This is a genomic window from Paraburkholderia sp. MM5477-R1, assembly GCF_050436385.1.
Taxonomy (GTDB): domain Bacteria; phylum Pseudomonadota; class Gammaproteobacteria; order Burkholderiales; family Burkholderiaceae; genus Paraburkholderia; species Paraburkholderia tuberum.
This window is the reverse complement of the sequence record NZ_JBNDMC010000006.1, coordinates 1,151,854-1,208,349: the sequence shown is the minus strand read 5'-3', so window position 1 is coordinate 1,208,349 and position 56,496 is coordinate 1,151,854. Positions and strand designations below refer to the sequence as shown.

Below are 56,496 nucleotides of genomic sequence, written 5' to 3'. Positions count from 1 at the left end.
GCAGGCGTTCGCCGGTCAAACGCACGGTCGGTTCGAATCAGGTCGGCATGCGGCAATTCAACGAGCGCATCGTGCTGCAAACGATCCGCTTGCATGGACCACTGCCGAAGGCCGAGGTCGGCCGTCTCACGCGTCTTTCGATGCAGACGGTGTCGATGATCGTCGACCGGTTGATCGCCGACGGCCTGCTCGAAAAGCACGCGCGCGTGCGCGGCAAGATCGGCCAGCCGTCGGTGCCGATCGCGTTGTGCGCGGACGGCGCGTACACGATCGGTATCAAGGTCGGACGCCGCAGTCTCGACGTGCTCGCGATGGACTTCGCCGGGCGCATCGTATGCCGCGACGTATTCGAGTATGCGTATCCCGATCCGCGCGCGCTGTTCCCTGCGCTCGAAAACAAACTCGCGCGCGTGAACCAGACGCTCGGCGCGAAGGCGGGCAAGGTGGTCGGCGTCGGTGTCGCGGCGCCGTTGTGGCTCGGCGGCTGGCGCGACTTTCTCGGCGCGCCGCCCGACGCGCTCGACGCCTGGAACGACATCGATCTGCGCGCGCGCATCGCGACGATAACCGGCCTGCCCGTCGAGTTCGCCAAAGACACCACGGCCGCCTGCGCGGCCGAACTCGTGATGGGCCAGGGCCGCGGCATCCACAACTTCCTGTATCTGTTCGTCGGCACGTTCATCGGCGGGGGTCTCGTAATCGACGGACGTCTGCATGGCGGTCCACACGACAACGCGGGCGCGGTCGGTTCGATCCCGCTGCGCGAAGGCGGCGCACGCAAACCTGCGCGGCAGTTGCTGCACGCGGCATCGGGCTTCGTGCTCGAACGACTGTTCAGCGATGCGGGCGCGCCGGCGGCCGCGGCGCATGATCATCGCGCGTTGTCGCCCGAGTTGTGGCGGCATACCGAGCGATGGCTCGACAGCGCGTGCCCGGCGATCGCGAATGCGCTAACCAATGCGGCCGCGTTGCTCGATCTCGAAGCCGTCGTGATCGACGGCGAGTTCGACCGGCTACTGCTGCGCGAGATCATTCGGCGCACCGAGCGCGTGCTCGATCGTTTCGAATGGGAAGGGATGGTGCGGCCGCAATTGCTCGAAGGCGCGATCGGCGCCGATGCCCGCGCGATGGGCGGTGCGATTCTGCCGCTATATGCGCATTTCGCGCCGGTGCATGAGCTGTTCCTGAAGCCGGCGGCGTCGGAGGCAGGTTATGACGAGCGGTGAGCGATTCACTGCGCGGCAACTTTCGTCGCCGCGGGCGTCGATCCCGCCGGCGCCGCCGTCACGGTTTTCTGAACCGGCTTGTCGAGCAACGGCTGCAACGCCGGCGCCATCGACTTGAGCAACTGCACCGCCAGCGCACTCGTGAAGTCGTAACGCGCGGCATACGGCTCGTGCACCCACGCGGTCAAGGTGCCGTAGAAGCGGTCGCCGAGCGCGAACACGAAGGTCGCGCTGCGATTCACCTTGCGCGACTCGATCAACCGCGCGCCCTTCGCGTACACGTTCAAGCGCTGATCGCCGGTGCCGGTCTTGCCATAGACTTCGAGCGTTTCGCCGTTCGGGAACGTCATGCCTTGCGCGAGACGCCTCGCGGTGCCACCCGTCACGACGTCGCGCAACAGCATCCGCACCTCCCCGGCAATCTCCGGCGACACCTGCTGCTGCGGCGCGACCACCGCGCGCCTGAAATGCGTTTCGTACGGCGTATCTTTCGCGAAGTCGATTTGCGTCAGCGTTTCGGTCGGCACCTTGTTGCCGCCGTTCGTGATCACGCCGATCAGTTGCGCGAGCGCCGCCGGACGATCGCCCGACGCGCCGATCGCCGCCGCATACGACGGCGTCAGCGACGCGAACGGATAGCCGAGCGCCTGCCAAGATTTGCCGATCGCGTCGTAGGCGCGCAACTCGACCATGCGCTTGATGCGGTGATCCTGGGTCACGTGATAGCGCGTCTTGAAGAGCCACGAGTAAGTCGACAGGCGGACGTCCTGGCTCGCGGCTTCGATCTGCGCAAGCGTCGCATCCGGATGCGAGCGCAGGTAGTTCAGCGTCCATAGTTCGAGCGGATGCACACTCGAAATATAGCCGCGGTCGTTCAGGTTGAAGCGGTTGATGCCGTACTTGTCGTACAGATTCGCGAGATCTTCGTCGTCGAGCATCGAAGCCGCCGGCGTGTTCTTCAACGCCGCGTACATCAACTTGTTGAACCACGCGTTCGATTGATCCGGCGCGACGCTGCGCAACGCGGTCGCCACTTTCGGGGGCGACTTGCGCACCCCGAGCAGCAATAGCGTGATCTGCTGATCAGGCGTCTTGCCGTGGTACTTCGTGTAGAAACGCTTCATGTACACGCGGCTTTCCTGATCGGCGAAACGCGTCAGGTACATCTTGCGGGTCGCCGGATCGCCGAGCCATTGCGACGACGGCCCGGTGGTCTGCACCATTTCATAGTGCACGATATCGCGCATCAGCCGCACGAACACGAGGTTCACCGAATGCTGGAACGCGCGATGCACGGTCAGGATGCGGCTGTTGTCGTCGGACTCGAAGTTCGTGAAGGTCTGCGCGCCGCCGCCCGTAAAGAACGTTTCGCCCGGGCTCGCCGAGTATTTACGCTCGACGGCGGCGTCGAGCATAGGCTGCAGCGAATGGTCGCGCGCGTGCAGCAGATAGTCGATCGCCCAGCGCGTCAGCCGATCGTTCGGATCGGGCGTGATCGCCTTCAGTTGGGCATTGCTCAGCGATGCGTACCGTGTGTGCAAATCGGTGACGATCTGCAGATACGTGATGACGGTGCGCAGTTTCGCGGTCGAGCCGAGGTTCAGGCGCGCGCCGGAATTGATGTCGAACGGCTGGTTCACGCTATCGGTCTGCACGCGCACGAGGTTCGCGTCGCCGTGCCGCTCGAACAGCGTGAAGCTGTAGGCGATATGCGACGGATCGTCGGTCCCGCGCAACATTTCGTAGCCGACGAGACCCGCGGCCTTCGCGCCGTCTTTCGTCGCGGCGGCGGCGAGGCGCTCGGCAACGGCCTGTTGCACGTCATTGTTCAGCGTGCCTGTCGCCTGCACGTCGAGGCGGTCCAGTTCATAGAAACTACGCACGCCGAGCGCGGCGAGCAGATGCGAGCGCATCGACGTGACGGCCTTGCGCGACACGAACGAACCGAGATCCGGTGTGCTGCGCGGCGCGCGATGCAGTTCGACGTGCGCCGCCAGCGCCGCGTCGCGCAACTGCTCGGTGATCACGCCGCCACTCGCGAGCAGCCGCATGTAGCTGTCGGTCAGCCGTTCGAGCTCGGGATAGCCGCGCTGCAGAAAAAACGACGGCGCGCGCTGCGCGATCATCAGCGACAGCACTTCGCGAAACGCCAGACCCTGGTCGGGCAGATTTGCTTCGGTCGACGGCGCCTTCAGCAGCCGGTTGGTCTCGCGGAAATCGCGCCCATACCAGGCGGCGAGCCCATCGCCGATACCGTTGATTTCGCCGACGCCGGGCTGCGCGGCAAGCGGCACCGAGTTCAGATAATGGACCACGATCTGTTCGCGCGCGGGCAGCGTTTGCGGTCCGTTCAGATAAGCGCGCACCGACGCCGACGCGATTTGCCGCAGCTTTTCCGGGGGCGTCGCGGTGCGGCCGCCCGCCGAGTGACGGAATTTCTCGATCTGCGTCGCGAGCGTGCTGCCGCCGGGCGCCTGCTGATGACGATTGAACACGCGCGCGCCCTGGTCGACGAGCGCGCGGCTGAAGCGCCCCCAGTCGATCGCCGGATTGCGGTTCGGCTGATCCGGATCGAGCAGATAGCGGTCTTCGATGAACAGCAACGAGTTCACCACGAGCGGCGGAATCGCGCCGAAGCTGTCGTACACGCGACCGGGAAACTGAGCGCTGTATAGCGGCACGCCGGTGCCGTCGAACAATTGCAGGCCGGCCGTGTCTTTTTCGTCGTAAGGCAGGAACAGGCCGTCATCGGCTAGCGAAAGCATGCGTTCTGAATCGCGCGCCTGCGAGCTGATTTCGAAGCCATGTTGCAACAGACGCTGCTGGATAGCCGGCAACAGCGCGTAGCCGAGGCGCGCGTCGTACGGGCCCTTGTCGGCTTGCGGAAAGCGGATGGAATGACTAGGACCGTCGTTGACCGAAAAAGCGACGTCGCGGGTCAGCTCGGAAAGGTACCGCGCCTGCAGTCGCGAGGTCTCGATTTCGATCTGCACGAGCCGCGCAATCAGCGCCACCGCGAGCAGCAAAAACGCGGCAAGCCCCCATTTGAGCCCACGCCAGCTCCGCACGGGCACGGTGCTGGTCACGCGAAGCGGAAACCGAAGCGGTGGCCGATTCATGGCTGCTCTCCCCGAGCGATGGCCAGGGGGTCGAGCCTGGCTCAGTTCATTCAAAGCAGTGTAGCTCGGAACGAGAAACCCTCATCGGTTCGGATTGATGCGACAGTGTCGCGGCTACAACACCTGCTGGCGTCGGATGACAGAACGCGAACCGGCATGAGATATTGAAGCTCTTTTCACACGAATAACAAACCGCCTTTTCGGGCGGTTTTGCCGTTTCTGGCGGGCCTTGCCGAAAGAAAGTCGCTTTTTGGCTGGCATTCTTACCGGCAACCGGGCGGACAGCGGAGCAACCTGTTTGCGCAGCGCCTAAATTCGCGCTTTCGTCTGTGCACGCAACAGCGCGATAAACCGTTCCGCCGGCGGCGACAGCACGCCGCCCTTGCGCGTGACGATGCCGAACGTCTGCGATGGCGATTTGAGCCTGACCGGCACGACGCGCAGCATCTTGTGCCGCACGAACGGCCCAGCAATTGCGCTCGGCAGCAGCGAAACGAGTTCGGCGCTGCTTTGCAGCAGTGCAACTGTCACGAATGTGGAAGCCGTCGAAATCGGATTGTCGGGCATGTCGAGGCCGGCGAGATCCATCTCGCGTTCGAGCAGCGCATGCAGCGGCATGTGTGACGGATACATGACCCAGCGATGCCCGGCGAGATCGCGCAACATCATCTCGCGGCGCGGCAACGGCACATGCTGATAACCGACCACCACCGCCAACGGCTCGTCGCCGAGCGGCCGATACTGATACTTCGACGGATCGGCCGCGACCGCCGCTCGGCCGACCACCAGATCGAGCCGCCCGTCGTCGAGCTGTGCGAGCATTCGTGCGCTGGTGTCCTCGACCACTTCGATCGACAGAGCCGGTTGCGCCGCATGCAATTGATTCAGCGCGGGCACCACGCAGTCGGGAATCGCGCCCATGATCGCGCCGAGCGCGAGCCGCCCGCCGCGCCCCGAACGAATTTCGGCGACGTCCTGGCAGAGCGCGGTGAGGTCCGACGTCACGACGCGCGCATATCGGATCACGCAATGACCGAGCTGGTTCGGGATCATGCCGCTTTTCGAGCGCTCGAAAAGCGGCGCGTCGAGCATCGATTCGAGCTCCTGCAGCGCCTTGCTCGCCGCCGATTGCGTCATCGACATCACGCCGGCCGCTTTGTGCAGCGATTTGTGATCGTCGAGCGCGATCAGCAGATGCAGCTGCTTCATGCGCAGCTTCGACAGCAGGACGTTGAGCGTGTCTTTCATCGGCGGGGTGAGTCGCAAAAGCGATCACGATATGGAAACAATTCAATATACCCGCGAGGCCCAGCGCCGTATAGTCGCCGAAGGAGACATTCATCCAGTTGCGCCGCCCGTTCGCGGGCTCGAGCGCAATCCTTCCATCCCCGTACGGACCACATCGCCATGAGCCAAGCGTCACACTCTCCCGCCCTGCGCGGCGTCTTCCCCGTCGTGCCGACGATCTTCGACGACGCCGGGCGTCTCGACCTCGAAGGCCAGAAGCGCTGCCTCGATTTCATGATCGACGCCGGCTCGAACGGCCTGTGCATTCTCGCGAACTTCTCCGAGCAGTTCGCGCTGTCCGACGACGAGCGCAACACACTGATGCATCTCGCGCTCGAACACGTCGCGGGCCGCGTGCCGGTGATCGTCACGACCACGCACTTCAGCTCGTACCAGTGCGCGGAGCGCAGCCGCGCAGCGCAGGCCGCGGGCGCCGCGATGGTGATGGTCATGCCGCCGTATCACGGCGCGACGATCCGCATCGGCGAGCGCGGCATCTACGAGTTCTATCGTACGGTGTCCGATGCCATCCAGATTCCGATCATGATCCAGGACGCGGCGGTCAGCGGCACGCCGTTGTCCGCGCCGTTCCTCGCTCGCATGGCGCGCGAGATCGACAACGTGTCGTACTTCAAGATCGAAACGCCGCAGGCCGCGAACAAGCTGCGCGAGCTGATCGAACTGGGCGGCGACGCGATCGTCGGTCCGTGGGACGGCGAGGAAGCGATCACGCTGATGGCCGACCTCGATGCGGGCGCGACCGGCTCGATGACGGGCGGCGGTTATGCCGATGGCATCCGCCTGATCGTCGATGCCTATGCGGCCGGTGATACCGAGGCCGCCGCCGCGCACTATCAGCAGTGGCTGCCGCTGATCAACTACGAGAATCGCCAGGGCGGCCTCGCATCGTGCAAGGCGCTGATGAAAGAAGGCGGCGTGATCGGTTCGGACGCGGTGCGTCACCCGCTGCCGCAGATGCATCCGGCGACGCGCGAAGGGCTGTTGAAGATCGCACGCCGGCTCGATCCGCTGGTGTTGCGCTGGGGTCGATAACGCAGAGCGAAGCGCGGCGGGGCGCCCGTCGACGTGCGGGCTCACGCGGGCTGGACGGGCACACGCGATTGCCGCTAACCTATGGCCCCATGCAAAGTTTCTACGAAGCCACCGTCACCCGCTCCTCCGCCTGCGCGCCGCTCAACGGCCGACGCAGCGCGCACGTCTGCATCGTCGGCGGCGGACTTGCGGGACTCTCCACCGCGCTAGGACTCGCCGAACGCGGCGTCGAAGACGTCGTCGTGCTCGAGGCGCAGCAGGTCGGCTTCGGCGCATCGGGACGCAACGGCGGCTTCGTGTTCGGCGGCTACAGCCTCGATTGCGCCGACCTGCTGAAGACGCTCGGGCCGACTCGCGCGCGCGAACTCTATGCGCTGACCACCGACGCGGTCGAGCTGATGCGCAAGCGAATTGCGCGCTATCGGATCGATTGCGACGCGACCGATGCCGGCGTGATCCTCGCGAACTGGTTCGACGAACCTGCGCGTCTCGAAGCCCAACGGCGTCTGATGCGCGATTCGTTCGGCGTCGACTGGGAACCGATCGCTGCCAACCAACTCGCCGCGCAACTGAAAACGAGCCGCTATCACGGCGGCCTGTTCGAGCGCAACGCGTTCCATTTTCATCCGCTCAAGTACGTTGTCGGCGTCGCCGCGGCGGCCGCGCAAGCGGGCGTGACGATACACGAGCGCTCGCCGGTCGTCAGCTTGCGGCGCGACGGCGCGGGCTTCGTCGTCGAGACGCCGCGAGGTGCGCTCGACGCGCGTCACGTCGTGATGGCAGGCGGCGGCTATGCACGCAACGTGTACGCGCGCGTCGAGCGCGCGGTGCTGCCTATCGCCACCTACGTGATGGCAACGGAGCCGCTCGGCGAACGCTTGCACGACGCAATCGCCACACGCGCCGCGATCTATGACACCCGCTTCGCGTTCGACTACTACCGCCCGTTGCCCGACACGCGCATCCTGTGGGGCGGCCGCATCTCCGTGCGCGACCGCGAGCCCGAGGCGATCGCGCGTCTGTTGCGACAGGACCTGCTGAAGGTCTATCCGCAGCTGTGCGACGTGCGCATCGAGCACGCATGGGGCGGCCTGATGAGCTACGCGCGACACAAGATGCCGCAGATCGGCCAAAGCACGGACGGCGTCTGGTACGCGGTCGGTTTCGGCGGACACGGCATGGCGCCGACCACGGTGTCGGGCGAACTGCTGGCCGCGGCTATCTCCGGTGAACGGCCGGTGCCCGACGCGTTCGCGACCTTCGGCCTCACGCGCACGTACGGCGCGCTCGGCCTCGCGGCCGCGCAGCTCACGTACACCGCGATGCAAACACGCGACGCACTCGCCGCGCGCCGCCGGCCCACGCGCCCGGTCGCGTAAGCGCCACGCAAGCTCCTTCGAGATGCCTTCGTCGATGCCCGGGACCCACGCCAGAGGCCCATTTCGCCATGCTAGAATGCGCCGTCACTGCCGCTCGAAACCACAATGAAAAAGGGAAGCAAGGCCGCCGAGCCTGATACCAACGGCATCGTGTCTGGCACGCCGCACGCCGACGCGCGACGTACCGGCGCTAGGCGTACCGACGCCCCGCGTGTGGACGCCCCACGCAAATACGATCCCGAGCAGACTAAGCGCAACATCCTCGACGTCGCGACCCAGGAGTTCTCCGCGATGGGGCTGACGGGTGCCCGCGTCGACGCGATCGCGGAACGCACGAACACCACCAAGCGCATGCTGTACTACTACTTCGGCAGCAAGGAAGGGTTGTACCAGGCGGTGCTGGAAAAGGTGTATGGAGACATTCGCGCGCTCGAACAGGACCTGCACATCAGCGAACTCGATCCGGTCGAAGGCATGCGCGCGCTGGTCGAATTCACGTTCGACTACCACGACCGCCAGCGCGATTTCGTGCGCCTCGTGACGATCGAAAACATTCACGGCGCGAAGTACGTCGAGCAGGTCAAGACGTTCAAAGGACGCAACGTCACCGTGATTCACACGATCGAGGATCTGCTCGCGCGCGGCATCGCGGCGGGCCAGTTCCGCAGCGACATCGATCCGATCGATCTGCATCTGATGATCAGCTCGCTGTGTTTCCATCGCGTGGGCAACCGGCATACGTTCGGCACCGCGTTTGGGCGCGATCCGTCGCATCCGCGGCTGCGGGCGCGGCATCGGGCGATGATCGTCGATGCGATCTTGCGGTTCGTGAAGAAGGACGATTGACGCCGGTTGCGCGGCGACCGGCTGAAATGGAAACGGGATGTGGTGAAAGCCACATCCCGTTTTTTATCGCTTCGAGAAACGCAGCGCGTTCAGCGGCTTGCTGCCCCGGCAAACCGGTGACGGCAGTCGACGTGGTTGCCGCCGCACCGCGACGACAACCGGGGATTCGAAGGGAACTACGACCGTCACATGAAGCGACGGCTCAGCGGGAAGACTCAATCCACCAGCACGATCCGCTTGATATCGCCGACGACGAAGATATACGACAGCGCGCCGATCAACGCGATGACACCGATAAACACCAGCGCGCCCACGAACGAACCGGTCGCCGCGACGATCAGGCCCACCACGAGCGGCGTCACGATACCCGCCAGGTTCGCGGCGAAGTTGAAGATGCCGCCGGTCACGCCGAGCAAGCCCTCGGGCGCGATATCCGACACCAGCGTCCAGCCGAGCGCGGCCATGCCCTGCGCGAAGAACGCCACCGACAGAATCGCGATCACCACGACGTTGCTCTGGACATAGTTGGCGAGAATGATCGTCGACGCGAGCAGCAGACCCGCGATGATCGGCAGCTTGCGCGCGACGTTCGGCGATTTGCCACGGCGCAGCAGCCAGTCGGAGAACACGCCGCCGAACATCACGCCGATCGAAGCCGCGATGAACGGCATGATCGCGAAGAAGCCGATCTTCAGCCACGCCATATGACGTTCGGTGGCGAGATACGTCGGGAACCACGTGAGGAAGAACACCAGCGTCGAATTGCCCGCGAACTGGCCGAGGCAGATGCCGGTCAACTGGCGATGCTTGAGCAGTTGGCCAATCGTGCCCCATTGGAAGCCGCTCTTCTTCGATGCCGCAGCATCGGCTGCACCCGCGACATCCTTGTTGCGTTGCGTGAGACCGCCGCCCGCCTCGATATAGTCGAGCTCTTCCTGATTCGCCGACGGATGATCGCTCGGCTCGCGATACAGCAGCCACCACACCACGCCGAACGCGATACCGACGCCGCCGACCACGAGGAACAGCGAGCGCCAGCCGAATGCGCCCATCAGCATGAACAGGAACGGGCTGAAAAACGCGAGGCCGATATATTCGCCGACCGTGTAGGTGCCGGTCGCCATCGCGCGCTCGCTTTGCGGAAACCACGTGGCGACCACGCGGCTATTGGTCGGAAAGCATGGCGCCTCCGAAACGCCGAGGCCGAGACGGAAGGCGAACAGCCCGCCGATGCTCCCCACGAGCCCTTGCGCGAGCGTGCAGAGCGACCAGAACGTCATCGACAGGAAGTATGTGAGCTTGCTGCCGAAGCGGTCGAGAAACAGGCCGCCCGGAATCTGCGAGGCCACGTAGCTCCACGAAAACACCGAGAACAGCAGGCCCATCAGCGCGGCGTTGATGCCGAGCTCCTTCGTCAGCTGCGGTGCCGCGATGCCGAGCACGGTGCGGTCGAGATAGTTGATCATCGTGCCGACCGCGAGCAGCGCGAGGATCTTGTAACGGGCTTTCGAACGGCGCGCGGGGCTCGCCGCGTTGTTCTGCGCGGGCGAGCCCGCGGAGCTGGATTGGAACGATTGCGTCATGGCGTGCTTGTCTCCTCGATCAGCTTGGGTGCCGGTCTCTACGCGGCCGGTTAGCGTTGCAACAACGATTGAAAGTGGGTGTAGACGCGCTCGGCGTCCGGCTCGAGGCCCGTGAAAATACGCATGGCGTCGACCGCCTGGTAGACCGCCATGCCGCCGCCACTCAGCGTGCGGCAGCCAAGCGCCTCGGCCGCCTGCAGCAGCGCGGTGCGAATCGGAAAATAGACGATGTCGGCGACCCACAGGTCGCGGTGCAGCAATTCGGCCGGCAGCGGCAGGCCCGGCATTTTAGCCATACCGGTCGGCGTAGCGTGAATCAGGCCTTGCGCGGCGCCGAGCGATTCTTCGAGCGACGTGCCCGCGCTGACCTTGGCTTTCGGGAAACGCGCCTGTAACTCGTCGGCGAGCGACTGCGCGCGGGCGGCATCGACGTCGAACAGCGTCAGCGACTGCGCGCCCATGTTCAGCGCCGCGTGCGCGACCGCCGCGCCGGCGCCGCCGGCGCCAAGCTGCACGACGCGTTCCAGCGACACGTCCGGCAGGCCGCGCTGGAACGCACGCGCGAAGCCGGACCAGTCAGTGTTGTGACCGATGCGCTTGCCGTCCTTGAACAGCACGGTGTTGACCGCGCCGAGCGCGCGGGCGTCGTCGGACAGTTCGTCGAGCAGCGGAATCACCGCCTGCTTGCACGGATACGTGATGTTCAGGCCGTTGTAACCCATCCGTTCGGCCGCCGTCAGCAGCTCCGGCAGCGCGGCGGTGTCGAGCTTCTGCGCATCGAGATCGATGCGTCGATAGACATAGTGCAGTCCGAGCTTGCTGCCCTCTTCCTCGTGCATCGCGGGCGTGAGCGAACCGCTGATGCCCGAGCCGATCAGGCCGACCAGAAAGGAGTGGGGAGTGGCCCGCAAGCTCGCCTGCGCATTGGCCAACGCGGCGATCTGCGCGTCGGTCCGGGAATTTCCCCGAGTGTTCGCTTGAGTGTTCGCTTGAGTGTTCATTTCGCCGCCCTATTCTTAAGAATCGTCGCCATCCGTTCCAGCGCGAGCACATAGCCCTGCGTGCCACAGCCGACGATGATCGCGTCCGCCACCGCCGACACGTACGAGTGATGCCGGAACGCTTCGCGCCGATGCACGTTCGAGATATGCACCTCGATGACGGGCTTTTCGATCGCGCTCAATGCGTCGGCGATCGCGACCGACGTATGGGTGTAAGCGGCCGGATTGATCACGACGCCGTCGACCTTGGTGCGCGCCGCGTGCAGCCAGTCGATCAGCTGATGCTCGGCGTTCGACTGGCAGAAGTCGATCGCGAGGTCGAGGCGCTCGCCCGCGTCGCGGCACAGCGTCGCGACGTCGTCGAGCGTTTGCGCGCCATAGATGGCCGGCTCGCGCGTGCCGAGCAGATTGAGGTTCGGTCCGTTCAGGACCAGTACGGAGGCAAAGCTCATGACAACGACTCCCGCAAAATAAGGCGCGACTCGAACCGCGGCACCCGCGGCGGTTCTTCGACGAATGGCGAAGTGTGCGCGCATCGGCCGTCGTCGTCATTCGGGGTTTCTACGAATTTGTACCATCTAGTTAGTTTGTATAGACTGTCGAAACTCCCGGGTAGTGTGGGGTATTCTGGCCTGCGTCTTGCTTCAGTGCGTAACGAACTAGCTCGTTTTTGCGCATTGCAGCAAGCCCGGCAGGCCGCGCCTCCAGGCGCGCCGCCGCGGTTTTTCTCTGAGTTTCCCCCTCGTTTGTCCGTTTTTGCAGGAGCCGTTCATGCAACGTTCGATTGCCACCGTGTCGATTAGCGGCACTCTCGTCGAGAAGCTGAGCGCGATCCGCGCGGCGGGTTTCGAAGGTGTCGAAATCTTCGAGAACGACCTGCTGTATTTCGACGGCTCGCCCGCCGACGTGCGCCGCATCGCCGACGACCTCGGCCTGAAGATCATGCTGTTCCAGCCGTTTCGCGATTTCGACGGTGTCAGTCCCGAACGGCTCGAGCGTAATCTCGACCGCGCGAAGCGCAAGTTCGACGTAATGCACGAGCTAGGCACGGACCGCATCCTCGTGTGCAGCAACGTGTCGCCGGACACGATCTGCGACGACTCGCTGATGATCGACCAGTTGGGCGCGCTCGCCCGCGCGGCAGAAGCGGCTGGCGTGCTCGCCGGTTACGAAGCGCTCGCCTGGGGCAGGCACGTAAAGACCTATCGCCACGCGTGGAAGCTTGTCGACGCCGTGAATCATCCGAATCTCGGGCTCGTGCTCGACAGCTTTCATACGCTGTCGCTGAACGACACGCCCGACGCGATCGCCGACATTCCTGGCGAGCGCATCGCGTTCGTGCAGATCGCGGACGCGCCGAAGCTTGCGATGGACGTGCTCGAATGGAGCCGCCACTACCGCTGCTTCCCCGGCCAGGGCGACTTCGATCTCGCGAACTTCACCGCGCAGGTCGTCAAAGCCGGCTACAAGGGCCCGCTTTCGCTGGAAATCTTCAACGACGGCTTTCGCGCCGCCCCCACCACGATCACGGCCGCCGATGGCCATCGCTCGTTGTTGTTCCTCGAAGAGCAAACTCGCGCGCTGCTCGAAGAGCAACAGCAGCCGCGCAAAACGACAGGCGGCCTGTACCGCTCGCCCGCCGCGCCCGCGCACGTCGGCTATCAGTTCCTCGAATTCGCGGTCGATCACACCACGCGCACGCAGCTAGCCGACTGGCTCGGCAAGCTGCGCTTTCGCCAGGCCGGCCAGCATCGCTCGAAGGACGTAACGCTGTATCAGCACGGCGCGGCCTCGATCGTGCTGAACGCCGAGCCTGATTCGTTCGCGAACGCGTTTTTTCAGCAGCATGGGTTGTCGCTGTGCGCATCGGCGTTTCGTGTCGATGACGCGAGCCACGCATTCGAGCGCGCGGCCGGCTTTGGCTACGCGCCGTTCTCCGGCCAGATCGGGCCGAACGAGCGCGTGCTGCCGGCCGTGCAGGCGCCGGATGGCAGTCTCAACTATTTCGTTGACGAAACGCCCGATCAGCCCACGCTGTTCGAGGCCGATTTCGTGCTGACCGACGTCAACGGCCCGACCGAGGTGGGACCGCTCGAGCGCATCGATCACGTGTGTCTGTCGGTGCCGGCGAGCGCGCTCGATACGTGGGTGCTGTTTCTGCGCACCGCGTTCGGCTTCCTGGCCGAGCCGGGGGTGCTCGTTCCCGATCCGTACGGCCTCGTGCGCAGCCGCGCGCTGCGCAGCCCCGATGGCTCGGTGCGGATCGCGCTGAATGCATCGGTGGATCGCCATACGGCGGTGGCCGAGGCGCTGCACACGTATCACGGCTCCGGACTGAACCACGTCGCGTTCAGTACCGGCGACATCTTCAGCGCTCTCCCCGAGTTCGTCGCCGACGGCGTGCCGATCCTGCGCATTCCGCGCAATTACTACGACGACCTCGCGGCCCGCTACGCGCTGTCCGACACGCTGCTCGAAGCGATGCGCGCGAACAATATCCTGTACGACCGCGACGAACGCGGCGGTGAGTTTTTCCACGCTTATACGGAGCAACTGGACCAGCGCTTCTTCCTCGAGATCGTCGAGCGGCGCGGCGGCTATGACGGCTACGGCGCGGCCAATGCGGCGGTGCGGCTCGCGGCGCAGGCGCAGCGGCGCAAGTAACGGGCGGACACCGGAGGCACGACGGCGGCTTCGTCATTGGAAGTCGCCGCGTCGATACGGATTTCGTCTTTTCAGGCACGCGACCTGCGTCCCCGATCGGGACAGGCTCGCCGTCTCGATATAATGGCGCCTGCTCAGCCGAATCGCCGAATCAACGCCAGGAGAGATATGAAGAAGTTCGCTGCAGTCCTGTCCCTTTCGCTACTGCTCAGCGCTTGTGCGTATTTCCAGAAAGACCCGGATTCCGGCGAACCCGTCACGGACACGACGACACAGCGTTCCGTCGACGACGTGGTCGCCTGTCTGACGCAGATGGCCAATCATCACAACGCCGCGTTCAAGTCGACCGGGATCCCGCAGGGTCAGATGCTCGACTTCGGCGACTCGAACGTCGTCAAGGTACGCAGCGACAACGGCGCGACAACTTACCGTTTCTACGCGGGCAAGCGTCATGTAAGCAACCTGTGGATCGAATCGGCAAGCAAAACCTGCGCGCCATAAGGCTTTGTGGCGCATAAAGGCGAAGTTGCAGGCGCCGGAATCTGATCCATTGCAACGTTCATGTCACGGTGTTACAGGACAATGGAGTCTTAAGAATCGTTTAAGACTTCGTCCGCAAGATCCCCGGACATGTCCCCGCACGAGGTGCGCTCCATGAATCAGCCCGAAATCAACACCAACGAAACACCGGCGAAACGGCCTACTATCCTGCGCCGTCTGTTGAGCCATCACGAACTCGCGACGCTGCTGCTGCTGCTGCACGCGCCGATCGATGCATCCGCAAAACCCGAAATTCCGCAGCTTTACGAAGCAGGTCTCGTCGAGACCGTTTCGAACGATGCGGGCACGCCGCATATCCGTCTGACGTCCGAGGGTAATGCGGTGTTGCGAGGGCTTGGGGTGAAGTAAGCAGATCGGCTCGCGACCCGGTCATCCGAGGCCGCGTCAGCGCTTTGCGTTGACGCGGCTTTTTTCTATTCAGGCACAGCCATTGAGCGTGGCCTACGTTTTTGGCGATAGATCAGACCGCCGCGCTTCTGCATCAGTTTCGTAGACATGCGAGGCATCTTTAAGAACGCTCCGATTGTCTGGCACCGACGTACACGCAATAGTCATTGCTCCGCCACCTCAGGGAATTCTGGAGCAAAAACCAATGACTGTAAGCTGTACCTTCGAGCTCAATCGGAAAGAAACTTCACGATTCGTCTGTTCAGGCTTTGGCGCGGTCGAGGCCTATTCAGGTCAGAGAGCCGGCAGGGACAATCCCGACAATGTCGCGGATGTGGATGTCGGCCCGATACCTCCCGGCACGTACTACCTGATTGACCGCCAATCCGGCGGACGCATCGGGGGACTAAGGGACTTTATCGGTGAACACTTCGGAAGTAGTGATCGGCACAAATGGTTCACGCTGTGGAATCCTCACGGCGGCGACGTGACGATGATTCAAGGCATCCGGCGGGGTCAATTCCGCCTTCATCCCGAAGGGTCGAGGCATCTAAGCCAAGGTTGCATTACCGTAAAAGATCTGGCTGGCTTTGAGCGGCTGCAGCGCTATATCCGTCGGACTTCGCCAACGCTGCCAATACCAGGAACTAACATGCGAGCTTACGGGCGAGTAGAAGTGCGATGAGAGACGCCCGATTGCTTCGATGGTGCATCAGTGCACTTGGGATATGGGTCGCATTAGGCACTGCACTCGCATGGGGCACGCAACAACTATCGTTCCAGATACCGTTATGGTTCGCTGGTTCCGTTCGATGGCTACTGCGTTGCCTATATCCCAATTGGGAGCCCGACGCCTACGATGTCGAAGCTTGGGGCAACTTTGTGCTGATCGTTTCGGGATATATCGTCGCCATCGCATTGGTAGTGCCGGCAAGCGTCATCGCATGGCGGCGAGCACATTGAGCACGCTCGTCAAAATGGAATTCGGCCGCGTCAAGCCTTTCAAGCCTGCCATACCCCATACCCCGCCTCGCGCAGCCCGATCGCCAATTCCACTTCCATATCCTGCGCGCCGCGATAAGGCATCGGGTTGAACACGTCGTACAGTTCGGGCATCAGACGCAGGCCGTAATCGCGCACATAGCGATTCGCCTGAATGCCCGCCTTGTGCCGATCGAAGCGCAAGTCCGGGTCGAGCCCCGTCATGCCGACGTACACGCACGGCTTGTCGAAACGGTAACCAGGATTCGCGCGACGAAAGCGCGCCTCGTTCCACACCTTGTCGTCGAGCGCGACGACGTACACGTAGTAGTGATGCGCGCGACCCGCCATGACACGCCCGACGCCGTTCAGCCGCGCAGCGTACCGTGCAGCAACATCCGGTATTCGGTCGGTGTGACGCCGACGGTCGCCTTGAATTGCCGTGTGAACGCGCTGTGATCGGTGTAGCCGCAACGCGCGGCGACGTCGGTGACCTTGTCGTGCGACACCAGCAGCGCGGTCGCCGCGTCGAGTCGCGTTTTCAGGAGCACCTGGCGCGGCGTCAGATGAAACACCTTGTGAAAGTAGCGCTCCAGCTGCGCGACCGACATGTCCGCCATCGCCGCAAGCTGCTTCAGGTTCAGCGGCTGCACGTAATTCTGCTGGATCGACTGCACGACGGCGGCAAGCCGGCTGTAGGCCGGATGGCTGCTTTCGTCGGCTTTCAGATCGCGGGAGATGCCGGCGAGGCCGACCACCTTGCCCGTCGCATCGCGCAACGGCTGTTTGCAGGTCAGGCACCAGCCCGGTTGACGGCCCGGATACAGATGCAGTTCGAGCTGATCGAGCATCTGGTTGCCGACGCCGATGATCGCCTTGTCCTGCGCGGTATAGATGCGCCCGAAGCGGCGCGGAAACACGTCTTCCGCGGTCTTGCCGAGCAGCGCGGCCTTTTCCTTGAAGCCGCAACGCGAAGCGAGCGTGCGGTTGACGAGCGCATACCGCGCGTCGGCGTCCTTGACGAAGAACACGACGTCCGGCATTGCATCGAATACCGGCTCGAGCAACCTGAAATGCGACAGCATGCCGGACAGCGTCGTATCGTCAGTTTCGAGCGGATGCGCCAGCGTGTTCATCGTGCGGTTCCGTGGGTGCGTGCCTGGTTGATTGCGTTAGGTTGCGTTCGCGGATCGCTGCGCCGGTGCGGCCGGGCAGCCTGCTCGTGCGGTTGATTGCGGTCGATTATAGAGCCGCGCGTCGCCCGCCAATATCTACCGAGGGTAAGCGCGGAGCCGTCATGGCGCCGCAGTCGGCGGTTCGGCGGCGCTCATCAGCGTGCCGATTTGCGCCGGACTGAACGGCGGACGCGCCGCGGCGGCCGGCCAGCCGAAGTACAGGCTCGCAGCCGCCCCGCAGATGCGCCCCTGGCAAGGGCCCATACCGCAGCGCGTCTGCAGTTTCGCGTCACGCCAGTCGGCGCAGCGGCGCACCTCGCCGACGCTCACGTCCTCGCAACGGCACAACAGCGTCGCGTCGGCGGGCGGCGTGCGCGCGGCCTCGCCCAATGCGAACGACGCCGCGATGCGCGCGCCAAAGCCCCGCCAGCGAGCGCGTTGCGCGACGAGCGCCGCCAGCGCGGCGCGTTGCGTGCTCGCCGCGCCGCTCGCCACGAGACCGGCGATCTCGCCTTCCGCGCCAGCGAGCTCAGCGCCGCCGACGCCCGTGCACTCGCCCGCTGCATAAACGCGTTCGAGCGAGGTGCGCTGTCCGTCGTCGATGACGATTTCGCCCGCGTCGTTGATCGCGCAGCCGAGCGCCTGGGCAAGCGTGACGTTCGGCAGCAGTCCGAAGCCGCACGCGACGCGGTCGCAATCGAGCGTCACCTCGCGTTCACCGCGCCGGATCGTCACCTGTTGCACGCGCTGCGCGCCACGGGCTTCGCTCACGATGCTGCCGGTCCAGTAGCGCAGTCCCGCGAAGCCGCGCGTGAGGCTGATCGCCTGACGCAGCTTCGCGGGCTCGCGCAGCAGCGACACGCCGAAACGCGCGACCTCGGCCGCCGATGCCTGCTCGACCACCGCGATCACGCGCGCGCCGGCCTCTCGCGCGGTGGCGAGCGCGGCCATCAGCAGCGGGCCGCTGCCGGCGATCACGATCCGTTCGTCGCGCACCGGCATGCCGCCTTTGATCAACGCCTGCAATGCGCCCGCGCCGGTCACGCCGGGCAAGGTCCAGCCGGGAAACGGCAGTAGACGCTCGCGCGCGCCGGTCGCAAGAATCAGTCTGTCATAGGTGATCGACACGCCGCCGTGTTCGGCGGATTCGAGCAGCAAGCCTTGCACGCCGAGCGGCGCGATCACGCGCGTCGATGGCCAGTAAGTGAAGTTTTGCTGCGATTGCAACGCCGCGAGCAACGCATGCAACGCTGCTTGAGGCGGATAGGCGGGCCCCTGGCGCCAGACCTGGCCGCCGGCGCGCGGATTGTCATCGATCTGCGCGACAGTCGCGCCCGACTGCGCCGCCGCCCGCGCGGCATTGAGCCCGGCCGGACCACCGCCGATCACCACGATGTCGAAGTGCTGCGTCATGCGTGTACTGTCCCGTTTCGTGTCTGCACGCGCTGGCCGTCGCGGCATAGCGTCTGGCACGCGAGCGCGTGCGCGTGACCGTCGATCGTGACGCGGCACTCCTGGCACACGCCCATCCCGCACAAGGCTTCGCGCGGCTCGCCCTTGACCGACAGCCGCGAGCCGCGCACACCCGCGATCGCGAGCGCCGCGGCTATGGTCGTGCCGGGCATCACTTCGATGCTGCGGCCGTCGACGCTCAAACGGATACGGGCCGCGTCAGTGTCGGTCATTGGCCACCTGCTCTGCAAAACGCACCGGTAGGTAAGGTTCGCACGGAATCGGCGCGGCATGGCCCGCGATCTGCGCCGCGAGTAGTTTCGCGGTCGCGAGCGAGGTCGTCACGCCAAGCCCTTCGTGGCCGACCGCGAGCCATAGGCGAGATGCGGAGCCAGAGCCGACATCGGGCGCGAACTCGCCGGCCGGTCCGATCAGCGGCAGGCCGTCCGGCGACGCCGCGCGAAACCCCGTCCACGCGCGGATGCCGCTGAGCGCCGGCAACCCCGGCAGATACTGCGCGGCGCGTTGCAGCATCCGGGCGAGCACCGGCATCTCGACGGCGGGATCGGTTGTTTCGAACTGGCGCGACGAGCCGATCAGCAGTTGCCCAGTCGGACGCGGCTGTGCGTTGAACGCGACCGACGGGCCGCTCGCGTGATGCGCGCTCTTGATATAGCCAAGTTCGAGCAGTTGGTGACGGATCAGCCCCGGGTAGCGGTCGGTGATCAGCAGATGGCCTTTCTTCGGCTGCAACGGCAGCCACGGCAACAATTGCGCCGCCCCGAGGCCGTTCGCGACGACCACGTGCGCCGCGCTGGTGCGCTCGCCGCACGCCAGGGTCACGCCGCCCGCACCGACCGACGCGACCGGCGCTCCAGGTCGCACGCTGATATTCGCCGCATGCGGCGACTGCGTGAGCAGCCATTCGGCGGCGGTCGGCGCATACACGATGCTGTCGTGCTCGATGCGCAAGCCGCCCGCCATCGACGGTGCGAGCGCCGGTTCGCAGGCGCGCAGTTCGGCCGAGTCCAGCAATTGCGCGGCGACGCCTTGGCTCTCGAACGCCGCCTGCATTGCGCGGGCGGCTTGCCGTTCTTCGTCGTCGGCTGCGACCCACAGCGTGCCGCAGCGCGCGAACGCGTCGCGCGCGCGCAGCTGCGGCGCGAGCTCGAGCCATAGCTCGCGCGAATAGCGGCTCAGCGCGAATTCGGCGGGCGAGTCGTTCATCACGACGATATGGCCCATGCCGGCCGCCGTCGCGCCGCCGCCGATGCGCTGCGCATCGAGCACGTCGACGCGCATGCCGAGCGCGGCCAGTTCCGCCGCGCACGCGGCACCGACGATACCCGCTCCGATGATCAGCGCGTCCGGGCTCATGCGGTACGGATACCCCACGCGAACGGATCGCGCTCGTCGAAACACAGACGCCCTTCGGCCATGATGTGCGCGTGACCGGTGATGGTCGGAATCACGTGGACGCCGTCGCCCGCCGTGCGATAGCTCGCCTCGAACACGCTGCCGATGATGCTCTCCTGGCGCCACACCGCGCCTTCGGCAAGCTTGCCGTCGGCCGCGAGACACGCGAGCTTCGCGCTCGTGCCGGTGCCACACGGCGAGCGGTCGTACGCATTGCCGGGACACAGCACGAAGCTGCGGCTGTCGAGGCCCTCGCGCGAGCCCGGTCCGAACAGCTCGATATGGTCGATCAGCGCGCCGTTCGCGCCGGTGATGTTCCGTGCGATCAGCGCGTCGCGAATCGCCGAGCTGAAAGCCGTCAGGCTCGCGATGTTCGCGGCTTCGAGCTCGTGCCCATGCTCGGCGACGAGGAAAAACCAGTTGCCGCCCCAGCCGATGTCGCCGGTCAGTGCGCCATAGCCTGGCACGTCGACCTGCACCGCCTTGCGGTGGCGATACGCGGGCACGTTGCGCACCGCGACGCCGCCGTCTTCGTTCAGCGTCGCCTCCACCATGCCGACCGGCGTTTCGATGCGGTGTCGTCCCGGCCCGATCCGCCCCATGTGCGCGAGCGACACGACGAGCCCGATGGTGCCGTGCCCGCACATGCCGAGATAGCCGACGTTGTTGAAGAAGATCACGCCGGCCGCGCAAGTCGGATCGTCGGGCTCGCAGAGCAACGCGCCGACCACCACGTCCGAGCCCCGCGGTTCGGTGACGATGCCGGCGCGCCAGTCGTCGAAGCGAGTGCGGAACACCTCGAGCCGTTGCGCGAGCGTGCCGCCGCCCAGATCCGGGCCACCCGACACCACGAGGCGGGTGGGCTCACCGCCGGTGTGCGAGTCGATGATGTTGAGAGTTTTCATGTCGCCCATGGTAGGAATCGCGGGCCGGTGGGTCTTGGTGCGCGTACGCGCGGATTGAGACGATTTCGGCATAGCGGCGCGATGCGTGAGCCGCCGCGCGCGCGGCGCGCGAAACGTCCCGCTATTCGGTATCGGCGTCGACGACCATCGGCGCAAACGCGGCAACCCGGCTAACCGATACGGACAGGTAAGGAGAATGAACACCGCTGGCGAGCGCGACGGGCTGCAACGCGGATTTCAGCATATACCTGGCCGTGGCGACCTCATGCCGTGCGCGCCGACTGCCAATCTTCACTCCCTGAGCACATGGTCGTGAAGCCGCAGCAACCGGTAGCCGCTTCTGTATACCGGCTGCAGCCGGAAACCATTGTGCGGCTCGATCGCGAGCAGCAGACGCAGCCGCGAAACGTGACTGTCGATGGTCCGCGTGAACTCGCGCAGTTCGCGGCCCCACACCGTCGCGAAGATATGGTCGCGCGACATCACGCGATCGACGTTGGAAAAGAACAGCGCCGCGATCCGGTACTGGGTGGGCGACAGCGACACCGGCTCGCCGCGCAGCGTGACCGCCCGGCGGATCGTGTCGAAGCAATAGGGGCCGATCTCGAAACAGGTCGCGGCGCTGAAACGCTCCGGATACGCGCGCCGCAGAAGCGCCGCGACTCGCGCGCGAAACTCGGCGTCCCGCAGCGGCAACGCGAGGTAATCGTCGGCACCGCCGGCGAGCGCGCGCACCATGCTTTCCTCCGAGCCGTCGTCCGACACGAACATGATCGGCACGTGCTCGCCTGCCACGCGGCGCACCGAGCGCAACAGGTCCGCGCGGGCGGGCCGCATATCCTGCCAGTCGAGCACCAGCAGATCCATCGTGGAGCGCACGAGCGACCTCGACAACGCAACGCCGTCGTCATAGGCCGCGCAGAAATGGCCGGCTCTCACCAGACTTGATTCAATGGACTGACGCATGACCGGGTCACGCTGAAGAACTGCAACGCGCATGGGATAGACTCTCGACAAGGACATGCAGGCCATTCTCCGAGCCGCACCCCGGTCCCTCCCTTCGGAGCATTCCTATTTTCCGCCGCTTTCTTCGCCCAACTGGGCGCTCCCGCAGGACTTCCGCTTCCATCCTGTAAAATCCGCGCCGGCCTCCGTCGCCAGCGCGCCCGCCCTATCCGGACGGCGCGCCCGTGTCCCGTGCTCTACCCAGCGCCTGCCGCACTTCTCGCCCGACGACCGCCGTATGTCCACGCGTCTCCCGCGTGGCTCACAATTCATCAGAAGACATGGCAATGCAAGCGACAAATCTGGGTGGAGCGCAGGCTGTCACCCCCCGCCCGCTTGGGCACAGCGATTACAAGACACTCGGTCTCGCCGCGCTCGGCGGAGCGCTCGAGTTCTACGACTTCATCATCTTCGTTTTCTTCGCGCCGGCGATCGGCCAGCTGTTCTTCCCGGCGGCGATGCCGGACTGGCTGCGTCAGGTGCAGACCTTCGGCATTTTCGCGGCCGGTTATCTGGCGCGGCCGCTCGGCGGCGTCATCATGGCGCACTTCGGCGACCTGTTCGGCCGCAAGCGCATGTTCACGCTGAGCGTGCTGCTGATGTCGGTGCCGACGCTGCTGATGGGCCTGATGCCCACCTACGCGAGCATCGGCGTGCTCGCGCCGGTGCTGCTGTTGCTGTTCCGCGTGATGCAGGGCGCGGCGGTCGGCGGCGAAGTCCCGGGCGCATGGGTGTTCGTCGCAGAGCATGTGCCCGGGCGGCACGTCGGCTATGCGTGCGGCACGCTGACGGCCGGCCTCACGGCGGGCATTCTGCTCGGCTCGCTGATTGCGTCGGCGGTCAATCGCCATTTCACGCCGGCCGATATTTCCGAATATGCGTGGCGTGTTCCGTTCCTCATCGGCGGCGTGTTCGGCATGTTCTCGGTCTATCTGCGCCGCTGGCTGCACGAGACGCCGGTGTTCGCCGAACTGAAGCAACGCAAGGCGATCGCCGCGGAAGTGCCGCTGAAGGCCGTACTGCGCGATCACGGCCGCGCGGTGATCGTGTCGATGCTGCTCACCTGGATGCTGTCGGCGGCGATCGTCGTCGTGATCCTGATGACGCCGACGCTGCTGCAAAAGCAATTTCACATCGAGCCGGCCACCGCGCTGCTCGCGAACTGTGTCGCGACGCTGTGCCTGACGATCGGCTGCGTGGTGGCGGGTTCGATCGCCGGACGCATTGGCGCGGGTCGCACGATTTTCGTCGGCGGTGTTGCGCTTGCGATCACGTACTACGTGATGTTTCGCCAGTTGGCCGTCGATACGTCCCTGCTCGTGCCGCTGTATGCACTGGCCGGACTTTTCGTCGGCGTGATCGGCGCGATTCCGCTCGTGATGGTCCGCGGATTCCCGCCGGTGGTGCGCTTCTCGGGCATCTCGTTCTCGTACAACGTCGCGTATGCGGTGTTCGGCGGTCTGACGCCGATCGCCGTATCGCTGATGATGAAGTCGAACCCGCTGGCCGCGCCGCTGTACGTCGCGGCGATCTGCGTGCTGGGCGCGCTGACCGCGCTGTTCATCAAGGATGCGCCGCGGGCGCGTTGATCCGGCGACATCCATACTTCACGCCACGCCGAAACGTGGCGCGCTGCATCGGGCTTACGATGCAGTCATGAACTCATCCACACCCTCCTTTTCGCCCGCCCTCGGTCGCGTTCTCGCGACCGTCAGCGTCGGCTTCGTGGTCACGCAACTCGACGTGACCATCGTCAACATCGCGTTGCCACGAATCGGCGCGGACCTGCACGCGAACGTCGCGGGCCTGCAATGGGTCGTCGATGCATACACGCTCGCGTTTGCGGTGCTGATGCTGTCGGCCGGCGCGCTCGGCGACCGCTTCGGCGCGCGGCGCATGTATGCGTGCGGAATCGTGCTGTTCGCGCTCGCGTCGCTGGCCTGCGGGCTCGCGCTCGATGCCCCGATGCTGATCGCCGCGCGCGCGGTGCAAGGCATCGGCGCGGCCGCGATGCTGCCGAATTCGCTCGCGCTGCTCAATCAGTCGTTCGGCCACGAACCGAAGCTGCGGGCACGCGCGGTCGGCCTGTGGACCGCCTCCGGCGCGATTTCGATCGCGGCCGGACCGGTGGCTGGCGGTCTGCTGATCGCCGCGTTCGGCTGGCGCAGCATCTTTCTCGTCAATCTACCGATCTGCGCGGCCGGCCTGCTCGCGACACTGCTGTGGATTCCGCGTGCGCAAACCTCGCAACGCGGCGTGCCGGCCGCCGCTCGCGGCAACACCGACGCGACGCCACGCGGCATCGATCTCGGCGGCCAGTGTCTCGCGATCGTCGCGCTAACCGCGTTCGTCGCCGCAGTGATCGAATGGCGGCCGCTCGGGCTCGCGCATCCGCTGGTCGCCGGCGGCTTCTTGCTGGCGCTGCTGGCGGCGGGTGCGTTCGTGTTCGTCGAAGCGCGCGTCGCGCGCCCGATGCTGCCGCTGTCGCTGTTCGGCACGCGCACGTTCAGCGCGGCGGTGCTGTTCGGCATCTGCGTGAATCTGACGTATTACGGCATGGTGTTCGTGCTGAGCCTTTACCTGCAGCGCGTGCGCGGCTACACGCCGTTGCAGGCGGGCCTCGCGTTCCTGCCGCTGACGGGCGGCTTCCTGATCTCGAACGTCGCGAGCGGCTGGGTGATCGGCCGCCTGGGAGTGCGCGTGCCGATGATCCTCGGCGCGATCACGGCCGGTCTCGGCTATGGCCTGCTGCATCTCGTCGGCGCCGAGACGCCGCTGATTGGCCTGCTGCTGCCGTTTTTGCTGATTCCGTCGGGTATGGGACTCGCGGTGCCGGCGATGACCACGGCGGTGCTCGCATCGACCGAAGCGCGGCGCGCGGGCACGGCGTCGGCGGTATTGAACACGGCGCGCCAGGCCGGCGGCGCGGTGGGTGTGGCGGCCTTCGGCGCGCTCGCGGGCGGTGCGGCCGCGACGCAGATCGTGCCGGGGATGCAAGCGGCGACGGCTATTTCAGTGGGACTGCTGGTGCTGGGTCTCGTGCTCGCGTGTTTCGTGCATCCGGAGCCGCACGCGGCGGCATCGTCTGCGCGCGGCGCGAGCGCCGCGAGTAAGTAAGCGGTGTGTAATGCAGGCGCCTACAGCGACGCCTCCTGAATCGTGCCGGTAGCGATTGCGCGCTCGATCAGGCCTTCGTTGCGCGCTTTGGCGATCGCATCCGCGAGCAGCTTTTCCGGGTCCTCGATGTCCGCCTTCAGCGTGCCGATGAATCCGGACGCATCCAGAACCACCAGCGTCTTCGCCGACTCGGCGAGGCTGATGATCACACGATGCGGCGTCGGCCCTTCGCCGAGACTCGCGCACAGTTGCGTGAGCTTGCCGCCGATCATTTGCTCGAAGTTCTGAATCATCATCTGCTCCCATGATTGGCTCGGATTGGAAATCCTGCTGTGTAGCAGGATGCGGGCCGCGCCGACTGCGCGCGCTCACGCTTTACAGCCCGCTTTACAGGCCGCCGAGTCCGCCGCGCGGCGCGCGCGCGTTGTCGATGCTCAGACGCCCCGCGCCGGTAACGAACAGCAGCAGGAAACCGCCCGCGATTCCGATGTTCTTCCAGAAATGAATCACCATGTCGTGCTGCAAGGCCGGGTCGGTGATATTCCAGAAGTCGTGGCCGAGCACCGCCGTCGCGACCGTATACGCCGCCATGACCAGCGCGAGCGGCCGTACCTTGAAGCCGACCACGAGCAGCAGGCCGCCGAGCACCTCGATCGCGGTTGCGATCGGCGCGGCGATCTGCACGAACGGCACGCCTTTCGAATGCAGGTAGCCGACGAAGCCCGCATAGCCCAGCAGTTTCATCACCCCGCTCCACAGGAACAGCACGGAAAGCGCAAGACGGGCGATGAAAATAATGCCGAAATCGACGGGACGCGACATGGGGGGACTCCTGTAATGAATAAGCAGCAGACCCGAATGGACGGGCTCAGTTCCCCGCCTCGCCCCTGAGCATATGAGCAATGGCCGCGATTTCCAAGCCCGCTCAAGCTGACGGATACGTGGCGACCTCGATCAGGTTGCCGTCCGGGTCGCGGCAATACACCGAGGTCATCTTGCCGCGCGCGCCGTCGCGCTCCACCGGCCCCGCCTCGATAGCGACGCCTTGCGCGAGCCAGTGCGCCTTGACGTCGTCCGGGCTTGCGGTGGTCACGAAGCACAGGTCCGCCGTGCCCGGCACCGCCTCGCGCGACGTGAACCAGGCGACGGTATCGGCCGACGCGGGACGCAGATTGATCTTCTGATTACCGTAGTTCATCGCCACACGCGTGCCGGTGCGCGACGCGAACTCGGTGCGTTGCATGCCGAGCATCCGCGCGTACCACGCCGCGCTCACTTCGACGTCGGCGACGTTCAGAACGAGATGATCGAGACTGGCTAGCTGGAAGCTCATGGGTTTGTCGTGATGAATCGAGAAAGGTGGTAGCGACTATACGCGTGGCGCGTCCGGCGCGAGCAACACGCCCTTCGTGAATACGAAGCAGCCGTAGCCGCGCTCCTCGCCCGTCGCGATCACACAGTATGCCTGGCGCGCACGCTCGTAAAACGCGAACCGCTCGATCGACACGAAGGGCACCTCGCGCCCCTCGCCCGCGTTGACCTCGGCTTGCGCTTCGCGCTGCACCGCGGGAATCGTGTGCGGCTCGCCAACCACTTCCATGCGCGACGCGGGATGCTCGATAAAGGTGTCGAGCGGCAGCACCGACAACACCGCGCGGATCGCGCGCGGCGAACTGACGCCGTCGAGACGCAGCGGCTTGCCGAGCACGGTATCGCGCGCGACGGCGTCGGCCGGGAAGTTGGCGTCGCAGATCACGAGCTCGTCGCCGTGGCCCATCGAGCGCAGCGCGTGCAGGATATCGGCGTTCAGTAGCGGGTCCAGATTTTTCAGCACGGGGTCTCCAGGTCGTTCGGTTGGGAACATGCTGAGGGGGTGAGGTCGTGAGCTTTGCGCAAGACGATGCGTGTCACGCTTCATCCGCACGACGCTTCATCCGCACGACGATCGATTGTAGCAAGCGCGCCGGACGTCTTGCGGCGCTGCGCTCGCACCGCATTGCCAGCGCAGCCATCCGACCAAAGCGAGCAGCACGAGCCCCGCGCCGCCGAGCACCGGCTCGCGCCAACCGAGCAGTGCGATGAACATGAACGCCCGCGCGCCGCCGAGCAGCGCGAAACCGGCGATCGCGCTCGATAACGCATCGAGCGCGGCCGCGACGCGCAGCAACGCGAGATGGACTTGTGCGGGCTTGGCAGCGGCGGGCTCATGCATGATCGTCTCCGTGAAAGACGCCTCAGGCGGCGCCGGGGGTTTCGTCGAGAAAACCGGTGACCGCTTGCAGACGCCCATGCGCGTCCACCACGCCGAAGTCCGAGCCCTTCACGATCGCCTCGCCCGCGGGGGTCGTCAGTGCCCACGAGAAGCGCAGGCGATTCGCGAAGCCGTCGACGTCGGTCGTACGGCGAAACGTGTGATGCGGAAAACGCTCATGCACCGCGCGGATCATGGCGTCGATGCCATCGTGGCCCGCGCCCGCCAGCAGCGGGTCGCGATAGTCGGCATCGGCGCTCCACGTTGCCGCGATCAACTCGCGACGACGCGCGCCATCGGTCTCGTTCCAGGTATCGAAATAACGGTCGATCAAATCGGTATGCGCATTCATCTCGAACTCCTCGATTGACAGGACTGAGCACTTCGCGCGGCATACGCATCGCATGCGGCGGGCTCGGAATGAAGATTGACGGCTCGCGTGCATTGCGTCGATTACGTGAGAGGTAATCAAGCGGATGCAGCCTTCGCTGTCACGCAGCGCCTTTCACTGTTTTTCTCGCCAAATAGGTCATTCGGCCGAGTCGTCAAAAAACCTTCGCACCGCTAACCTCAAGTGACTCATCGAAGCCCGCCGACGACATCGCGAGGCGGGCAATGCAATGAACAGGAGGGCCGCTTGGACCGCTTTATCGAGACGCTTTTCTCGCTTGCACGACCGTATCCCCGGAGATACAATCATCCGCAGATCGAAACACCGCGCGTGTACACGATCAACTGCACCGAAGAGTTCGACCGTTGGCTTCACGGCCTCACCGACCTCAAGGCGAAGGCGCAAATTCTCGTGCGGATCCGCCGCGCGGAACGCGGGCTTTTCGGCGACGCGAAGTTGCTGGAAAACGGCGTGTTCGAGATGCGCATCGATTGCGGGCCGGGTTACCGGGTCTACTACGCGCGCGAGGAACGCATGATGTATCTGCTGCTCTGCGGGGGTAACAAGTCCACGCAGCAGGCGGATATCAGGCATGCCGGAGCAATGTGGACAACCATCAGAAAGGAACAGTCATGAGCAAGATCAAAACGGCACGCTTCGATGCATCGAAGTACCTCGACAACGACGAAATGGTCGCGGCCTATCTGAACGCCGCCCTCGACGAAGGCGACTCCGATCTGCTGCTCGCCGCCATCGCGGATATCGCCAAGGCACACGGCATCACGAAGATCGCCGCCGCAGCGGGCCTGGGCCGCGAAAGCCTCTACAAGACACTCGCGCCCGGCTCCAAGCCACGCATGGACACGGTCCTCAAACTGGCGAGTGCGATCGGCGTCAAATTCACCGCCGTGCCGTTGCGCCTGGCTGCCGCCTGAGCCGGGCACGCGTCTCGTTGACTGAAATTCGCGGGGCATTACCTCTCAGGTAATCGATTGCTTGCACGCTTTGACTATGATCGGTGGCATGAACACACTCTCTATTGCACAAGCGGCTCCATCATCCGCGCCGATCGGCACTCGGGCGGTCGGCGAACTTCTCCGCGAATGGCGCCAGCGGCGGCGCATGAGTCAGTTGCTGCTCGCCACGGAGGCTGACATTTCGACCCGCCATCTGAGCTTTGTCGAATCGGGGCGCGCGCTACCGAGCCGGGAAATGGTCATGCATCTCGCCGAGCGCCTCGACGTGCCGTTGCGCGCGCGCAATGCTCTGCTCGTCGCGGCCGGTTACGCGCCGCTGTTTCGCGAACGTCCCCTCTCCGACCCGCAGCTCGCCGCCGCACGCGAAGCCGTCGAACTGGTGCTCAAAGGACATGAGCCCTACCCGGCCCTCGCGATCGACCGGCACTGGACCATCGTCGCGACCAACAATGCGATTGCGCCGTTGTTGAGCGGCGCGACTCCCGAACTGTTGAAGCCACCGGTCAACGCACTGCGCCTGAGTCTGCATCCGCAAGGCATTGCGGCGTCGATCGTCAACTGGCATGCGTGGCGCGAGCATGTGCTGGGCCGCCTGCAACGGCAGATCGACGTCAGCGGCGACGACACGCTGAGCGCACTGCGCGACGAACTGGCCGGCTACCCCGCGCCGCCGGATGCAGACGCCTCGACGCTGGACGATGCAGTCCTCAACCAGATCGCCGTGCCATTGCGGCTGCGTACGCCGCTTGGCGTGTTGTCGTTTTTCAGCACCACCACGGTGTTCGGCACGCCCGTGGACGTTACGCTGTCGGAACTCGCCATCGAGGCGTTCTTTCCGGCGGATCGGCAAACCGCGTCGGCGCTGCGCGAATTTGCCGAACATCAGCGCGGCTAGCCGCTCGCGTACCACCGCTCCACTCACCACGAATAAGTGAGATGTCCGTCAACGCCGACACCCTGCTGATCCGCCAACTCGGACCCGCCGACCGGGACGCCTATTTCCAGCTTCGTCTGCGCGGGCTGAAGGCGCACCCCGCTTCGTTCGGACAAAGCCACGACGAAGCGCTGGCGAAAGGCGCCGGGCAGCATGACGCGACACTGCAGGGCTCGGAGACGGAAGGCACGTTTCTGCTTGGCGCGTATGCGTCGGCCGACGCTCCGCTGATCGGCGTCGTCGGTCTGCTGCGCAATAAAGCCCACAAGGAGCGGCACAAGGCGAACGTGGTCGGCATGTATGTCGCACAGGAAGCGGCTGGTCGTGGGGTCGGGCGCGCGCTGCTCAGCGAGTTGCTGACGCGCGCGGCGCGCGTCGACGGTTTGCGACAGGTGCAGCTAACCGTGGGTAGCCGCAACGACGCGGCGCGCAGGCTGTATGAATCGCTCGGCTTTCGCAAATATGGGTGCGAAGTCGGCGCCTTGAACGTCGACGGGGTGTTCCATGACGAGGATCTGATGGCGCGATTCCTGGCGTAGCGCCCCCGGGAATCATTGACGACGCCTCCTTGCGGCCATTCCCGGCGCCTCGTCAACGTTGTAATGTCGTCTTATTGCACCGACATCGTGTCAGGCAACCTGCACGGCACTGGCTTCTCGCAGCCTCCGTCCGCAACGTGATCGGTACGCATCTGCGACCGCTGTTCGGTCTCGGGGTCGAACGCGTGCGACAGACCGGCTGCCCATCCTCATCGAGCCGTTACAAAGCCGGCCCTCGTTTGCGTAGTTTGTAACGGGGGACGCTTCATACGGTTACAGGCTCCATCCGCCCCTCACGCGCCCCCCAGCAGGAGTATTTATTACCGTCCATTCCATCGCTTTCCGTTCCTTTCTAATCCAAAACAAATTTACCGATCGCCGCGCGGTGCGGACGCACGTCTCGGACAATCGCGTAGGATTCCCATCCAGCAAGGGTTTTCATGGATTAGAGGCCAGTGTCGAAAGGCTATAAATTCACTTGGCATCATTCATTACAATGGCGTGAAAAACTTACCGAAAAATGATGTAGCTTTTTGAGATATTTTTTTGAGAAAGGATTGATTTCTGGTTTTAGCCTTCATACAATTCGTCCCGAGCTGTTACGAAATGTAACCTCTTGTATCAAATGTTCGCTGGCTGTAGCAAGTAGCAACATGTAGCCGGAGGCCACGTTGCCGGCGAGGCAGAAAAGACATAACGGCGCAAAGCCGACATAGTAATTCGGGGCTTCGGAAACAGACAAAATGGACCGTAGCAGCGAGACGCTGGATTCAATCCGCGAGATCAACTTGTCTTACATCATGCTCGCGCAACGCATGTTGCGCGAGGACAAACCGGTCGGAATGTTCCGGCTGGGACTGTCGTCGGAACTGGCTGACTTGCTTGCCGGGCTGTCGCTCGCGCAAATCGTCAAGCTGGCCGCTTCCGACCAGCTTTTGTGCTTCTTCCGCTTCAACGACCACGCGATGCTGTCGGCGTTGACGCAAACAACAAAGCACACCGCAATTGCACCGACCCACACGGCGATCCTGCTTGCAGGCCAGCCCGCCGAGCAATTGTGCCTGACTCTTGAGGTGACTGCAATGCTCAAGCGAAGCCTGACCGAAGATGCACAGGAAGTATTTCGCGCGATCGCACTGATCGAGCTCGGCGCCCGCATGCAGGTGCTCGAGAGCGAGTTGACGCTGTCGCGCGACCGTATGATCCGCCTGTATCGCGAGGTCAAGGGCGTATCGCCGCCCAAGGGCATGCTGCCGTTCTCGGCGGATTGGTACATGACGTGGCTCGCGAACATTCACGCGTCGCTGTTCTACAACACGTACCTGTTCCTCAAGAACGAAGCGCGCTGCTCGCATCTGGATGCGCTGACCAAGGGCTATCGGCTGTATCTCGAACACTGTCAGCACAGCGAAACCGAGCCGGTGCTCGATCTGACGCGCGCGTGGACGCTGGTGCGTTTCTTCGACGCCGACATCCTGCAGTTGACCAGATGCTGCCGCTGTACCGGCAAGTTCGTCGCGCACAAGCACGACCTGCAGCACAACGTCGTGTGCGGCGCCTGCCAGCCGCCGTCGCGTGCCGGCAAGACGAAGAAGGCAGCAGCCGCGCGCCGGGAAGCGCTCGATGCGGCGCAGGTTGCGCAGGCCGCTTGACCGATCGATTCGCCGTCGCGAGACGCGCTCGACCCGATTCAAACCGAAGCTCACATGATTCCGCGCAGTGATTGAACTGCGCGGATTTTTTTCGCCTTAGCGCCGGGCAAACGGGCGTGCCGAATACCGGTCGTTTAGATCAACCGGCCAGCCCCACCGTCTGGGCAACGAGCCACAGATTCGCCGCACTGATCGCAACAAACAGCGTCCAAACGAGCAGGCGCGTCGGCAGCGTGTTGGCGAATTCGCCCATCAGCGATCGGTCGCTCGTCATGCGGATCAGCGGATACAGCGCGAACGGCAGTTGCAGGCTCAGCACGACCTGACTCGCGACGAGCAGTTGGCCAACCGCGCCATTGCCGAGCATCCGCACACCGATCAGCGCCGGGATCAGCGCGAGCGCTCGCGTGATGAAGATCTGCGTGACCTGGTCGTGGCCCGTCGCGTAAACGCGGCGGCCGCGAGAATCAGGATCGCCATGTTGATCAGCGCCGCGATCACGAGCGATGCGATCGTGTCGATGCGTGACATGCCGATCGCCGAGCGGATGCTGGCCGGATCGCGCTTCACCGCGCGGGTCTGCACGATCGACGAGTGCAGATACAGGTTATGCGGCATCACCGTCGCGCCGAGAATGCCAAGCGTCGTTGATGAGGTCGATGAAGCGCTTGCCAACAGGCTTAGGAATTCAGCGCTTCGCCACCCGCTGCTGCGCTGACACCGATGCGGCTCCGGCCGTAGAGCCGGAAGCCGCAGCCAGCGAAGCCGCCGCGCCGCCGGAAGCACCAACCGGCACCGGCGCTGCCCCCACCGCCGTATCCCCCGCCGTCACATCGCCCCAACCGCCACCGAGCGCGCGAATCAGATTCACGGTCGCGACCGCCTGCGTGCCCGCCAGATGGCTCGCCTGCAATTGCGACTGCAGCACCTGCCGCTCGCCATCGATCACGTCGAGATAGCTGACCGCGCCCTCCGTGTACTGCGTGCGCGACAGATGCGCGGCGCGCTGCGACGCATCGACCGCGTCGTTCTGCTCGCGCATCTGATCGTCGAGCAAGCGCAGATCGGCAAGATTGTCCTCGACTTCACGGAACGCCACGAGCACCTGCTGGCGATATTGCGCGACGTCCTCGTCGTACTTCGAACGGGCCTGCGCGAGATTGGCCTTGCGGCGGCCGCCGTCGAAGATCGGCACCGTCAGCGCGGTACCCGCGAACGGACCGAGGATGAACGCGCGGCTCGACCACATGAACAGATCGCCGAGCGTCGCCGATTCAAAGCCGAACGCGCCCGTGATGTCGAGCTTCGGGAAGAACGCCGACTTCGCGAGCCCGACGCGCGCATTCGCTGCCTGCATCGCGCGTTCGGCTGCCGCGATGTCCGGCCTGCGTTCGAGCAGCGCCGACGGCAAACCCGGCGGCACGCGCACCGCCACCGGCGCGAGCGGTTCTTCCGCGAACGAGAAATCCGCGGGCGGCTTGCCGAGCAGAATCGCGAGGCTATGCTCCGAGGCCGCCCGTTGCCGCGCGACGCCGACCGCATCGGCACGCGCGCTCGCGAGCTCGTTGCGCGAGCGCGACAGATCCAGCTCGCTGATATCGCCTTCCTTGAAGCGCCGCTCGACGAGCTTCAGCGTGTCCTCGCGCAACGCGACGGTGCGGCGATACAGATCCTGGTCGGTGTCGAGCTCGCGCAACTGGAAGTAGTTCTGCGCGACGTCGGCCTGCAACGACAGCTGCACCGAGCGAAACAGCGCTTCGCTCTGCTGCTCGTCCGAGCGCGACGCGTTCACGTTCGAGCTGACCCGCCCGAACAGATCGGCCTCATACGACGCGCCGACCTGCGCGCGCCAGATCGTGCCCGTCGTGCCGCCTGCGCTGTCCGGCTGGAATTGCGACGCCGCCGACGCGCGCTCCCGGGTCGGGCCGAAGCCCGCGTCGAGCTTCGGGAACCAGTCGGACTTCGCCGCCTGCGTGACCGCGCGCGCCTGCTGCACGCGTGCGGCTGCGGCCTTCAGGTCCTGGTTCGCGGCGGCGGCCTGCTCTTCGAGCGCGTCGAGCTGCGGGTCGCCGAACACCTTCCACCATTCGCCACGCAGGGCGTCGTCGGCGGGCTGGGCCGGCTTCCACGTGCCGGTGTTTTGCGCCGGCGCGGCCGAACCAGCCGCCACGCCCGACGCCGCCGCAGCCGACGTCGCCATCGCGGGCGCTTCCTTGAACGCCGCCGGCGTATCGACGTCGGGCCGCTTGTACGTCGGCTCGACCGAACAAGCGGCCAGCAGGGCGATCAGCAAACCGCTCGCGGCCGCGCGGCCCCATCCGCGCAAAGAGTCAAAGCGAGATTCAAAGCATTTCATTGTTGTTTTCTCCTCAGACGTCCGTAACGGGCGCGCCGTAGCGCGGCGCATCCTTCTGCGCGACGTGAATCGTCCCGCCCGCGAGCGAACGCAGCACCACATAGAACACCGGCGTCAGCATCAGGCCGAACAGCGTGACGCCGAGCATGCCGAAGAACACCGCGACGCCCATCGCGTGACGCATCTCCGAGCCCGCGCCGCTCGACAACACCAGCGGCACCACGCCCATGATGAAGGCGATCGACGTCATCAGAATCGGCCGCAGACGCAGACGGCTCGCTTCGATCGCGGCCTGCAGCGGACTGCGTCCGTCGTGTTCGAGCTCACGCGCAAACTCGACGATCAGGATCGCGTTCTTCGCGGACAAGCCCACCAGTACCATCAAACCGATCTGCGTGAAGATGTTGTTGTCACCACCGGTGAGCCACACGCCGGTCAGCGCGGACAGCACGCTCATCGGCACGATCAGGATCACGGCGAGCGGCAGCGTCAGGCTTTCGTACAGCGCGGCGAGCACGAGGAACACCAGCAGCACGCTGATCGGGAACACCCATATGCCCGCGTTGCCGGCGAGGATCTGCTGATACGTGAGGTCGGTCCACTCGAGCTTCACGCCGCGCGGCAGCACCTCGGCGGCCACGCGTTCGGCCGCGGCCTGCGCCTGTCCCGACGAAAAGCCGGGCGCTGGGCCGCCGTTGATGTCGGCCGCCGTGTAGCCGTTGTAGCGCACCACCATCTCCGGTCCGTAGGTCGGCGTCACCGTGACGAGCGACGACAACGGCACCATCTCGCCCGCCGCGTTGCGCGTCTTCAGTTGCAGGATGTCGTCGGCGCGTTGACGGAACGGCGCATCCGCCTGCACGCGCACCTGATACACGCGACCGAAGCGGTTGAAGTCGTTCACGTACAGCGAGCCCAGATAGATCTGCATCGTGTCGAACACATCCGTGACCGGCACGCCGAGCTGCTTCGCCTTCACGCGATCGAGATCGACGTTCAGCTGCGGCACGTTGATCTGATAGCTGGAGAAGGTCGGCCCAAGTTCGGGCGTTTGCGCCGCGCGCTTCACGAATGCTTCGGCAGCCTTGTTGAGTTCCGCGTAACCAAGCGCGCCGTGATCTTCGAGCTGCATCTTGAAGCCGCCGAGCGTGCCGAGCCCGAGCACCGGCGGCGGCGGGAACACGGCGACGAACGAGTCCTTGATCGCGCCGTACTGCTGGTTCAGCGCACCGGCAATCGCGCCTGCCGAGAGCTTCTTGTTGCCGCGCTCCTTGAACGGCTTCAGCGTGACGAACACGATGCCCGCGCTCGAACTATTCGTGAAGCCATTCACCGACAGACCAGGGAAGGCCACCGCGCTTTCGACGCCCGGCTGCTTCAGCGCGATCGCGCTCATATCGCGGATCACCTTTTCCGTGCGATCGAGCGAGGCACCGTTCGGCAACTGCGCGAACGCGATCAGATACTCCTTGTCCTGCGCGGGCACGAAGCCGCCGGGCACGATCCGCGCCACCAATACGGTTGCACCGATGAGGATCGCGTACACCGCGAGCATCGCGCCCTTGCGGCGCAGCACGCCGGTCACGCCGCGGCCGTAGGCTTCCGAACCGCGATGAAAGACCTTGTTGAAACGCTTGAAGAAGCCGCCGAGCACACGGTTCATCACACGCGTCAGCCAGTCTTCCTTCTCGCCGTGGCTGCGCAGCAGCAGCGCGGACAACGCCGGCGACAGCGTCAGCGAATTGAACGCCGAGATCACCGTCGAGATCGCGATGGTCATCGCGAACTGCTTGTAGAACTGGCCCGTGAGACCCGTCATGAACGCGAGCGGAACGAACACGGCGACGAGCGTCAGCGCAATCGCGATGATCGGCCCGCTCACTTCGCGCATCGCCTTGTAGGTCGCCTCGCGCGCACTGAGCCCGCTTTCGATGTTGCGCTCGACGTTCTCCACCACGACGATCGCATCGTCGACCACGATGCCGATCGCGAGCACCATGCCGAACAGCGACAACGCGTTGATCGAGAAGCCGAACGCAAGCAGCAGCGAGAACGTACCGACGATCGACACCGGCACCGCGATCAACGGAATGATCGACGCGCGCCACGTCTGCAGGAACACGATCACGACGATCACGACCAACGCGATCGCTTCGAGCAGCGTATGGATCACCGCCTCGATACTCGAACGCACGAACTGCGTCGGGTCGTAGACGATCCGGTATTCGACGCCGGCCGGCATGTCTTCGGCGAGTTCCTTCATCGCCGCGCGCACCTGCTCTGAAATCGCGAGCGAGTTCGCACCCGGCGCCTGATTGATCGCGAGCGCGACCGCGGGCTTGTTGTCGAGCAGCGAACGCAGGCCATATTCCGACGCCGCGAGCTCGATCCGGGCGATATCGCGCAGATAGGTCACGCCGCCGTCAGGCGCGGTCTTCACGACGATGTCGCCGAATTCGCCCTCGGTCTTCAAACGGCCGCGCGCATTCACCGACAACTGCAATTGCGTGCCCGGCACCGACGGCGACGCACCGATCACACCGGCCGCGACCTGGATGTTCTGCTCGCGGATCGCGTTGACGACTTCGGTCGCCGTGAGACCGCGTTGCGCGACTTTCTGCGGATCGAGCCAGATACGCATTGCGTAATCGCCCGAGCCCCACAGCTGCACTTCGCCGACGCCCTGAATCCGCGCGAGCCGATCCTTCACGTTGAGCAGCGCGTAATTGCGCAGATACGTCATGTCGTAACGATCGTTCGGCGAGATCAGGTGCACGACCATCGTCAGCGTCGGCGAACTCTTGATCGTCGTCACGCCGAGCCGCTGCACGTCTTCCGGCAGACGCGGCAGCGCCTGATTGACGCGGTTCTGCACGAGCTGCGTCGCGAGGTCGGGATTGGTGCCGAGCTTGAACGTGACGGTCAGCGTCAGATTGCCGTCGCTATTCGCCTGCGACTGCATGTACAACATGTTCTCGACACCATTGATCTGCTCTTCGAGCGGCGCGGCGACCGCCTCGGCGATCACCTTCGGATTCGCGCCCGGATACTGCGCGTGCACCACCACCGAAGGCGGCACCACTTCCGGATACTCGGAAATGGGCAGCTTGAACAGCGAGATGATGCCCCCGAGCAGGATCAATACCGATAGCACGCCTGCGAAGATCGGGCGATCGATGAAGAATTTGGATATGTTCATTGGAAGCTCTTAACGTTGGAGCATGCGCGTTGGAGCATGCGGCTCACGAATTGCCTTTCGCGCCGGCCTCGGCCTTGGCACGCGACTGCGCGAGCGCTGCGCTGTTCGGGTCGTCGTCGGTCGTCATCGGCACCATGTGCGCTCGGACCGTATCGCCGGGACGCACACGCTGAACGCCGTTGACGACGATCCGATCGCCCGGCTTCAAGCCGTCCTTGACGACGCGCAGATTGCCTTGCATCGAACCCGTCGTGATCCCGCGATAAACGACGTGGTTGCCCTGATCGACGACCAGCACGAACTTCTTGTCCTGGTCGGTGCCGACCGCGGCATCGTCGATCAACAGCGCCGGATGCGGTGCGCTGCCCCCCACCTTGAGGCGCGCGTAGAGGCCCGGAATCAGCGTGCCGTCCGCGTTGTCGAACTTCGCGCGCACGCGGATCGTGCCCGACGACGTGTCGAGCCGGTTGTCGACCGACTCGATCGTGCCGCTGCGCGAGTAGCCGGATTCATCGGCGAGACCGAGTTCGACCGGCACCTTGCTGCCGTCCTTCGCGCGGCTCAGGTATTGCAGGTAGGTCTGCTCGTCCGCGTCGAACGACGCGTAGATCGGCGACACCGAGACGAGCGTCGTCAGCGGCACCGAACTGGCGCCCGCCGACACCACGTTGCCGACCGTGATCTCCGCGCGCGACACGCGGCCCGACACCGGCGCGACGATCTTCGTGTAGCCGAGATTGATGCGCGCGGTTTCCAGCGCGGCTTGCGCGGCCTTCAGGTTCGCGCTCGCCTCGCGCGCGGCGTTCTGCTTCTCGTCGTAGTCGCGTTTGGCGATCGCGTTGTCGACGATCAGCCGTTGCGCGCGTTCCCAGTCGCTTTGCGTGTAGCCGGTGCGTGCCTGCGCGGCCGCGAGCTGCGCTTGCGCGCGATCGACTTCGGCCGCGTACGGACGCGGATCGATCACGAACAGCGTGTCGCCCTGCTTCACGAGCGCGCCGTCCTTGAAGTTGACTGACACGATCGTGCCCGGCACCTGCGAACGCACGTCCACTTTCTGCACGGCTTCGAGACGGCCCGAATAAGACTGCCAGTCGGTGATCGTCTTCTGCACGACGGTCGCCACGTCTACTTCCGGCACGATGGTGGGTGCGGCCGGCGAGCTCGCATCGACACGAATCGCGCCGAACGTGCCAAGCCCGGCAAGGACGACGACGACCACGGCGGCTAACGCCACGCGGCGGCGGGAAAGAGGAAGGATAGTCATGTGTAGCTCCCGGTATCGTTGATTGAATTTCTGTTTATCGATGAGCGCGCGCGTCGAAGCGCCACTGGAAAAAGCGCACCGCTTCCTGCAAAGCGGGCGGATGATCGGCGAGCGCTGCGTGCGACACGCTCGGAAAGCGCACCACCTGGGTCTGCACGCCCGCGTCGATCAGATTGCTTGCATACTTCTCGGCCTCGACGTGCAACACGTCGTTCTGCGCGGTCGCGATCAGCGTGGCCGGCAAGCCGGCGAGCCGCGACGATTCGAGCGGCGCCGCATACGGATGCATGCGCTGAGACGCTTGCGGCAGATACGCGCGATAACACGCGGCGCACTCGCGCGCGGTGATGTCCGAACCGAGCCGCTGCTCGTCGCCGAGCCGCGTCAGGCTCGGATCCAGCATCGGGCCGAACAGCGCCTGCGCGCTGATCGGCACGTCGTTACGATCGCGCGCGATGAACGCGAGACAATTGGCGAGTTGGCCGCCCGCGTCGTGGCCCGCCACGCCGATCTTTCTGCTATTGCCACCAAATGCCCGCGCTCGCGTCTGCACCCACAGCGCCGCGCGATGCGCGTCTTCCGGCGCGGCTGGAAACGGAAACCGCGGCGCGAGCGAATAGCCGACCGACACCACGAGCGCCGGTAAGTGTTCTGCGAAATACCGCGCGGCGAAGTCCGCGCACTCGATCGAACCCTTCGTAAAACCGCCGCCGTGAAAATAAAGCAGTACCGGCAACGCGGTTTTTTTCGTCAGCCGATACAGGCGCAACGTAATGGGTTGAGCGTACCCATCGATATCCACGTCGGTGACTTCAAGCGTTGCGTCATTGGCCTCAGCGCCAGTGTCTTCGGCGGAAACGCCGGTGGAAAAAGGCGAGTACGGCGATTTGAATGCATCCATGTCGAGCCGCGCAAATGCGCATAGAACTTCAATGGTGCGAATTGTGGGTTCGGCAGACTCGCAAATAAATGCCTATAATCCGGCAACACAATTCGGTGCCTTTGAACAATCCCGATGTGATTGTTTTCGCGGACTCCATTCCCGCCTGTGCACCAGCCCCTTCTGGAGGTTTGCAATGGACCGGCTTCAGGCCATGCAAGTGTTCACGCGCGTCGTCGACACCAACAGCTTTACCCGCGCAGCGGAAACGCTCGACCTGCCGCGCGCATCGGTTACTACGATTATTCAGAACCTCGAAGCGTTTCTCGGCACGCGGCTGATGCACCGGACCACCCGCCGTCTGTCGCTGACGCCCGATGGCGCCGCGTACTACGAGCGCTGCGTGCGCATCCTCGCGGATGTCGAAGAGACCGAGGCGAGTTTCCAGAGCGGCAACAAGAAGCCGCACGGCAAGCTACGCATCGACATGCCGGGCTCGATTGGCCGTCTGCTCGTCATTCCGTCGCTGTGCGAATTCCACACGCGCTATCCGGACATCGATCTGCAACTGGGCCTGACCGACCGGCCCGTCGATCTGCTGCAAGAAGGTGTCGATTGCGTGGTGCGTGTCGGCGCGTTGCAGGATTCGTCGCTGGTCGCGCGCCGCATCGGTCTGTTCGAGGGCGTGACCTGCGCGTCGCCCGACTACATCAAGCGCGCGGGCGTGCCCGCTTCGCTCGAAGATCTCGACAATCACAAAGCCGTCAACTACTTCTCGAGCCGCACGGGACGCACGCTCGACTGGGCGTTCCTGGTGAACGGCAACGAAGTGGAAGTGAAGATGAAAAGCATCGTGTCGGTCAACGACGCGGATGCCTACGTGACCTGCGGACTCGAAGGCTTCGGCCTGATTCAGCCGGCGCGCTTCATGGTGCTGCCGCATCTGGGCTCGGGTCAGCTCGTCGAAGTACTGCCGGACTTGAAACCCTTGCCGATGCCGATTTCGGCAGTCTATCCGCACAGTCGTCATCTGTCGCCGAAAGTCCGCGTTTTCGTAGACTGGATCGCGGAGCTGTTCGATCGTTGCCCATTGCTGAGCGGACGCGGCACTCTCGACGCCACCTGCACGAAGCGCACATTCGAGCAGCGCGAGTCCGCGCCGGCACTCGACACGCCGGTGATGACCGAATGGGTCGCATGAAGTACGCGAAGTGAAACAGTGAATTCCAGCCGCGGCGCCAATGCCGCGGCAACCGTGCAATCGCACGGCCCCGGTGAAGCCTCGCTCGCGATTGTTCCCGAATCGCGACAATTCATTTCGCAAAACCGCGATTTATCCACACCGCGTCGACGTCTACATTTCACCCTGTCGCAGCGCCATCGCGCTGCCAATGAATCGACAGGAGTGAATCATGAAACGCAATCTGTTGGCGGGCCTCGCTCTGTCGCTGCTCGTCAGCGTTCCGGCATTTGCGCAAGGCGGCGGCGGTATCGGCCGCGCGGGAACGTATGACACGCAACCGGCGCCGAGCGCGAGCACGAGCACGAAGACACGCGCCGAGGTCAAGGCCGAACTGGTCGCCGCGTATCGCGACGGCTCGCTGCCCTCACTGAATCGCACCTCGTATCCGGACAAAGGCCTGATCGGCCAGACGCAAGCCGCGCGCATCGCGTTGCAGGAAGGAACGAACGGCGAAGTGACGCGCGTTGCGAAGGGCCAGTAACGAGTTAGAAGAAGTTGATTCAGAACCCGGCGCGCTTGCGGCGCAAAACTGCGCGCCTCTTCATCGAGGAGCACATCATGACACCATCGGAACTCGACAACTGGAATACCGACACGCCCGTGTGGACACCGTATCGCCCGATACAGCATTGAGCGTTGGCTGTCGTTCACGGCACTCGGCGTCATGCGCCCGCGAAGTGGCTTCGCGGGCGCATTCGCATTGAAGCGATCGAAAGCGGGTGCGGCCTGTGACGACGCGCTTGCCGTCGTTTCCCTATAATCGAATATCCTTCCCTCGCAGCGGGTTTGTGCGCTTCACTATAGGAGCAACACGATGGATTATGTGAAACTCGGCCGCACCGGCCTCGATGTATCGCGTCTCTGTCTCGGCTGTATGAGTTATGGCGTACCCTCGCGCGGCACGCACCCCTGGTCGCTCGACGACGAAGCCGCGCGGCCTTTCATCAAGCAGGCGCTCGATCACGGCATCAACTTCTTCGACACGGCCAACGTCTATTCGGACGGCACCAGCGAGGAAATCGTCGGCCGTGCGCTGAAGGACTTTGCGAAGCGCGATGAGATCGTGCTAGCCACCAAGGTCAATAGCCGCATGCATCCGGGCCCGAACGGCGCGGGGCTGTCGCGCAAGGCGATCATGGCGGAGATCGATAACAGCCTGCGGCGGCTCGGTACCGACTATGTCGATCTGTATCAGATCCATCGCTGGGACTACGGCACGCCGATCGAAGAAACGATGGAAGCGCTGCACGATGTCGTGAAAGCCGGCAAGGCGCGCTATCTCGGCGCGTCGTCGATGTACGCATGGCAGTTTGCCAAGGCGCTGCAGGTGGCCGAGCGCAATGGCTGGACGCGCTTCGTGACGATGCAGAACTACGTGAATCTGCTGTACCGCGAGGAAGAGCGCGAAATGCTGCCGCTGTGCGAAAGCGAAGGCATCGGCGTGATTCCGTGGAGTCCGCTTGCCCGCGGACGCTTGACGCGCGACTGGGACACCGAAAGCGCGCGCTCGGAAACCGATGAATTCGGCCGCACGCTGTACGCGCACACGCAGGAAGCGGATCGGCGCATCGTCGAGCGGGTCAGCGAGATCGCGAAAGAGCGCGGCGTGCCGCGCGCGCAGGTTGCGCTAGCGTGGGTGCTGCAGAAGAAGCCGATTACCGCGCCGATTGTCGGTGCTACCAAACTGCATCATCTCGACGATGCGGTTGCGGCGCTCTCGTTGAAGCTCAGTGACGACGAAGTTCACCGGCTCGAAGAACTGTATGTGCCGCATGCGGTGGCGGGGTTCAAATAAACGCTGTGAAGCGTACTGGCATCCAGTCGGGACGGGGCGGAATGACCCGCGATCGCAGCGCACGTCGCTTCGCCTCATCTCGCTTCCTCTCGCCTCCTCTCGTCCGCGGGGTTCACGGACTCGATTCATGCCCGAGTGGAGAAGTCTTCTTTAATTGCGCGGCACATCCGGTTCGAAGAACACCCAGCGCACCTGAGGAAACGTGGCCTGCAGATCGGCCTCGATGACGTTGATCGCATCGACCATCGCGCGGCCGCTCGCATAGTCGATCATTTCCGCCTGCACCGCCACCACCACGTGACGCCCCCACTGCAGCGTGATCAGGTTGATGATGCCGCGAATCTCGGGACGCGCGCGCAGATGCGCGTCGATGGCGCTGCGCACTTCCGGGCTCGCCGATTCGCCGACGAGCATCGACTTCACTTCACGCGCGACAAGCCACGCGATCGTCATCAGCAGAAGACCGATCCCCACCGAGCCGAGCGCGTCATACACGGGGCTGCCGGTCACCATCGTCGATAGCACCGCGACGAAGGCGATCGCGAGACCGAATAGCGCGGCGATATCTTCGCCGGCCACGACCAGCAGATCCGATTCGCGCGTCTCGCGAAACCAGTGCCACAGATTTTTATCCGGATGCGTCTTGCGAATCTCCTTGACCGCGCCCCACAACGATAGCGATTCGAGCACCACCGACACACCGAGCACCGCCAACGCGACGAACGCATATTGCAACGGCTCGCGCGCAATCAGTCGATGAACGCCCTCATACACCGAAAACGCACCGCCGACAAAAAACAGCAGCAACGCAACCAGCAGCGAATAGAAGTTGATTTCGCGACCGCTGCCCATCGGATGCAAAGGGCTCACCGGCTTGCGCGCTTCGCGCAGTCCGAATAGCAGCAGCAGTTGATTGCCGCAGTCGGCGGTGGAGTGAATCGCTTCGGCGAACATCGATCCGGAGCCGGTGAACGCCGCCGCGGCGAACTTGCAGACGGCGATGCCGAAGTTGGCGGCGAGTGCGTAGAAAATGGCTTTCGGCGATTCTTCTTTCATCTGCTGGCGGGGGTCGGTGAGTGGGCTGGGTATTGTTGGGTATTGCACGAGCGAAGTGATCGGCAAGTACTCGATATTATGGATGACAACGACACACCCGGTCGCAGGAATCGGACCTGATGTGCCGTCGTGCCGCCAGTTCCCCAGGCGTCCTTTGCACCATTCGTGCGGCTCACGCCCTCTCGAGCGCCGCCATCTCCCGTACGACAAACCAGCAGCACCGAAAGACTCGCGCCGCCCGTCGCGCGCAGATCGGTCAGCAGACGCGTATAACGCTCGAGCTGTGCCGCGCGTTTGTCGCGCCACGCTTGCACCAGCGAATCGGGCGTCGACGCATCGGTCGCGCCGGCCAATGCGCTCGTGGTCAGCGCGCGCTTGAGCCGTGCGAGTTCGGCGAGCGCCGATGCGCGCGCGAGCATGTCCCAATGCGTCGGCGCCGGCAACGAGGCGGCGCGCTCGCTGATCCAGCTGTAATTCAGCAGCGTGCCGAGCGCGAAGTAGACGCCCGCGACCTGTTCGAGATTGCGCCCGCACGTCGACGCGACTTCGGCGATATCGAGCAGAGCGGCCGACACCTCGCCGCTCGCGATCCGCACCGCGAGATCGCTATCGACACCCGCATCGACGAATACCCGTTGCCGCTCCGACAACGCTTCGAGGTCCGCACCAGGCAACAGCGTCGGCCATTGTGGCGCGAGACGCTGCGCCGCGTCGCGACAGCGCGCGAGCAGGCCGGTCACGTCGTCGCCGGCCGCGCCCGTTTGCAGATGCCGCAGGAACCACAGCGCCGAACGTTCGACGAGCCGCGCGACCTCCGCGAACATGCGTGCCTGCACGTCGTCGGGAACGCGGTTGTCGAGCGCGTCGATGCTGCGCCAGATCTGATCGAGATCGAACACGTCGCGCGCCATGATGCACGCGCGCACGATGTCGCCGGGCTGTGCATCGGTCTCCTCCATCAGCCGATGCACGAACTCGCAGCCGACGCGATTCACGAGCGCATTGGTCAGATGCGTCGCGAGGATTTCACGGCGCAGCGGATGGCGCTGCATCGGTTCGCGGAAACGCTGCTGCAGAGGTTTCGGAAAGTACTCGATCAACATATCGCTGACGAGCGGATCTTCCGGCATCGACGATTCGAGCAGCGCGTCATAGAGCCACATCTTGCTGTACGCGAGCAGCACCGCGCGCTCGGGTGTCGTCAGTCCCTGCTTCGCGGCCGCGCGCTCGGCGATGTCCTCGTCGGTGGGCAGAAACTCGATCACGCGATTGAGCCGCCCCGCCTTCTCCAGATAGCGCATCAGGCGCGCTTCGGCATCGAGCAGCTCCACGCCAAAACGGCCCGCGATCGACAAAGCCTGGGTCTGATAGTAGTTGTCCGTCAGCACGAGCAGACCGACTTCGTCGGTCATTTCGGCAAGCAACGCATTGCGCTGCTTCTCCGTCATCTCGCCGTCGGCGACGACGAGGCCCAGCAGAATCTTGATGTTGACCTCGTGATCCGAGCAATCGACACCGGCCGAATTATCGATCGCATCGGTATTGATGCGGCCGCCGCGCTGCGCGAACTCGATGCGCCCGAGTTGCGTCAAGCCGAGATTGCCGCCCTCGGCCACGACCTTGCAGCGCAGATCCGCACCGTTCACGCGGATCGCGTCGTTCGCGCGATCGCCCGCCTGCTGATTGGTCTCGCGGCTCGCCTTCGCATAGGTGCCGATGCCGCCGTTGTAAAGCAGATCGACCGGCGCCTGCAGAATCACGCGCATCAGCTCGGCCGGTGAGAGCGCCGGCGCGCTGATCCCGAGCGCCGCCTGCACCGCCGTCGACAGCGGAATCGTCTTCGCGCTGCGCGGGAACACGCCGCCGCCGGCCGAGATCAGCGACGGATCGTAATCGGCCCAGCTCGAACGGTCGAGCATGAAGAGCCGCGCGCGCTCCGCCATGCTCGCCGCGGGATCGGGATTCGGATCGAGAAAGATATGGCGGTGATCGAACGCGGCGAGCAGCTTGATATGCGGCGACAGCAGCATGCCGTTGCCGAACACGTCGCCCGACATGTCGCCGACACCGACCACCGTGAAGTCCTCGCTCTGCGTGTCGACGCCGATTTCGCGGAAGTGCCGCTTGACCGACTCCCACGCGCCGCGCGCAGTGATGCCCATCTTCTTGTGGTCATAGCCGACCGAGCCGCCCGACGCGAACGCGTCGTCGAGCCAGAAACCGTATTCCTGCGAGATCGCATTCGCGTAGTCGGAAAACGTGGCCGTGCCCTTGTCGGCGGCGACGACCAGGTACGGGTCGTCGGGATCGTGGCGCACCACGTCGGGCGGTGGCACGACGTCGGTGCTCGCCAGATTGTCGGTCACGTCGAGCAAGCCGCGCAGGAAGGTCTGATAGCACGCGACGCCTTCGCGCATCCACGCATCGCGCTCGCTCTGCGGCGGCGGATTCTTGACGACGAAGCCGCCCTTCGAGCCGACCGGCACGATCACCACGTTCTTCACCATCTGCGCCTTCATCAGGCCGAGCACTTCCGTGCGGAAATCCTCGCGCCGATCAGACCAGCGCAGGCCGCCGCGCGCGACGCGCCCGCCTCGCAGATGGACGCCCTCGACGCGCGGCGAATAGACCCAGATCTCGAACATCGGTTTCGGCTCGGGCAAGCCGGGCACCTGGGCGGGATCGAACTTGAACGACAGATACGGCTTCGGTTGGCCCAGAGCGTCATGGCGGTAGTAGTTGGTGCGCTTGGTCGCCTTGATCACGCCGAGGAACTGCCGCAGGATGCGGTCTTCGTCGAGATTGGGCACCTGGTCGAGCGCGCTGTCGATCGTCTCCAGACAAGCGTTGACACGGGCCTCGCGTACCGCGCCGAGCGCCGGATCGAAGCGCGCGATGAACAGGTCGACGAGCATGCGCGCAATCGCCGGATTGCCGGTCACCGCGCGTTCGATATACGCGTCGCTGAACGTCGAACCGACTTGCCGCAAGTACTTCGCGTAAGCGCGCAGAATCGTCACCTCGCGTGCATTGAGCTGCGCGCGCAGCACGAGGCGGTTGAAGTCGTCGCTTTCGATCGTGCCGGTCCACACCTGCTCGAACGCCTGTTCGAACAGATCCTTGACCCGCTCGATGTCGAACTCGGTATCGTCCGCGAGTTCGAGGCCGAAGTCGTGGATCCACGCGGGCATCGCACCGGGCGCCTCGATCAGATAAGGCCGCTCTTCGTCGACGCGCACGCCCAGATGTTCGAGCATCGGCAAGCTGCGCGACAGTGCGATCGGCAGCCCCGCGCGATACACCTTGAAACGGAACGCGCGCGGTCCCGATTCGATCGGCCTGTACAGGTTCATCGCGAGCCGCTCGCTGCCCTGCACGCGCTCGATCAGTTCGATATCACGCACGGCCGTGCGTGCCGGATAGTCGTCGCGATAGCCGGCCGGGAACGAATCGGCGTAGTGCTGCAGCAAACGGTTGCCCTGCTCTTCTCCGTACGCGTCGAGCAATGCGTCGGCCAGATCGTCCTGCCAGCGTCGCGCGACCTGCACGAGGCGCGCTTCGAGCTCGCGTGTGTCGACGCTCGGCATGCCGCCCGCCTTGGCATGGACGACGAAATGAATTCGCGCGAGCGTCGACTCCGACAGCAGCGGCGTGAATTCGACGTTCTCACCATTGAATGCGTCGGCGAGCAGGTTCGCGATGCGCTGCCGCAGATCGGTGTTGTACTTGTCGCGCGACACGAACACGAGGCACGATACGAAGCGATCGAATCGATCGCGCCGCACGAACAGCCGCGTGCGCTGATGCTCCTGCAAACGCAGCACGCCGAGGGCGGTGTCGTACAGCTGGTCCTCGTCGGCCTGGAACAATTCGTCGCGCGGATAGGTCTCGAGCACCGTCACCAGCGATTTCGCCAGATGACCTTTCGGCAGGAATGCGGCGCGTCTGACGATATTTGCGCATTTGCGCCTCACGATCGGAATCTCCGCGGCCGACACGAAATAAGCGGTGGACGTATACAGGCCGATGAAGCGCCGCTCGCCCGTCACCTTGCCATCGGCGCCGCTCAGCTTGATGCCGACATAGTCGAGATAGCCGGGCCGGTGCACCGTGGCGCGCGAATTGGCCTTAGTCAGAAAGATCGGCGACGACCCGGAGATGATCTCCGCGGCCGCCGGCGGCAACGGCGTGACTTCCGCCGCGCCGCCCGGCTGCTGCGCATCGCGCAGAATGCCGAGACCGGAGCCCGCGACCGCCCGCAAACCGAAGCCGCCGTCGTGCTGCACCAGTTCGTAATCACGGTAGCCGAGGAACGTGAAATGATCGGCGACCATCCATTCGACGAACGCGCGCGCTTCGACGCCCTCGGGACCGCTTTCGCGCACCTTCATATCTTGAATGGTCTGCTTCGCGCGTTCGATGATCTTCGGCCAATCCTCGACCGCCGCGCGCACGTCGCCGAGCACGCGCGCGATGTCGTCGCGCAACGCATCGAGTTTTGCGGCATCGCCACAACGATCGACCTCGAAATGGATGCACGAGGTCAGATGCGAGCGCGTATCGCCGGCTTCTTCGGCACCTTGGCTTACGCGCGCGATGCTGCCGTCCGGCGCGCGCCAGACCCGAAATACCGGATGGACGACCGAATGCAGCGCGAGCCGATGCCGGTTGACCGACATCGAGACCGAATCGACGAGGAACGGCATGTCGTCGTTGACGATTTCGATCACCGTGTGATCGGAATGCCAGCCATGCTGTTCGAGGATCGGGTTATACACGCGCAGCCGCTGCTCGCCCGGCACGAAGCGCTGCGCGGTCTGCCAGTGGGCCAGCGCCGCGCCGTACAGATCGGCGATCGAGCGGCTTTGCAGATCGCCCGCGTCGACGAAATCGTAGTAATGCCGCAGGAAGGGTTCGACGATATTGAAGGCCGGCTCCGGCAACCGCCCCCGCGCAAATTCGACAACATCGTTCAGCAGGTGTGTGACGGCTTCTTCGTTCTTTGCTTGCATGATCGACTCCCCTGGCTGGCGGCAATGGTGAGTATCGCGTGATTCGCAGGCAACGTCTGACTTGGAATTATGCGCCTGCCGTACGCGATACGGCCGTTTCGCGCAGTCAGGTAATACCCGCTGACCGGTCGTCGAAGAATCGCCGCCCTCCCACATAGCATCTAGCATCGCTGCGGCGCGGCAACGCCGTGCGCGGCTCAACGCGCGGGCTTTGCGGGCGCCGGTGCCGGCGCGGCCGCATCGCTATCCTCGGCGCGCTGGATGAGCCACGCGCGAATCTGCGCGGCCGTCCACGCGGGATCGTCATGCGGTAGATCGTGGCCGGCCCACGGATGCTTGCGATGCGGCGCGCCCCACGCCGCCGCGAGCTTCGCCGAACAGACCGGGTTGACGAGCCCATCGGCATCCGACGACAGAATCAGCAGTGCACACTCCGGCGCGGCGGGCGTCGCGCTAAAGCACGCGGCCGCCCACAATTGCCGCAGCGCATTCGCGCGGCTCACCGGCGCGCTGCGGCGAATCGCGGTCCAGGCAGCGAGATCCGCGCCCAAGGTGCGGAGGTTATTGCACGTGAGTCGATGGATGCCGCTCTCGGCATCGGCGGCATCGCTCCAATGCGCCGCGACGCCGAGCAGACCAGGCCACGCCGACGGCCGCAGCCGCTCGTGCATGCGGCTGAATGGCCGCATGCTCGTGTTGATCAGCACGAGCCGTTCGATCTCGCCGGGATGACGCTGTGCCCAGTGGGTCGCGACCATGCCGCCGAGCGACATCGCGAGCACGTTGTAGGGGCCCGGCACACCCGTTTCGAGCGCTGCCTGCCGCACAAATGCGACCATGCCCGCGACGCTCGCGGGCGCGCGCCGCCGCACGTATTCACCGTTGCCAGGCAGATCGAGCAGCAGCAAACGCAAGCCGGTCGTGCTCGTTGCGGCTGGGGTTGCATCGCGCAAGCGGTCGCCCGAAATTTGACCCAGGGTTTCGCGCAACGCCGCCGGCAAGCGCCCCCAATGCCGCGTTTCCCGCGTCAGTCCGCGCAGCAGAATCCACGTGCTCATAAGCGATCCGGCCCGTACCAGTGATCGAGCGCGCTTTGCAGCAACTGCTCGCGACGGTTGCCTTGCGGCAGCCAGCGCTGCGCCGAAAACGCCGCGCGCGCGAGGAAGTCGAACAGGTTCGCATGGCGCCGCAGCACGCGCGCGGTGCGATGCTCCATGACCGGATTGAACATGCCCTGCCGCGAAAACAACTGCCGCGGATTTTTCTTGATCCACAGCCACGAGCCGAGTTCGAGCGTCATCGGCAGAAAGACGTTCGGCGCCGGCGTGCGGTCATACGCGTAGTCCCACAGATCGCCGTGCAGCAGATACTGATGGCTTTGCGGCTCGAACGTGTAGCCGTGATGCGGATGCGCGTGTTCGAACATGCTCTTCAACACGTACATTTCGGGCAGATGCGGCATCTGCCGGCGGGTTCGGGCGTACGGAAACCAGATGCTGTCGCTCCAGCCGTAGCCGGAATGGCAATCGAGCGCGATGCTCAACGGCCGCGCGGCGAGTTGCGTCTCGACTACATGCAGCAGCGCGGCCGCCTCGACCTCCATCGGCTCGCCCGCGCGGCCGCGATACCAGGGCAACCACGCGCCGACGCGCTGGCCGCCCGCCAGCAGCGGCACGCGCGCGTCGGCGTCTTGCGGTGCGTTGCGCATCAGGTCGACGCCGCGCGGATTCGCGCGCGTCGCTGCCCACATGCCGCCGGGATTCGCGATCGGTAAAAAGATCAGCCGGATGGACTGCAATTGCCGCACCAGCAATTCGTCCCATTCGAGCCGAGCGAGCAACGCGCGCATATAGTCGAGGACGAGTTGCGAGCCGATTCGCTCGAGCCCGTGAATGCCGCCGAAAAAGCCAATGGCTGGCGCGAGCGGATCGGATGAACCGATGCTCGCGGTGTAGACGGAAAAGCGCCGGCCGCGTACCTCGGTCTCGCAGACCGCGCGGATTTCGAAGCTCGCTCTGCCCTGGTCGAGTATCGACTTGAGATCTTCATATTCGGCAAAACTGTCCGGAAGAAAGCTCAAAGGAGTCGGCATGACGGCGTGACCGGAGTGTCGGGATTATTAAGGACGGCCGGAAAACCCGCACTATAGCCTGGCTGTGTGTCAGCACGCGCGAGCGCGCACGTGTGCACGCGAATCGTGTCATCCGTATGTCACTTTCCGTTCGAATCACTGACTTCGCAATGACTTCGTTTTGCCATCCTGACGACACATGACACAGCGGAAAACGCGACGCACAAAGATGTAGTCGTCTAGACGTTGCGATGCCTTCACTCAACCGTCACAGTCGCTTCCTAGAATGTGCCCACACCTGCCGGCAGTGGCCGGATGCAAGAGGGAATACAGATGGAAGCGATCCGTGAAGCTATTCGAATCGAGCGTTTGAGCAAGACGTTCGGTAACGGCCGCAAAGCGCTCGACGAAATCGATCTGCGCGTCGCGCCCGGTGAAATGGTCGCGCTGATCGGCGCGTCCGGCTCGGGAAAATCGACGTTGCTGCGGCATATCGCGGGCTTTACCGCGTCGGACGCGCAGCCGTCGCAAATCGAGATTCTCGGCCGGCCGATCCAGCAGAACGGCCGCATCGTGCGCGAGGTGCGCAGCATTCGCCGCGACATCGGCTTCGTGTTCCAGCAGTTCAATCTGGTGAACCGGCTGTCGGTCGAAACCAACGTGCTGATCGGCGCGCTCGCGCGCCTGCCGTGGTGGCGCCGTCTCTCCGGCCGCTTCCCGCGCGCGGAACGCGCGCTGTCGCGGGCCGCGCTGCACGAGGTCGGGATCGGCGAATATGCGCGCGAGCGGGCCGCGAACCTGTCGGGCGGTCAACAGCAACGTGCCGCGCTCGCACGGGCGCTCGTGCAACGTGCGCAAATCGTGCTCGCCGACGAGCCGATTGCCTCGCTCGATCCCGAGTCGTCGCGCCGCGTGATGGACATGCTGCAGGCGCTGAACGTCGAGCACCGGATCACGGTGCTGGTGTCGCTGCATCAGGTCGACATCGCGCTGCAGTACTGCCCGCGCACGGTCGCGCTGCGTCGCGGCAAGGTGGTCTACGACGGCCCTTCCAGTGCGCTGACACCCGCGCTGCTAAAGAAACTCTACGGCGGCGATGCGCGCGAACTGCTCGATGACGCGACGCACGACGCAGACGAAACTCACGACGAGCCGGACGCCCCCGACACCGCCGCCGCGCGCTACGCGTTCGCGTTGAACGCCGCGCCGTCGAACTGAACCGCGCACGCTGTCGCGCGCTTTTGATTCTCTCCGTCCACTCAACCGGATCTCAACCGATGAAATTCCTGCGCTCCCTGATCACGCTCGCGGCCGGCGCTGCCGCTTTTGCCTGCATCACCGCGGCCCACGCCGAGGACATCAACCTCGGGATCATCTCGACCGATTCGTCGGCGGTGCTCAAGCAACGCTGGGAACCGCTGATCGATGACATGAAGAAACAGACCGGCCTGAACGTGAAGGCATTCTTCGCGACCGATTACGCGGGCATCATCGAAGGCATGCGCTTCAACAAGGTGCAGGTCGGCTATTTCGGCAACGCGTCGGCGATCGAAGCCGTCGATCGTTCGAGTGGCGAAGTATTCGCGAAAGCGCAGCACGCGAACGGCGACAGCGGCTACTACTCGCTGCTGATCACCAACGTGAACAGCCGCTTCAAGACGCTCGACGACGTGTTCAAGGACACGAAGAGCGTGACGCTCGGGTTCGGCGATCCGAACTCGACGTCGGGCACGCTGGTGCCTGGCTACTACCTGTTCGCGAAGCACAACGCGCCGGTCTACACGTCGTTCAAGAGCGTGCTGCCGTCGAGCCACGAAGCGAATCTGCTGGCCGTCGTCAACAACAAGATCGACATCGCGACCAACAACAGCATGATGATGGAAACGCTCAAGCGCGAGCATCCGGACAAGTTCGCGCAGGTGCGCGTGCTGTGGACCTCGCCGCTGATTCCCTCGGACCCGCTCGTGTGGCGCAAGGATCTGCCGGAAGCGACGAAGGACAAGCTGCGCAAGTTCTTCCTGAACTACGCGAAAACCGATTTGCACGAAAAAGCGGTGATGGCCGGCATCACCGAGTACAGCGGCTTCGAGGCATCGTCGGATCGGCAACTGCTGCCGATTCGCGAGATCGTGCTGTTCCAGCAGAAGCAGAAGATCGAGAACGATGCGCATCTGTCCGATAGCGACCGCAAGACGCAATTGGCCGCTCTCGACGCGAAGCTGAGCGCGCTCAGCAACGCACAGTCGAAGCAATGAACTCCGCCGATCTGAGCACGTCGCCCGCGCGCGCGAGCGAAGCGGCCGCCGCGCGGACGGCGCAAGATAAAGATCGTGCCGGCAAGCGCAGCTGGTGGTCGTTGCTCGGCTGGATCGCGGTGCTCGCGGTACTCGGCGGCGCGTGGCACGGCGCCGACATGCGGCCGCTCGATCTGCTCAGCGACTCGGCCAACATGGGCCAGTTCGCCGCGGACTTCTTCCCGCCCGACTTCACCGAGTGGCGCAGCTACGTGCACGAGATGTACGTGACGCTGGCGGTCGCAATCTGGGGTACCGCGCTCTCCCTCGTCTGCGCGGTGCCTTGCGGCCTGATGTCAGCGCACAATCTCGCGCCGCAGTGGGTCGTGCAGCCGATGCGCCGCCTGATGGACGCATGCCGCGCGATCAACGAAATGGTCTTCGCGATGCTGTTCATCGTCGCGGTCGGCCTCGGGCCGTTCGCCGGCGTGCTCGCGCTGTGGGTGCATACGACGGGCGTGCTCGCCAAACTGTTCGCAGAAGCGGTCGAGGCGATCGATCCGCGCCCGGCCGAAGGCGTGCGCGCAACCGGCGCGACGCGCCTCGACGAAATCGTCTATGCGGTGCTGCCGCAAGTGCTGCCGCTGTGGATCTCGTACGCGCTGTATCGCTTCGAGTCGAACGTGCGCTCGGCGATGGTGGTCGGCATGGTCGGCGCGGGCGGCATCGGCGTCGTGCTGTACGAAGCGATCCGCTCCTTCAACTATGCGCAGACGGCCGCGGTGATGATCATGGTGATCGTCGTCGTGACGGTGATCGATCTCGGCTCGGCGTGGCTGCGTGAACGGGTGATCTGAGGATGGCGCGCGTTCGCGCGCGCGGCACTGAGCAGCCGGATTCAAAACGCCATTCCGGCCTTGTTGCTGCCGCTGCCGGTGCTGACCGTGACCGCGTGGCCGCGTGGCCGTATATCGTTGCGTCGGCAGTGCTCGAATGGGGCTATCTGCTCGCGCTGATTCGCGCGTACAGAAGCGGCGATTTCGGTCAGGTCTATCCGATTGCGCGCGGTCTTTCGCCGCTGCTCGTGTTCGTCGGCGCACTCGTGTTCGCGGGCGAGGTGCTGAAGCCGCTCGCCGCGCCCGGCATCGCGCTCGTGTCGTGCGGCATCGTCTCGCTCGCCTTTCGGCGCTGACGAGCAGGTTGACGAAGCCGAAATCGTAGGTCGCGCCCGCACCGAGGATGCGCTGCTGGTCGGTGCCCGCGCCCGTCGGGCTCACGACGAACGGTGAACTGAAGCCTCAGCCCGTGCTGTCGATCGCGCCAATCGTCAGATTCGACGGTGTCGCGTTGCTGCACTTCGGAAGTGACGTTAGTTGTACACGCTGCAATCAACGCGTGTAATTCACCACCGGCACGGAATACGAAGTCGGCGCGAAATCGGTGCGGCCACTGCGCTGCGACGAGCCATTCGACGGCGCACCGTAGCCGCTATTCTGCGCAGCCTGGTTTTGCGCCGCGACCTTTGCTTCGGCCGCCTGGATATTGGCCGGATAGTCGATCACGTTCGCATTGGACGGATCATGACCGGCCTTTTCGAGCTGAATCAGTTCGGTGCGGACCTGAGCGCGCGCGAGCGGCTGATCGGCCGGATTCGACTGGGCAAATGCCGCGAGCGGCGCGGCAACGAGAGCGGCGATAGCCCCTGCTTCGATCAGCGACCTGATGGACTTCATGATTTCCAACCTCCCGAGATGGCTTCATGCGATTGCCGCGGAGCCTGGTGCGACCATCGGCCATCCGCAGCGGTTAAGGCAGTTTAGAAGCCGGTCGAGCCACGTAGTAAGCCCTGAACCATGAATTCACTGTTGCCATAGCGGCCACAATTCGAGGCCACCACGTTCCGGCGCAGCCTCAACGCGATGCACTACACTGATAACGCCCAACGACGCGCCGCAGCCATCGCATTCGATCGAGGAGGTAGACGCCCATGTCGCATCCCGTTGCCCTGCCCTCTTACCGCGACGGCGTGCGTGCCGAATGGGTCGATTACAACGGCCACATGCGCGACGCGTTCTACCTGCTGATCTTCAGTCTCGCGGTCGACGGGCTGATCGATCTGATCGGCCTGCCCGATGCGGTGCGCAAAGAGCGGCATCGATCGATCTACACGCTCGAAGCGCATCTCAACTATCTGCATGAAATCAAACAAGGCACGCAGGTGCGTGTCGACATGCGCGTGCTCGGCTACGACGCGAAACGTATTCACGTGTACGTCGAAATGTTTGCGCTGGACACGACGCAAAGCCAACGCACCGGCCCCGTCGCCGCGGGCGAGCAGATGCTGCTGCACGTCGATACCAGCGGACCGCGCGGCGTTGCTTTCGATCCGGACGTCAAAGCGCGCGTACACGAACTCGCGCAAGCCCATGCGGCATTGCCGCCGGCGCGTTTCGCGGGACGTGTGATCGCTTTGCCATGCGCAGCGCAAACGGGAAACACTACTCAAACGGAGTGACCATGCTCGAGCCGGAAATCGCCGCCTTTATCGAACGAGCGAGCGCGCTCTATCCGTCGCATCACGCGGCGATGACGCCGCGCGAGCAGCGCGAGCTGTATGACCGCTACGCCGCGACGTTGACGCCGCCACTGCCCAGCGAACTCACCACACAGGACGCAAGCTTTCGCACCGACGCGGGCCATGCGATCCCGCTACGGCTCTACCGGCATCCAGCGAAGGCAAGCGAACACGGCACGATCCGCGGCACGGTGCTGTATTTTCATGGCGGCGGCTTCGTGCTCGGCTCGCTGAACAGTCATCAGATGGTGACGGCGCGCCTCGCCGCCGACACCGGCCTCGACGTGATCGCGGTCGACTACCGGCTCGCGCCTGAGCATCGCGCGCCGGCCGCGCACGACGACTGCCTCGAGATCACGCGTGCCGCGTTGAACCACCGCCTGCCGTTCGACCTCCCAGAGCGCGCCGCATTGCAACTCGCGGGCGATAGCGCCGGCGGCACGCTCGCGGCAAGCGTCGCGCTACGCCTGCGTGACGAATGTGCGAGCGGGGTGCGCGGCATCGCGCTCGTCTATCCGATGCTCGGCACCGAGCCGCAATTGCCCGCGCGCGACACCGAGTCCGATGCGCCGATGCTGACGCTCGCGGACGTGCATAAGTTTCGCGACGCTTACTGGGGAAAAGGAGAGGAAGCCGACCCAACGCCCGGCCCCGCGTGGACGATCCCGCTCGCCGCAACCCGCTTCGACGGGCTGCCGCCGACGCTGGCCATCGGCGCCGAGCACGACCCCCTACGCGACGACGCGCGCGTGTTCGTCGAGCGGATTCGCGAAGCTGGTGGAGATGCCCGGCTGTTGGTCGGCACGGGGCTCGTGCATGGATGCTGGCGCGCGCTTGAAACAAGCCCCGGCGTGCAGGCCATGCACAGGGCTGTATGCGAATTTCTCCGCGAAAACGCACGCCATTAACG

The 56,496-nt window shown here is 64.6% G+C and carries 50 protein-coding genes and 4 pseudogenes (1 of these 54 only partly in view); 25 read left to right on the top strand and 29 right to left on the bottom strand.

Going from position 1 to position 56,496, the window contains the following annotated elements; translation table 11 throughout:
* Positions 1 to 1,226 carry the 3' portion of an ROK family transcriptional regulator gene (locus tag OKW35_RS23930; RefSeq protein ID WP_184025444.1) on the top strand. Its footprint begins 19 nt before the window's first position, so the window shows 1,226 of its 1,245 coding nt (coding positions 20-1,245); the start codon falls outside the window, past its left edge; its stop codon occupies positions 1,224 to 1,226.
* A gap of 5 nt (positions 1,227 to 1,231) precedes the next feature.
* Here OKW35_RS23930 and OKW35_RS23925 read toward each other — a convergent pair whose 3' ends face one another.
* Both OKW35_RS23925 and OKW35_RS23920 read right to left on the bottom strand, forming a co-directional pair.
* Positions 1,232 to 4,345, bottom strand: coding sequence for a transglycosylase domain-containing protein (locus OKW35_RS23925; RefSeq protein ID WP_429553287.1), 3,114 nt, complete (start codon positions 4,343 to 4,345; stop codon positions 1,232 to 1,234).
* Positions 4,346 to 4,654: 309 nt separating this feature from the next.
* Entirely contained in the window at positions 4,655 to 5,593 is a 939-nt protein-coding gene (locus OKW35_RS23920) for a LysR family transcriptional regulator (protein ID WP_184064311.1), read from the bottom strand.
* A gap of 159 nt (positions 5,594 to 5,752) precedes the next feature.
* Here OKW35_RS23920 and OKW35_RS23915 point away from each other — a divergent pair, with 159 nt between their 5' ends.
* The 3 genes from OKW35_RS23915 (at position 5,753) to OKW35_RS23905 (ending at position 8,910) form a co-directional block, all read left to right on the top strand.
* On the top strand, positions 5,753 to 6,685 hold the full coding sequence (locus OKW35_RS23915) for a dihydrodipicolinate synthase family protein (RefSeq protein WP_184064308.1): 933 nt from the start codon (positions 5,753 to 5,755) through the stop codon (positions 6,683 to 6,685).
* A gap of 89 nt (positions 6,686 to 6,774) precedes the next feature.
* Positions 6,775 to 8,064, top strand: a complete 1,290-nt coding sequence (locus OKW35_RS23910; RefSeq protein WP_429553286.1) for an NAD(P)/FAD-dependent oxidoreductase — start codon at positions 6,775 to 6,777, stop codon at positions 8,062 to 8,064.
* Positions 8,065 to 8,169: 105 nt separating this feature from the next.
* Positions 8,170 to 8,910, top strand: coding sequence for a TetR/AcrR family transcriptional regulator (locus OKW35_RS23905; protein ID WP_090806910.1), 741 nt, complete (start codon positions 8,170 to 8,172; stop codon positions 8,908 to 8,910).
* Positions 8,911 to 9,125: 215 nt separating this feature from the next.
* On the opposite strand, the gene OKW35_RS23900 is transcribed toward OKW35_RS23905, so the two are convergent.
* Genes OKW35_RS23900 through aroQ form a run of 3 tightly spaced genes read right to left on the bottom strand, consistent with a single transcriptional unit; the run spans position 9,126 to position 11,946 of the window.
* Positions 9,126 to 10,493: an MFS transporter gene (locus OKW35_RS23900; protein ID WP_429553285.1), complete on the bottom strand. Its 1,368-nt coding sequence runs from the start codon at positions 10,491 to 10,493 to the stop codon at positions 9,126 to 9,128.
* Positions 10,494 to 10,543: 50 nt separating this feature from the next.
* A complete protein-coding gene (locus OKW35_RS23895) occupies positions 10,544 to 11,494 on the bottom strand; it encodes a shikimate dehydrogenase (RefSeq protein ID WP_429553284.1) in 951 nt (316 codons plus the stop codon).
* Positions 11,491 to 11,946 carry a type II 3-dehydroquinate dehydratase gene (aroQ, locus tag OKW35_RS23890; protein WP_090806916.1) on the bottom strand — a complete coding sequence of 152 codons (456 nt, stop codon included), beginning with the start codon at positions 11,944 to 11,946 and terminating at the stop codon, positions 11,491 to 11,493. The genes OKW35_RS23895 and aroQ overlap by 4 nt, the downstream gene beginning before the upstream one ends.
* Before the next feature lie 319 nt (positions 11,947 to 12,265).
* Here aroQ and OKW35_RS23885 point away from each other — a divergent pair, with 319 nt between their 5' ends.
* The 4 genes from OKW35_RS23885 (at position 12,266) to OKW35_RS23870 (ending at position 15,791) form a co-directional block, all read left to right on the top strand.
* Positions 12,266 to 14,158 carry a bifunctional sugar phosphate isomerase/epimerase/4-hydroxyphenylpyruvate dioxygenase family protein gene (locus OKW35_RS23885; RefSeq protein ID WP_090806918.1) on the top strand — a complete coding sequence of 631 codons (1,893 nt, stop codon included), beginning with the start codon at positions 12,266 to 12,268 and terminating at the stop codon, positions 14,156 to 14,158.
* Between the two features lie 168 nt (positions 14,159 to 14,326).
* Positions 14,327 to 14,659, top strand: coding sequence for a hypothetical protein (locus tag OKW35_RS23880; protein ID WP_090806920.1), 333 nt, complete (start codon positions 14,327 to 14,329; stop codon positions 14,657 to 14,659).
* Between the two features lie 153 nt (positions 14,660 to 14,812).
* On the top strand, positions 14,813 to 15,067 hold the full coding sequence (locus OKW35_RS23875) for a hypothetical protein (protein ID WP_090810191.1): 255 nt from the start codon (positions 14,813 to 14,815) through the stop codon (positions 15,065 to 15,067).
* Between the two features lie 244 nt (positions 15,068 to 15,311).
* Positions 15,312 to 15,791 (top strand): DUF2778 domain-containing protein, encoded by a 480-nt coding sequence (locus tag OKW35_RS23870; RefSeq protein WP_429353266.1) that lies wholly within the window; start codon positions 15,312 to 15,314, stop codon positions 15,789 to 15,791.
* Positions 15,792 to 16,108: 317 nt separating this feature from the next.
* Here the strand turns inward: OKW35_RS23870 and OKW35_RS23865 are convergent, their stop codons facing one another.
* The 8 genes from OKW35_RS23865 to OKW35_RS23830 form a co-directional block, all read right to left on the bottom strand.
* Positions 16,109 to 16,438, bottom strand: a complete 330-nt coding sequence (locus OKW35_RS23865) for a hypothetical protein (RefSeq protein ID WP_187611238.1) — start codon at positions 16,436 to 16,438, stop codon at positions 16,109 to 16,111.
* Between the two features lie 17 nt (positions 16,439 to 16,455).
* Positions 16,456 to 17,223, bottom strand: a complete 768-nt coding sequence (locus OKW35_RS23860; protein ID WP_090806925.1) for an AraC family transcriptional regulator — start codon at positions 17,221 to 17,223, stop codon at positions 16,456 to 16,458.
* 159 nt (positions 17,224 to 17,382) lie between these two features.
* Positions 17,383 to 18,675: an FAD-dependent oxidoreductase gene (locus OKW35_RS23855; protein WP_429553283.1), complete on the bottom strand. Its 1,293-nt coding sequence runs from the start codon at positions 18,673 to 18,675 to the stop codon at positions 17,383 to 17,385.
* On the bottom strand, positions 18,672 to 18,947 hold the full coding sequence (locus OKW35_RS23850) for a 2Fe-2S iron-sulfur cluster-binding protein (protein WP_429553282.1): 276 nt from the start codon (positions 18,945 to 18,947) through the stop codon (positions 18,672 to 18,674). The genes OKW35_RS23855 and OKW35_RS23850 overlap by 4 nt, the downstream gene beginning before the upstream one ends.
* Positions 18,934 to 20,091 (bottom strand): NAD(P)/FAD-dependent oxidoreductase, encoded by a 1,158-nt coding sequence (locus OKW35_RS23845; RefSeq protein ID WP_429553835.1) that lies wholly within the window; start codon positions 20,089 to 20,091, stop codon positions 18,934 to 18,936. The genes OKW35_RS23850 and OKW35_RS23845 overlap by 14 nt, the downstream gene beginning before the upstream one ends.
* Entirely contained in the window at positions 20,088 to 21,044 is a 957-nt protein-coding gene (locus OKW35_RS23840; protein WP_429553281.1) for a 4-hydroxyproline epimerase, read from the bottom strand. Before OKW35_RS23840 ends, OKW35_RS23845 begins: the two co-directional genes overlap by 4 nt.
* Positions 21,045 to 21,156: 112 nt before the next feature.
* Positions 21,157 to 21,279, bottom strand: a complete 123-nt coding sequence (locus tag OKW35_RS23835; RefSeq protein WP_429402785.1) for a hypothetical protein — start codon at positions 21,277 to 21,279, stop codon at positions 21,157 to 21,159.
* 47 nt (positions 21,280 to 21,326) lie between these two features.
* Positions 21,327 to 22,034: a response regulator transcription factor gene (locus OKW35_RS23830; protein WP_429553834.1), complete on the bottom strand. Its 708-nt coding sequence runs from the start codon at positions 22,032 to 22,034 to the stop codon at positions 21,327 to 21,329.
* 293 nt (positions 22,035 to 22,327) lie between these two features.
* Between OKW35_RS23830 and OKW35_RS23825 the strand changes: the two genes are divergently transcribed.
* Both OKW35_RS23825 and OKW35_RS23820 read left to right on the top strand, forming a co-directional pair.
* Positions 22,328 to 23,629 carry an MFS transporter gene (locus OKW35_RS23825; RefSeq protein WP_176078860.1) on the top strand — a complete coding sequence of 434 codons (1,302 nt, stop codon included), beginning with the start codon at positions 22,328 to 22,330 and terminating at the stop codon, positions 23,627 to 23,629.
* 67 nt (positions 23,630 to 23,696) lie between these two features.
* On the top strand, positions 23,697 to 25,157 hold the full coding sequence (locus OKW35_RS23820; RefSeq protein ID WP_429553280.1) for an MFS transporter: 1,461 nt from the start codon (positions 23,697 to 23,699) through the stop codon (positions 25,155 to 25,157).
* A gap of 20 nt (positions 25,158 to 25,177) precedes the next feature.
* Here the strand turns inward: OKW35_RS23820 and OKW35_RS23815 are convergent, their stop codons facing one another.
* The 6 genes from OKW35_RS23815 to OKW35_RS23790 form a co-directional block, all read right to left on the bottom strand.
* Positions 25,178 to 25,450: a hypothetical protein gene (locus OKW35_RS23815; protein ID WP_090810195.1), complete on the bottom strand. Its 273-nt coding sequence runs from the start codon at positions 25,448 to 25,450 to the stop codon at positions 25,178 to 25,180.
* 94 nt (positions 25,451 to 25,544) lie between these two features.
* On the bottom strand, positions 25,545 to 25,979 hold the full coding sequence (locus tag OKW35_RS23810; protein WP_184054217.1) for a DoxX family protein: 435 nt from the start codon (positions 25,977 to 25,979) through the stop codon (positions 25,545 to 25,547).
* A 103-nt stretch (positions 25,980 to 26,082) separates the two neighbouring features.
* Entirely contained in the window at positions 26,083 to 26,490 is a 408-nt protein-coding gene (locus OKW35_RS23805) for a VOC family protein (protein WP_429553279.1), read from the bottom strand.
* 36 nt (positions 26,491 to 26,526) lie between these two features.
* On the bottom strand, positions 26,527 to 26,991 hold the full coding sequence (locus OKW35_RS23800) for an RbsD/FucU family protein (protein ID WP_090806945.1): 465 nt from the start codon (positions 26,989 to 26,991) through the stop codon (positions 26,527 to 26,529).
* Between the two features lie 96 nt (positions 26,992 to 27,087).
* Complete coding sequence (locus OKW35_RS23795; RefSeq protein ID WP_090806947.1) at positions 27,088 to 27,369, bottom strand: hypothetical protein; 282 nt, start codon at positions 27,367 to 27,369, stop codon at positions 27,088 to 27,090.
* Between the two features lie 22 nt (positions 27,370 to 27,391).
* Complete coding sequence (locus tag OKW35_RS23790) at positions 27,392 to 27,760, bottom strand: nuclear transport factor 2 family protein (protein ID WP_176379337.1); 369 nt, start codon at positions 27,758 to 27,760, stop codon at positions 27,392 to 27,394.
* Between the two features lie 285 nt (positions 27,761 to 28,045).
* On the opposite strand from OKW35_RS23790, the gene OKW35_RS23785 reads away from it, so the two are divergent.
* The 6 genes and pseudogenes from OKW35_RS23785 (at position 28,046) to flhC (ending at position 31,901) form a co-directional block, all read left to right on the top strand.
* Positions 28,046 to 28,435: a type II toxin-antitoxin system RelE/ParE family toxin gene (locus OKW35_RS23785; RefSeq protein WP_429553278.1), complete on the top strand. Its 390-nt coding sequence runs from the start codon at positions 28,046 to 28,048 to the stop codon at positions 28,433 to 28,435.
* Positions 28,432 to 28,734: an addiction module antidote protein gene (locus tag OKW35_RS23780; RefSeq protein ID WP_184064273.1), complete on the top strand. Its 303-nt coding sequence runs from the start codon at positions 28,432 to 28,434 to the stop codon at positions 28,732 to 28,734. Before OKW35_RS23785 ends, OKW35_RS23780 begins: the two co-directional genes overlap by 4 nt.
* Positions 28,735 to 28,822: 88 nt before the next feature.
* Entirely contained in the window at positions 28,823 to 29,671 is an 849-nt protein-coding gene (locus tag OKW35_RS23775; protein ID WP_429553277.1) for a helix-turn-helix domain-containing protein, read from the top strand.
* 41 nt (positions 29,672 to 29,712) lie between these two features.
* Positions 29,713 to 30,249, top strand: coding sequence for a GNAT family N-acetyltransferase (locus OKW35_RS23770; protein WP_429553276.1), 537 nt, complete (start codon positions 29,713 to 29,715; stop codon positions 30,247 to 30,249).
* Positions 30,250 to 30,992: 743 nt separating this feature from the next.
* Positions 30,993 to 31,295 (top strand): annotated as a pseudogene (gene flhD / locus OKW35_RS23765) (flagellar transcriptional regulator FlhD); the annotation flags it as partial.
* A gap of 36 nt (positions 31,296 to 31,331) precedes the next feature.
* The gene (flhC, locus tag OKW35_RS23760; RefSeq protein ID WP_018423439.1) at positions 31,332 to 31,901 is read left to right on the top strand and encodes a flagellar transcriptional regulator FlhC; all 570 of its coding nucleotides are present in this window, start codon (positions 31,332 to 31,334) and stop codon (positions 31,899 to 31,901) included.
* Between the two features lie 139 nt (positions 31,902 to 32,040).
* Here flhC and OKW35_RS23755 read toward each other — a convergent pair.
* The 5 genes and pseudogenes from OKW35_RS23755 to OKW35_RS23735 form a co-directional block, all read right to left on the bottom strand.
* A pseudogene (locus OKW35_RS23755) lies at positions 32,041 to 32,543 on the bottom strand (divalent metal cation transporter); the annotation flags it as partial.
* 46 nt (positions 32,544 to 32,589) lie between these two features.
* Positions 32,590 to 34,257 carry an efflux transporter outer membrane subunit gene (locus OKW35_RS23750; protein WP_429553275.1) on the bottom strand — a complete coding sequence of 556 codons (1,668 nt, stop codon included), beginning with the start codon at positions 34,255 to 34,257 and terminating at the stop codon, positions 32,590 to 32,592.
* A 13-nt stretch (positions 34,258 to 34,270) separates the two neighbouring features.
* The gene (locus OKW35_RS23745) at positions 34,271 to 37,456 is read right to left on the bottom strand and encodes an efflux RND transporter permease subunit (RefSeq protein ID WP_429553274.1); all 3,186 of its coding nucleotides are present in this window, start codon (positions 37,454 to 37,456) and stop codon (positions 34,271 to 34,273) included.
* A 43-nt stretch (positions 37,457 to 37,499) separates the two neighbouring features.
* Positions 37,500 to 38,720 (bottom strand): efflux RND transporter periplasmic adaptor subunit, encoded by a 1,221-nt coding sequence (locus tag OKW35_RS23740; RefSeq protein ID WP_429353147.1) that lies wholly within the window; start codon positions 38,718 to 38,720, stop codon positions 37,500 to 37,502.
* Between the two features lie 34 nt (positions 38,721 to 38,754).
* Positions 38,755 to 39,621, bottom strand: a complete 867-nt coding sequence (locus OKW35_RS23735) for an alpha/beta hydrolase (protein ID WP_184064262.1) — start codon at positions 39,619 to 39,621, stop codon at positions 38,755 to 38,757.
* 175 nt (positions 39,622 to 39,796) lie between these two features.
* Between OKW35_RS23735 and OKW35_RS23730 the strand changes: the two genes are divergently transcribed.
* The 3 genes from OKW35_RS23730 to OKW35_RS23720 all read left to right on the top strand — a co-directional run bounded on the left by OKW35_RS23730 (position 39,797) and on the right by OKW35_RS23720 (position 42,638).
* The gene (locus tag OKW35_RS23730) at positions 39,797 to 40,801 is read left to right on the top strand and encodes a LysR family transcriptional regulator (protein ID WP_018423444.1); all 1,005 of its coding nucleotides are present in this window, start codon (positions 39,797 to 39,799) and stop codon (positions 40,799 to 40,801) included.
* Positions 40,802 to 41,012: 211 nt separating this feature from the next.
* Positions 41,013 to 41,324 (top strand): DUF4148 domain-containing protein, encoded by a 312-nt coding sequence (locus OKW35_RS23725; RefSeq protein ID WP_429492563.1) that lies wholly within the window; start codon positions 41,013 to 41,015, stop codon positions 41,322 to 41,324.
* A 333-nt stretch (positions 41,325 to 41,657) separates the two neighbouring features.
* Positions 41,658 to 42,638 (top strand): aldo/keto reductase, encoded by a 981-nt coding sequence (locus OKW35_RS23720; RefSeq protein ID WP_184064259.1) that lies wholly within the window; start codon positions 41,658 to 41,660, stop codon positions 42,636 to 42,638.
* A gap of 150 nt (positions 42,639 to 42,788) precedes the next feature.
* On the opposite strand, the gene OKW35_RS23715 is transcribed toward OKW35_RS23720, so the two are convergent.
* From OKW35_RS23715 to OKW35_RS23700, 4 genes and pseudogenes are all read right to left on the bottom strand, one after another.
* Positions 42,789 to 43,694, bottom strand: coding sequence for a cation diffusion facilitator family transporter (locus OKW35_RS23715; RefSeq protein WP_184064256.1), 906 nt, complete (start codon positions 43,692 to 43,694; stop codon positions 42,789 to 42,791).
* 172 nt (positions 43,695 to 43,866) lie between these two features.
* Positions 43,867 to 48,706 (bottom strand): annotated as a pseudogene (locus OKW35_RS23710) (NAD-glutamate dehydrogenase).
* Between the two features lie 197 nt (positions 48,707 to 48,903).
* Positions 48,904 to 49,764 carry an alpha/beta fold hydrolase gene (locus OKW35_RS23705; protein ID WP_429553273.1) on the bottom strand — a complete coding sequence of 287 codons (861 nt, stop codon included), beginning with the start codon at positions 49,762 to 49,764 and terminating at the stop codon, positions 48,904 to 48,906.
* Complete coding sequence (locus OKW35_RS23700; RefSeq protein ID WP_184064246.1) at positions 49,761 to 50,798, bottom strand: M14 family zinc carboxypeptidase; 1,038 nt, start codon at positions 50,796 to 50,798, stop codon at positions 49,761 to 49,763. Before OKW35_RS23700 ends, OKW35_RS23705 begins: the two co-directional genes overlap by 4 nt.
* A 312-nt stretch (positions 50,799 to 51,110) precedes the next feature.
* On the opposite strand from OKW35_RS23700, the gene phnC reads away from it, so the two are divergent.
* From phnC to OKW35_RS23680, 4 genes and pseudogenes are all read left to right on the top strand, one after another.
* Positions 51,111 to 51,995 (top strand): phosphonate ABC transporter ATP-binding protein, encoded by an 885-nt coding sequence (gene phnC, locus OKW35_RS23695; RefSeq protein WP_184064243.1) that lies wholly within the window; start codon positions 51,111 to 51,113, stop codon positions 51,993 to 51,995.
* A 59-nt stretch (positions 51,996 to 52,054) separates the two neighbouring features.
* On the top strand, positions 52,055 to 53,032 hold the full coding sequence (gene phnD / locus OKW35_RS23690) for a phosphonate ABC transporter substrate-binding protein (protein WP_184064240.1): 978 nt from the start codon (positions 52,055 to 52,057) through the stop codon (positions 53,030 to 53,032).
* Positions 53,029 to 53,868 (top strand): phosphonate ABC transporter, permease protein PhnE, encoded by an 840-nt coding sequence (gene phnE, locus OKW35_RS23685; protein ID WP_184064237.1) that lies wholly within the window; start codon positions 53,029 to 53,031, stop codon positions 53,866 to 53,868. The genes phnD and phnE overlap by 4 nt, the downstream gene beginning before the upstream one ends.
* A gap of 98 nt (positions 53,869 to 53,966) precedes the next feature.
* Positions 53,967 to 54,200 (top strand): annotated as a pseudogene (locus OKW35_RS23680) (EamA family transporter); the annotation flags it as partial.
* Between the two features lie 199 nt (positions 54,201 to 54,399).
* On the opposite strand, the gene OKW35_RS23675 reads toward OKW35_RS23680, so the two are convergent.
* Positions 54,400 to 54,744: a DUF4148 domain-containing protein gene (locus OKW35_RS23675; RefSeq protein ID WP_429353140.1), complete on the bottom strand. Its 345-nt coding sequence runs from the start codon at positions 54,742 to 54,744 to the stop codon at positions 54,400 to 54,402.
* A 254-nt stretch (positions 54,745 to 54,998) separates the two neighbouring features.
* Here OKW35_RS23675 and OKW35_RS23670 point away from each other — a divergent pair, with 254 nt between their 5' ends.
* Positions 54,999 to 55,526, top strand: coding sequence for a thioesterase family protein (locus tag OKW35_RS23670; protein ID WP_187611210.1), 528 nt, complete (start codon positions 54,999 to 55,001; stop codon positions 55,524 to 55,526).
* Between the two features lie 2 nt (positions 55,527 to 55,528).
* On the top strand, positions 55,529 to 56,494 hold the full coding sequence (locus tag OKW35_RS23665; RefSeq protein WP_429402772.1) for an alpha/beta hydrolase: 966 nt from the start codon (positions 55,529 to 55,531) through the stop codon (positions 56,492 to 56,494).
* Positions 56,495 to 56,496: the final 2 nt, after the last annotated feature.

Coding starts and splice junctions, on each gene's coding strand:
- OKW35_RS23700 (WP_184064246.1), bottom strand. CDS start 50,798: ATGCCGACTCCTTTGAGCTTTCTTCCGGACAGTTTTGCCGAATATGAA.
- OKW35_RS23845 (WP_429553835.1), bottom strand. CDS start 20,091: ATGAGCCCGGACGCGCTGATCATCGGAGCGGGTATCGTCGGTGCCGCG.
- OKW35_RS23750 (WP_429553275.1), bottom strand. CDS start 34,257: ATGAAATGCTTTGAATCTCGCTTTGACTCTTTGCGCGGATGGGGCCGC.
- OKW35_RS23735 (WP_184064262.1), bottom strand. CDS start 39,621: ATGGATGCATTCAAATCGCCGTACTCGCCTTTTTCCACCGGCGTTTCC.
- OKW35_RS23885 (WP_090806918.1), top strand. CDS start 12,266: ATGCAACGTTCGATTGCCACCGTGTCGATTAGCGGCACTCTCGTCGAG.
- OKW35_RS23675 (WP_429353140.1), bottom strand. CDS start 54,744: ATGAAGTCCATCAGGTCGCTGATCGAAGCAGGGGCTATCGCCGCTCTC.
- OKW35_RS23725 (WP_429492563.1), top strand. CDS start 41,013: ATGAAACGCAATCTGTTGGCGGGCCTCGCTCTGTCGCTGCTCGTCAGC.
- OKW35_RS23880 (WP_090806920.1), top strand. CDS start 14,327: ATGAAGAAGTTCGCTGCAGTCCTGTCCCTTTCGCTACTGCTCAGCGCT.
- OKW35_RS23780 (WP_184064273.1), top strand. CDS start 28,432: ATGAGCAAGATCAAAACGGCACGCTTCGATGCATCGAAGTACCTCGAC.
- OKW35_RS23910 (WP_429553286.1), top strand. CDS start 6,775: ATGCAAAGTTTCTACGAAGCCACCGTCACCCGCTCCTCCGCCTGCGCG.
- OKW35_RS23745 (WP_429553274.1), bottom strand. CDS start 37,456: ATGAACATATCCAAATTCTTCATCGATCGCCCGATCTTCGCAGGCGTG.
- OKW35_RS23900 (WP_429553285.1), bottom strand. CDS start 10,493: ATGACGCAATCGTTCCAATCCAGCTCCGCGGGCTCGCCCGCGCAGAAC.
- OKW35_RS23795 (WP_090806947.1), bottom strand. CDS start 27,369: ATGCATGAGCCCGCCGCTGCCAAGCCCGCACAAGTCCATCTCGCGTTG.
- OKW35_RS23895 (WP_429553284.1), bottom strand. CDS start 11,494: ATGAACACTCAAGCGAACACTCAAGCGAACACTCGGGGAAATTCCCGG.
- OKW35_RS23815 (WP_090810195.1), bottom strand. CDS start 25,450: ATGATTCAGAACTTCGAGCAAATGATCGGCGGCAAGCTCACGCAACTG.
- OKW35_RS23720 (WP_184064259.1), top strand. CDS start 41,658: ATGGATTATGTGAAACTCGGCCGCACCGGCCTCGATGTATCGCGTCTC.
- aroQ (WP_090806916.1), bottom strand. CDS start 11,946: ATGAGCTTTGCCTCCGTACTGGTCCTGAACGGACCGAACCTCAATCTG.
- OKW35_RS23860 (WP_090806925.1), bottom strand. CDS start 17,223: ATGAACACGCTGGCGCATCCGCTCGAAACTGACGATACGACGCTGTCC.
- OKW35_RS23825 (WP_176078860.1), top strand. CDS start 22,328: ATGCAAGCGACAAATCTGGGTGGAGCGCAGGCTGTCACCCCCCGCCCG.
- OKW35_RS23835 (WP_429402785.1), bottom strand. CDS start 21,279: ATGCTGAAATCCGCGTTGCAGCCCGTCGCGCTCGCCAGCGGTGTTCAT.
- OKW35_RS23770 (WP_429553276.1), top strand. CDS start 29,713: ATGTCCGTCAACGCCGACACCCTGCTGATCCGCCAACTCGGACCCGCC.
- OKW35_RS23855 (WP_429553283.1), bottom strand. CDS start 18,675: ATGACGCAGCACTTCGACATCGTGGTGATCGGCGGTGGTCCGGCCGGG.
- flhC (WP_018423439.1), top strand. CDS start 31,332: ATGCTCAAGCGAAGCCTGACCGAAGATGCACAGGAAGTATTTCGCGCG.
- OKW35_RS23740 (WP_429353147.1), bottom strand. CDS start 38,720: ATGACTATCCTTCCTCTTTCCCGCCGCCGCGTGGCGTTAGCCGCCGTG.
- OKW35_RS23775 (WP_429553277.1), top strand. CDS start 28,823: ATGAACACACTCTCTATTGCACAAGCGGCTCCATCATCCGCGCCGATC.
- OKW35_RS23670 (WP_187611210.1), top strand. CDS start 54,999: ATGTCGCATCCCGTTGCCCTGCCCTCTTACCGCGACGGCGTGCGTGCC.
- OKW35_RS23840 (WP_429553281.1), bottom strand. CDS start 21,044: ATGGGCGACATGAAAACTCTCAACATCATCGACTCGCACACCGGCGGT.
- OKW35_RS23705 (WP_429553273.1), bottom strand. CDS start 49,764: ATGAGCACGTGGATTCTGCTGCGCGGACTGACGCGGGAAACGCGGCAT.
- OKW35_RS23915 (WP_184064308.1), top strand. CDS start 5,753: ATGAGCCAAGCGTCACACTCTCCCGCCCTGCGCGGCGTCTTCCCCGTC.
- OKW35_RS23665 (WP_429402772.1), top strand. CDS start 55,529: ATGCTCGAGCCGGAAATCGCCGCCTTTATCGAACGAGCGAGCGCGCTC.
- phnE (WP_184064237.1), top strand. CDS start 53,029: ATGAACTCCGCCGATCTGAGCACGTCGCCCGCGCGCGCGAGCGAAGCG.
- OKW35_RS23715 (WP_184064256.1), bottom strand. CDS start 43,694: ATGAAAGAAGAATCGCCGAAAGCCATTTTCTACGCACTCGCCGCCAAC.
- OKW35_RS23805 (WP_429553279.1), bottom strand. CDS start 26,490: ATGAGCTTCCAGCTAGCCAGTCTCGATCATCTCGTTCTGAACGTCGCC.
- OKW35_RS23790 (WP_176379337.1), bottom strand. CDS start 27,760: ATGAATGCGCATACCGATTTGATCGACCGTTATTTCGATACCTGGAAC.
- OKW35_RS23820 (WP_429553280.1), top strand. CDS start 23,697: ATGAACTCATCCACACCCTCCTTTTCGCCCGCCCTCGGTCGCGTTCTC.
- OKW35_RS23830 (WP_429553834.1), bottom strand. CDS start 22,034: ATGCGCGTTGCAGTTCTTCAGCGTGACCCGGTCATGCGTCAGTCCATT.
- OKW35_RS23865 (WP_187611238.1), bottom strand. CDS start 16,438: ATGGCGGGTCGCGCGCATCACTACTACGTGTACGTCGTCGCGCTCGAC.
- OKW35_RS23810 (WP_184054217.1), bottom strand. CDS start 25,979: ATGTCGCGTCCCGTCGATTTCGGCATTATTTTCATCGCCCGTCTTGCG.
- OKW35_RS23875 (WP_090810191.1), top strand. CDS start 14,813: ATGAATCAGCCCGAAATCAACACCAACGAAACACCGGCGAAACGGCCT.
- OKW35_RS23920 (WP_184064311.1), bottom strand. CDS start 5,593: ATGAAAGACACGCTCAACGTCCTGCTGTCGAAGCTGCGCATGAAGCAG.
- OKW35_RS23870 (WP_429353266.1), top strand. CDS start 15,312: ATGACTGTAAGCTGTACCTTCGAGCTCAATCGGAAAGAAACTTCACGA.
- phnD (WP_184064240.1), top strand. CDS start 52,055: ATGAAATTCCTGCGCTCCCTGATCACGCTCGCGGCCGGCGCTGCCGCT.
- phnC (WP_184064243.1), top strand. CDS start 51,111: ATGGAAGCGATCCGTGAAGCTATTCGAATCGAGCGTTTGAGCAAGACG.
- OKW35_RS23925 (WP_429553287.1), bottom strand. CDS start 4,345: ATGAATCGGCCACCGCTTCGGTTTCCGCTTCGCGTGACCAGCACCGTG.
- OKW35_RS23730 (WP_018423444.1), top strand. CDS start 39,797: ATGGACCGGCTTCAGGCCATGCAAGTGTTCACGCGCGTCGTCGACACC.
- OKW35_RS23905 (WP_090806910.1), top strand. CDS start 8,170: ATGAAAAAGGGAAGCAAGGCCGCCGAGCCTGATACCAACGGCATCGTG.
- OKW35_RS23850 (WP_429553282.1), bottom strand. CDS start 18,947: ATGACCGACACTGACGCGGCCCGTATCCGTTTGAGCGTCGACGGCCGC.